Raw genomic sequence first — 55,398 nt, forward strand, 5'->3', positions numbered from 1 at the left:
GCAAGCCCCCTCCCACATTTTGATCGGCGTACACCCGTTCCGGCACAGCAAGAGGGCTTTGCCTGTTGGATCACTACCTGCAGACCAACCCCCTGGGCCTCTTCTAACCCCGACTTGAAATACAACCCAATGTGGGAGGGGGCTTGCCCCCGATAGCGGTGGCTCAGTCAGGCATGTATTGGCTGACACACTGCCATCGGGGGCAAGCCCCCTCCCACATTTTGATCGGCGTACACCCGTTCCGGCACAGCAAGAGGGCTTTGCCTGTTGGATCACTACCCGCAGACCAACCCCCTGGGCTTCTTCTAACCCGACTTGAAATACAACCCAATGTGGGAGGGGGCAACCCCCCTCCCACATTTTGATCGGCGTACACCCGTTCCGGCACAGTAAGCGGGCTTTGCCTGTTGGATCACTACCTGCAGACTAACCCCCTGGGCTTCTTCTAACCCCGACTTGAAATGCAACCAACTGTGGGAGGGGGCAATCCCCCTCCCACATTTTTGATCGGTGTACATCTGCTACCAAGGCATGCTTCAGGCTCGTTCGAAAGTAGCATTCGCACCCCCATCCCCCCATGCATTAATGCCATTACCGGAATCTTCCGGCACAACAAGAGGATCGCCCCATGTGGACTAAACCCGCGTTTACCGACCTGCGTATCGGCTTTGAAGTGACCATGTACTTCGCCAGCCGCTGATTCACCCCCGGCCAGCCTCGCGCTGGCCGGGGTCGTTTGGGGAATGACTCTTTGGTCTGATTGCATTCGCGCGCGGATGGGTTAGTGTGGAGCGCATCTCTCAAAAATAATAAAAACAGGCTTTCCAATGAGCCCAAATCTCAGCCTTCTGCGTAAGTTCGTTTCGCCTGAAATCATCTTTGGTGCCGGCTGCCGGCACAACGTCGGTAATTACGCCAAGACCTTCGGTGCGCGCAAAGTGCTGGTGGTCAGCGACCCCGGTGTGATCGCCGCCGGCTGGGTCGCCGACGTGGAAGCCAGCCTGCAGGCCATCGGCATCGATTACTGCCTGTACAGCGGCGTCTCACCCAACCCCCGCGTCGAAGAAGTCATGCTCGGTGCCGAGGTGTACCGCGACAACCATTGCGACGTGATCGTGGCCATCGGCGGCGGCAGCCCGATGGACTGCGGCAAGGCCATCGGCATCGTGGTCGCCCATGGGCGCAACATCCTCGAATTCGAAGGCGTGGACACCATTCGCGTGCCCAGCCCCCCGCTGATCCTGATCCCCACCACCGCCGGCACTTCGGCGGATGTCTCGCAGTTCGTGATCATTTCCAACCAGCAGGAGCGCATGAAGTTCTCCATCGTCAGCAAGGCGGTGGTGCCGGACGTGTCGCTGATCGACCCGGAAACCACGGCGAGCATGGACCCGTTCCTGTCCGCCTGCACCGGCATCGATGCGCTGGTGCATGCGATCGAGGCGTTCGTCTCCACCGGCCACGGCCCGCTGACCGACCCCCACGCGCTGGAAGCCATGCGCCTGATCAACGGCAACCTGGTGCAGATGATCGCCAACCCGGCGGACATCGCCCTGCGCGAGAAGATCATGCTCGGCAGCATGCAGGCGGGGCTGGCGTTCTCCAATGCGATCCTCGGCGCGGTGCATGCCATGTCCCACAGCCTCGGCGGCTTCCTCGACCTGCCTCACGGCCTGTGCAACGCGGTGCTGGTGGAGCATGTGGTGGCGTTCAACTACAACTCGGCGCCGGAGCGCTTCAAGGTGATTGCCGAGACGTTCGGCATCGACTGCCGCGGCCTGACTCATCCGCAGATCCGCGGGCGGCTGGTCGAGCATCTGATCGCGCTGAAGCGTGCCATCGGCTTCCACGAAACCCTCGGCCTGCACGGCGTGCGGGTGGCGGACATTCCGTTCCTGTCCCAGCATGCCATGCACGACCCGTGCATCCTCACCAACCCCCGCGAATCGAGCCAGCGTGACGTCGAGGTCGTCTATGGCGAAGCTCTCTGACGACCAGCAGCGCGCCCTGGCCGGGCTGCTGGGGTTGGGCGACCAGTCGGCGCGCAAGAGCCACTACCCGGAACTCACGGCCCGCCTCGATGAGCTGGAGGCCGAGCGCAACCGCTACATCCGCCTCAACGACGAACTGGAGCAGCGGGTGGCGGCGCGCACCGATGAACTGCTCGAAGCCAACCGCAACCTGCAACAGCAGGTCGCCCAGCGCGAACAGGTCGAACAGGAACTGCGCGACGCCCGCGACGCCGCCGAGGCCGCCAACCGCAGCAAGGACAAGTACCTCGCCGCCGCCAGCCATGACCTGTTGCAGCCGCTCAACGCCGCACGGCTGCTGATCGCCACCCTGCGCGAACGGTCGTTGCCGAGCGTCGAACAGGTGCTGGTTGAGCGCACGCACCAGGCCCTGGAAGGTGCCGAGGATTTGCTCACCGACTTGCTCGATATCTCGCGGCTCGACCAGGCAGCGGTCAAGCCGGACGTGGCGCTGTATCGCCTGGATGAGTTGTTTGCGCCGCTGGTCTCCGAATTCCAGTCCGTCGCCCTGGCCGCCGGACTGAATCTGCGCGCACACACCGGCCATTACGCGATCCGGACCGACCTGCGCCTGGTGACGCGGATTTTGCGTAATTTCCTCAGCAACGCCTGCCGCTACACCGACGACGGCTGCATCCTGCTCGGCGCCCGTCGTCGCGGCGATCACCTGCGCCTGGAAGTGTGGGACACCGGGCGCGGCATCCCGGCCGACCGGCTCGACGCGATCTTCCTCGAATTCAACCAACTGGACGTCGGCCGCGCCTCGGACCGCAAGGGCGTGGGCCTGGGGCTGGCGATTGTCGAGCGGATCGCTGAGATTCTCGGTTACCCGGTGGCGGTGCGCTCGTGGCCGGGACGCGGGTCGATGTTCAGCCTCGAAGTGCCGATCAGCGAAGAAATGCCGTTGGCCATCAGCCAACTGCCCACGCAACCGACCACCGGCAACCCGCTGCCGGGGCGGCGTTTGCTGGTGCTGGACAACGAAGTCAGCATCCTCGAAAGCATGAGCGCGCTGCTCGGGCAGTGGGGCTGCGAGGTGGTCACGGCCACCGACCAGGCCGGCGCGTTGCTGGCGTTGCAGGGCAGGGCGCCGGAACTGATCCTGGCGGACTATCACCTGGACCACGGCGTGGTGGGCTGTGAGGTGGTCAAGTACCTGCGCGAGCATTTTGCCCAGACGATTCCCGCCGTGATCATCAGCGCCGACCGCACCGACCAGTGCCGGCGCATCCTGCGGCGGCTGGACGCACCGTTGTTGAACAAACCGGTCAAGCCCGGGAAGTTGCGGGCGGTGTTGAGTCAGTTATTGGCCTAGAGGTTTGATACCTGTCAACACCGCGTGCGGCATTTTGCGCCATGCTCCCAGCCTGATTTGACGCCGACGGAGACTCCCCCATGAGCGCCCCCGCAACAACCGCTGCATCATTCAAGTTGCCCTTGGGCCTGGTCGTCGCTGTACTGGTGATGGTCGGGGTGCTGCTGTTACCGCTGCCCGCGGATTTGCCGGTGGCCGGGCATCGCATGCTGGCGATCCTCGCGTTTGCGGTGGTGGTGTGGATCAGCGAGGCGGTGTCCTATGAGGCCAGCGCGATCATGATCACCTCGCTCATGGCGTTCTTGCTCGGCACCGCGCCGTCGCTGCAAGACCCCGCGCACCTGATCGGCTCCAGCCCGGCCATCGGCATGGCGCTGACCGGCTTCTCCAACCCGGCGCTGGCGCTGGTGGCGGGGGCGTTGTTCATCGCCGCCGCCATGACCCACACCGGCCTGGACCGGCGCATTGCCCTGGTCACGCTGACCCGGGTCGGCACCAGCACCCGCGGCATTCTGCTGGGGGCGATCGCGGTGACTATCCTCCTGAGCCTCGTCGTACCCAGCGCCACCGCGCGCAGTGCCTGTGTGGTGCCGATCATGATGGGCGTGGTGGCGGCGTTTGGCGTCGATAAACGCTCCAACATCGCCGCCGGCCTGATGATCGTGGTGGCCCAGGGCACCAGCATCTGGAACGTCGGCATCCAGACCGCCGCCGCGCAGAACCTGCTGACCGTTGGGTTCATGGACAAGATGCTCGGCCAGCGCGTGTCGTGGATCGACTGGCTGATTGCCGGCGCACCATGGGCGCTGATCATGTCGGCGGTGTTGCTGTTCCTGGTGATCAAACTGCTGCCGCCGGAAAGCGACAGCATCCCCGGCGGCAAAGAGGCCGTGGCCCAGTCGCTGGTGGATATCGGCCCGATGACCGGCCCGCAAAAACGCCTGCTTGCCGTGTCGGTGCTGTTGCTGTTGGCGTGGGCTACCGAAGGGCGCCTGCACAATTTCGACACCACCTCGACCACCTACGCCGGGCTGGTGTTCCTGCTGTTGCCGGGGATCGGCGTGATGACCTGGAAGGATGTGCAGTCGCGGATTCCGTGGGGCACGGTGATTGTGTTCGGCGTCGGCATCAGCCTCGGCACGGCGTTGCTGACCACCCAGGCCGGGCAGTGGCTGGGTTCGCAAGTGGTGGCGCATACCGGCCTGGACCAGGTCGGGCCGCTGGGCGTGTTTGCCATCCTCGGGGCGTTTTTGATCGTGATCCACTTGGGGTTTGCCAGTGCGACGGCGTTGACCTCGGCGTTGTTGCCGATCCTGATTGCGGTGTTGCAGACCTTGCCGGGGGAGTTCAACCGGTTGGGGATGACCATGCTGTTGGGGTTTGTGGTGAGCTACGGGTTTATCCTGCCGATCAATGCGCCGCAGAACATGGTGTGCCTGGGGACCGGGACATTCACGGCGCGGCAGTTTGCCAAGGTGGGGGTGTTGGTGACGCTGATGGGTTACTTGTTGATGTTGGTGTTTGCGGCGACCTACTGGAGCTGGCTTGGCTGGATCTGATAGGGCGTGTGGTCTCCAATACACATGGGGTCGCCAATGCAAAGGAGCTCCAATGTGGGAGGGGGCTTGCCCCCGATGGCGGCCTCTGGGCTGACCAGCTTTTTGGGTTGAGTACATATCCATTGTTGCGGTCACGGCTGCTATGGGTTCCGCCCTTACGGCGGGTCACTTTGGAAAAGCCCCAAAGTAACCAAAGGGCTCTTGCCCCACCACTCGGTGCCTCGCCTAGGCTCGGCATGCCCTCACTCCGGCTTGAATCCGTGGGCCGCCGTCATGGGCCATCCCTGGCCCAGGACGGCTAACCCGGCGTCCTGCCGGGTTGCCCACGGATTCAAGCCTGCGTTCGGCCAGCGTGGTTTTACGGGGCGCCTAAGATCAAAAGCCAAAGCAAAAGCCAAAGCCAAAGCGAGGCTGCCTTATAGCCGACCTGATCCTGGAAGCCGAACCGGGTCAAAAATGTGGGAGGGGGCTTGCCCCCGATGGCGGTGGGTCAGTCATGCATGTAGTGGCTGACACACTGCTATCGGGGGCAAGCCCCCTCCCACAGTTGGAATGTATTTCAGGGTGAAATTGAGTTGGGTCGACTGGTTTTGCTCCAGCAGTTTCAGGCCCGGCCTGCCCGGCAGGTGATGGGCATTCACCGGATGGCTCACCGGCTCGATGCAGAAGAACCCCAGCCCCGGCGGGCAGTACAGCAAGAAGTAATCGGCGCCGGTAGCCTGGCATTCCAGGGTGTAACCCAGCTCCGGCTGTTCGATCCGGCAATGCCCGTCCCATTGGCAAAAACCGTTGTCGACCAACGCTTGGGGCAACCCCTTGAGCTGTTGGAAATCCCAATCGGCGTGTACGGGTGCCAGCGCCGTCGGCAGCTTGGACGCATCACTCATCCACACTTGCCCAGCCTTGGCCTGCAACCGCGTACCCGCCCGGCGCGGGAAGTAAGGATGCAAGCCCAAACCGTGCCACGCGGCGGCTTCGGCCAGATGCGTCACGCTCAGCCCGATACTCAACACGCCGCTGCTCAACCCAAACCGCTGCTCGGCGCGATAGGCGAACGGCGTGGCGCATTCCAGCGCAAGCAGCACTTCATCCGCCGACTGGCTGACCACGCGCCACGCCTGTTGCCAGGCCGAACCGTGAATCGGCAGCGGATCGGTCGCGCTGTTGGGCGTGAGTGCCAGCCAGCCGGCGGGCGTGTCGAAACCGCCGTTGGCAATGCGATTGGACCACGGCGCGAGGGGATAGCAGCCCAGTTTGCCGGGCAGGCCGCTGTCCAGCGCCGCTTGATCGCTAGGCCGCAGCAGGGGCTGGCCGCTGGCGCGCACGCGCCAGTTGACGATGCTGCCGCCGACTGCCGGGGCGAGGGTGAGGTGGGTCAGGTGATCTTCCAGTTCAATCAGCATCACAGCACCAGCCCTGGCAGCCACAGCGATAACGCCGGAATGTAAGTCACCGCGATCAGCACCAAAAACAGCACGCCATAGAACGGCAGCAGCGCCTTCACGGTGTTCTCGATACTCACCTTGCCCACCGCCGCCCCCACGAACAGCACCGCGCCGACCGGTGGCGTGATCAGGCCGATGCCGAGGTTGACCAGCATGATCATGCCGAAGTGAACCGGGTCGACGCCGATGCCGAGCACCACCGGCAGCAGGATCGGCGTGAGGATCAAAATCAGCGGCGCCATGTCCATCACCGTGCCGAGCAACAGCAGCATGGCGTTGATGCACATCAGGATCACGTAGCGGTTGTCCGACAGGGTCAGGAACAGCGTGGTGATCTTCGCCGGGATCTGCATCAGGGTCATGATGTAGCCGAAGCTGGCCGCGAAGGCGATCAGGATCATCACGATGGAAATGGTGCGTACCGTGCGGTGCATCAGCTTGGGCAGCTCGTTCCATTTGTAGTCGCGGTAGATGAACATGGTCACGAAGAATGCCCACAGCACCGCGATCGCAGCGGACTCGGTGGCGGTGAATATGCCCGACAGGATGCCGCCGAGGATGATCACCATGGCCATCAGGCCCCACAGTGCGTCGGCGCAGATTTTCAGCGCTTGCTTGAGCGGGATGACTTCGCCCTTGGGGTAGTCGCGCTTCTTCGCGAAGATCAGGCACAGCACCATCAGGCACGCGCTCATCAGCAGGCCCGGGACCACGCCGGCCATGAACAGCGAGGCGATCGACACCGTGCCGCCCGCCGCCAAGGAGTAGAGCACCGAGTTGTGGCTGGGCGGGGTCAACAGCGCCTGCACCGAGCCGCTGATGGTCACCGCCGTGGCGAACTCCCGGGGGTAGCCACGGCGCTCCATTTCCGGGATCAGCACCGAGCCGACCGAGGCGGTGTCGGCCACCGAGGAGCCGGAGATCGCACCGAAAAACGTCGAGGCCATGATGTTCACCAGGGACAAGCCGCCGCGCACAAAACCCACCAGCACCCCGGCGAACGCCACCAGCCGCCGCGACATGCCGCCCTCGGCCATGATCGCGCCGGCCAGCACGAAGAACGGAATCGCCATCAGCGAAAACTTGTTCACCCCGCCAGCGATCTGAATCATCAGGGCCTGGTACGGAATGTCGATCCACCACGCGCCGATCAACGCCGACAGGCCCAGGGCATAGGCCACTGGCATGCCGATCAGGATCAAGCCGACAAAGCTGCCCAACAGAATCAATGCGTCCATATCAGGCAGCCCCTTCGCTTTCTTCAACCAGATCGAAGCGCACGACCCGTCGGTTGCTCTGGTCACCGAGCACGAGTTTTTCCACCACGAAGACCAGGGTCAGCAACCCGCCGATCGGGATCGGCAGGTAGGTGATGCCCACGCGCAGGGTAGGGATGGCGCTCATGAACTGGTTCCAGGTGGACAGGCACAGCTTGCTGCCCCAAATGGTCATGAACAGGCAGATGGTGCCCATCAGCAGTTGCGAGAGGATGCCGACGACCTGGCGTTGGCGCGCAGGCAGGCGGTCAGTGACCATCGCCACCGACATATGCGCCCCGGCGCGGTAGCTGGCGGCGGCGCCGATAAAAGTGAACACCAGCATCAGCAGGATGGCGGTGGGCTCCGGCCAACTGGAGCCGGTGCCGAGGATGTAGCGGGCGAAGATGCCCCAGGGGATGATCAGCGCGACCCCGAGGACCGAGAGGCCGGCGACCCAGATGCAGGTCATGTAGAGGCGGTCGTTGATGCGCAGCACTAGATTCTTCATGGCGTTCACCGTGACCGGGCGCGTCGATGCCGACCGCGCCGGGCCTTATGCGAGAGGCAGGGCGGGTTATTGAACGGCGTCGATGCGCGCGATGATATCGGCGTAAGGCGCGCCGTACTTGGCGCGAACCGCGGCGGTGGCGTCGTAGAAGGGCTGTTTGTCGACGCGGATGAACTCCACGCCGGCCGCCTTGAGCTTTTCCTCGCTGCTGGCGGATTTTTTATCCCACAGCGCACGCTCATCGGCCTGGGCGGCCTTGGCGGCGTTTTTCACCATGAGCTGTTGCGCGGGGGTGAGCTTGTTCCAGGTGATTTTCGACATCACGATCGGCTCGGGCAGGATCAGGTGCTCGGTGAGGGTGTAGTACTTGGCGTTCTGAAAGTGGTTGTGTTCCAGCAGGGTGGGTGGGTTGTTCTCGGCACCGTCGATCACCCCGGTCTGCAAGGCACTGAAGATCTCGCCGGTGTCCATGGCGATACCGTTGGCACCCATGGCGTTGAAGGCATCGATGAACAGCGGGTTGCCCTGCACGCGAATCTTCATGCCCTTGAGGTCTTCGATCTTGCGCACCGGTTTTTTGCTGTAGAGGTTGCGCGTGCCGCCGTCCATCCAGGCCAGGGCGACCAGGCCGAATTCGGAGTCGGTGATCTTGGCGAGGATTTCATCGCCGATCTCGCCGTCGATGACTTTGCGCATATGCGCCTGGTCGCGGAACACGAATGGCAGGTTGAACACGTTCACGTCCGGCACCACCGGGCCGACGATGCCGAGACTGACCCGGGTCATCTGGATCGCGCCGACCTGGGCCTGTTCGACGACTTCTTTTTCCGAACCCAGGACGCCCCCGGGGAAGTACTTGAAGGTCAGTTCGCCGTTGCTTTCTTGGGTGAGGGCCTTGCCCATGTTCTCTTCGGCCACGACGGTGGGGTAGCCGGCGGGGTGGATGTCGGCGAATTTGATTTCCAGCGCGTGGGCGGCGCTGCTGAGGGTGAAGATTGCGGCGGCGAGCAAGGTGCGTTTGAAGTCCATGGGCGGTCACTCCTGTCTTGTTATTGTCGTATTCAAGGCACAGCGATGCAGCTAGAGGGCGAAGCGGGGTTCGGGCAGTCCTGTCGTGCCGGGGTTGAGGGCGAATACGCCGCCGGACAGCGACTGCTCGCTCTGGTCGTCACGGATCGAGGTGACGAACAGGGTGTCCAGGCGACTGCCGCCAAAGGCGCACATGCTGGGTTTTTTCACCGGCACGCGCAGGGAGCGGTCCAGGCGACCGTCGGGGGTGAAGCGGTGGATCAGGCCGGCGTCGTTGGCGCAGATCCAGTAGCCGCCGTCGACATCCACGGCTGCGCCGTCAGGGCGGCCTTGGTGTGGCTGCATGTCGACAAACACGCGGCGGTTGGACGGTGTGCCGGTGTCGGTGTCGTAGTCGAAAGCCCAGATCTGTTGCACCAGCGGGTGCGAGTCCGAGACATACATCGTGCGGCCATCGGGGCTGAAGGCCAGGCCATTGAGGGTGATAAAGCCGTCCAGTTGCGCATGCGGCGCCGCGCCCGACGCGTAACGGTAGAGGATGCCTGCGGGCGCATTTGCGCTCATGTCCCGCACCATGCTGCCGGCCCAGAACCGGCCCTGGCGATCGCAGCGCCCATCGTTCAGGCGCATGTCCGCGCGCGGGTGCGCGACCTCGGCCAGGGGCGTGGTGTCGAGGCTGCCGTCGTTGTGCGCGGTGAGCTGGAAAAAGCCGCTTTCCATCCCGGCGACCCAGTTGCCCGCATCGGTGCGGGCAATGCAGGCGAGCATCTGCGGGGCTTTCCACGCGTCGATATGGCCGGTGGCGGCGCTCCAGCGTTGCAGGCCGCCGTTGGGAATATCCACCCAGTACAGGGCGTTTTCTTCGGGCACCCACACCGGGCATTCGCCCACGGCGTTGCGGGCGTCGACAATCAATTCAGCAGTCATGGCAACTCACTCCCTTGGGTTAGTGTGACGTCAGTCACCGAACGGCCCGGCGGCGCAGAACGCACCGCCCTGGTAGACCTTGGCCGGGTCGTCGGCGGCCAGCGGCGGCTGGCGCTCGACCTGGGCGCGGAATACTTCGGAGCTGTCTTTGGGGGTGAAGCCCAGGTGCGCGGCGTAGCGGTTGTCCCACCAGGTGTCGAGGTTGGCCGACATGCCGTAGACCACGGTGTGGCCGACGTTCGGCGTGTACAGCGCGCGTTCGAGCAGTTGGGTCAGGTCATCGAAGCTCAGCCAGGTGTGCATCATCCGGCGGTTCTGCGGTTCGGGGAACGACGAGCCGATGCGGATGCTCACGGTCTCGATGCCGTAGCGGTCGAAGTAGAAGCTGGCCATGTCTTCGCCGTAGGACTTGGACAGCCCGTAGTAACTGTCCGGGCGACGCGGCGAGTGGGCGTCGAGGTGCTCGCCCTGTTGATAGAAGCCGATCACATGGTTGGAGCTGGCGAAAATCACGCGCTTGACGCCATGGCGGCGGGCGGCTTCGTAGATGTGAAAAATCCCGCAGATATTGGCGCCGAGGACTTCTTCGAACGAGCGCTCCACGGATACGCCACCGAAATGCAGGATGGCGTCGACGCCTTCGACCAGATGGTGTACCGCGTGTTTGTCGGACAGGTCGCAGGGCTGCACTTCTTCATTGGCGCCGGCGGGGGCCATGTCGGCGATATCCGACAGGCGCAGCACCTGGGCATACGGCTGCAGGCGTTCGCGCAGCACTTTGCCGAGGCCGCCGGCGGCACCAGTGAGGAGGAGGCGGTTGAAGGGCGCTGGGGTAGTGGTGGTCATCTGGATTCCAGTTTTTGTTGTAGGTTGTCGTATGACTATGCCGAAGTATTGTTAGAGAGTCCCCGCTTGTCAATGTGGGAGGGGGCTTGCCCCCGATGGCTATGGGTCAGTCACAGAGACATTGCCTGATACACCGTCATCGGGAGCAAGCCCCCTCCCACAATGGATGTGCCCGGGTTTTAGATCTTTAAAGCAACGAAATCGGGTAGCTGACGAAGACCCGGTTCTCATCGAACTCGTTATTGCTGAAGTCCCGGCGCATGGTCGAATTGCGCCAGCGCACGTTGAGGTTCTTCAAGACACCGCTCTGCACCGTGTAGGCCAGTTCCGATTCGCGGCCCCATTCCTTGCCATCGGTGATCGTGCCGGTGTGGACGTTACTGCCGCTGATGTAGCGGTTCATCAGGGTCAGGCCCGGAACGCCGAGCGCCGCGAAGTTGAAGTCGTGGCGCAGTTGCCAGGATTTCTCCTTGGCGTTGTCGTAGCTGGCGTTGTAGCTGTCGTTGGCCAGGGTGCCGCCGCTGGTGCCGTTGACCCGCATCCATGCGCTGTCGCCGCTGAGTTTCTGCAGGCCGACGTAGAAGGTGTTAGCGCCGTATTTGGCCGAGAACAGGGCGAACGCGGTTTTGTTGTCGAGGTCGCCGGCCAGGGCGCTGCCGTCTTCCTTGCCGTTGAAGAAGCCGAGGTTGGCGCCCAGGGTCCAGTCGCCCAGCGGCTGGCTGTGGGTCAGGTTGAGGTACTGCTGTTGGTAGATGTCGGTCAGTTCGGCGTACCACAGGCCGACCTGGGTGCGCTTGTCGTTGAAGGTGTATTCGGCGCCGCCGAAGTTGAAGCGGTCTGAGGTGAAGGCGGCTTTGCCGTTCATGAACATGTCTTCCATGCTCGCATCGTTGCGCGGGCTGTTGCCGCGAAACTGCCCGCCGTAGAGGGTCAGGCCGGCGATTTCATTGGAGGTGACCTGGCCGCCCTGGAAGGTTTGCGGCAGGGAACGGCCATCGTCGGAACGCAAAATCGGCAGCACGGGCATCCATTCGCCGACTTTCAGTTCGGTCTTCGACAGCTTGGTTTTCAGCGCCACGCCCAGGCGCCCGAAGTTGTCAGCGGGGCGACCGTCGTCGTGAACCGGCAGCAACTGGGTGCCAGCGGTACCTTTGCCGCCGTCGAGCTTTTGCGAGTACAGGCCCAGCACATCAATCCCGAAGCCCACGGTGCCCTGGGTGTAGCCGGATTTGGCGTCGAGGATGAAGTTCTGCGTCCACTCTTGGGCCTTGGCCTGGGGGTTGGACGGGTTGGTGAAATTGCGGTTGAAGTAGGCGTTGCGTAAGTTGAGCGTGGCCTTGGCGTCGTCGACAAACCCTTCGGCCTGGGCGATGAGGGGCAGGGTGAAAGCCAGGCTGCCGAGGCTGATAAGGCCGAGATGCGAGGAGGAATTGCGGGCGGATGGACGCACAGTGACGCTCCCTTGGGTTTGTTGTTTTTATTATTTGTCATACGTCGTCGTACAACATAAGGGTGATATTTGCGGGGTTTTTGTGGCTTGTCAATCAGAAGTTATACGATGACTAGGCTTCGCTGAGCAAAAGCGGCCGTGGTTCAGTGTGGGAGTTGGATCGTGTCGACTATGGATTCAGCCGGCCATCGCCATCGGGGGCAAGGTGCCGAGGAGGGAGACGGCGGCAACCGCTAAAATACCTAGTAACCATTCAGCCGTCACACTGGCCTTCAAGGTCTCCAGTCGTTGTTCGCAGCGCTCGATACGCAAGCGGTTCAGCAGCGCCAGGGCCAACATGCCCAGCACCAGCATCGCCTTGATCAGCAGAATCAGGGCGAAACCGTTGAACAGCGGGGTTGGCCACAGTTGCCCGGTCAATACACGCACGTTGATCAAGCCGGTGACCAGCAAGCCGGCGACCAGGCCATAACCCGCGCCGCTGAAACGCCGCAGAATCGGCTCCAGCCCATGGCGCTGCGGTTGGCGCAGGATCAATACCAACAGCAGCAGACCGCCAAGCCAGGCGCCCACGCATGCCAGGTGGACGACCTGATTGAGGATCAGCAACTGGCCGCTGAGCCCGTTGAGCATGGCGCCGTGACCGACTGGGGCCAGGGTCGCCAGCAGCAGGCCGATCAAGGGCAGGCGCAACGCCGACCAGGGTTTGATCAAGGCGATCAACAGCAGCACGTTGAGCAGCAGATGCCAGAGCCACACTTGGCCGAAAAAGGTCTTGCCCAGCACCAATTGCACAGTGGTCGGTTGCAGTGCGGCGTCCCAACTGCCGGCCATGCTGACCGTGATCAGCAGCAACCAGGCCACGCCGGAGCCGAGCCCGAGCCAGGCCAGTGCTCGGCTGATACGCAGCACTTGCCGGTCCAGCGCCGGCTGCGGTGCATTGCCCATCAGCCATGGCCTGAATACACAGGCCCCGAACATCAACAAGACGACGATGAAATGCAGGAAACGGCACAGCACCAGCAGCGTCGCCATAGGTTATTGGCCGACCTTGAAGCTGTATTCGCCGTTGCTCTTGTGGGTGTCGACCGAGACCGCGTTCCACACCACTTTGTAGGTGCCGGCTGCCAGAGGCGCGGCGGGCGTCACCACCAGGGTTTTCTTGTCGGCATCCGGCGTTGCCAGGCCCTTGATTGCGATTTCGGTGCCGTCCTTGCTCAGGGAAACCTTGGAAAAGGTCGCCTCCACGCCTTCGCTGAAGGTCAGGCGCACATCGTTCGGTGCGGCGACGCTGCTGTCTGCCGCAGGCGTCGCGCTCTTGAGGTGAGCATGGGCAAACGCCGCCGAGGCGCCCAGCAGCGAGGCCAGCAGAGCGACGGTGGTCAGGGTTTTCTTGATCAACATTGAGCAATACCAATCAAAGGATAGGACGGGCAGTGTACGAAGTTTCGGCTCCTCCTGTCGCCCCGATCTAGAGCGGGTGGTAGTCTTTCCGTTATGTCTTTGTCAGGGAGCCCTTATGGGCAAGCACAAGATCGGAATTCGTCGGGTCAACGTCGAAAAAATCCTGCTAGCGGCGGAAAAAATCTTCGCCGAGAAGGGCTATGGCAGCACCGCCATGGCCGATATTGCCGCCGAAGTGCAATTGCCGCGTTCCAATCTGCATTACTACTTCACCACCAAGAGCGAGCTGTACAGCGCGGTGCTGTTCGATCTGTTGGAAGTGTGGAAGCAGGATGCCCTGAGCTTCGAAACCTTCGATGACCCGCGAGTGGTGCTCAGCAGCTACATCCGCGCCAAGATGCAACGCTCGCGCACGCGGCCGTATGGGTCGAAAGTCTGGGCCAACGAAATCATCCACGGCGCGCCGACGCTCGGTGAGGCGCTGGATGAAAGCCTGTACGACTGGGCCAAGATGAAGGAAGCGAAAATTCGCCAATGGGTGGAAGACAAACGCATCCTGCCGGTCGAGCCGGCGAGCTTGCTGTATATGATCTGGGCCTCGACCCAGCACTACGCTGACTTTGATCATCAGGTGAAGATTCTGAACGATCACCAGCCGTTGTCGGATATGCAGTTCGAGAGGGCGATTCAGACGGTGACCAGTGTGATTTTGCGCGGGATTGGGTTGGAGCCTTGAGGCTTGTGGTGAGGCTGAGGGCCTCATCGGGGGCAAGCCCCCTCCCACAATGAACTGCATTTTGTCTGAAAGAATGCGGTCAACTGTGGGAGGGGGCTTGCCCCCGATAGCGCTCTACAGGACTACACTGCTTCCCGATAGGGATTACGCGGGTCCTGGGTCCAGTTCAAGAACGGCTTGCCGGTGTCCACCGGTACCATCTCGATGCAATCGGCCACCGGGCAGGTGATCTGGCACAGGTTGCAGCCCACGCATTCGTCATCGATCACTTCGTACTTATGCGTGCCGTCCGCCTGTTTCAAACTGGCGATGGCCTGGTGCGACGTATCTTCGCAGGCAATGTGGCAACGCCCGCAGCCGATGCAGGCGGCCTGATCGATCTTGGCGATCACCTGGTAGTTGATATCCAGGTACTTCCAGTCCGTAGTATTGCCCACGGCGCGCCCGGAAAAATCCTGCAGGCTGGTGTAACCCTGACTGTCCATCCAGCGCGACAGGCCGTCCTTCATTTCTTCGACGATGCGAAAGCCATGCAGCATCGCCGCCGTACACACCTGCACGGCACCGCAGCCGAGGGCGACGAATTCCGCCGCATCGCGCCAGTTGCCGATGCCGCCAATGCCGCAGATCGGCAGGCCGTGGGTCTGCGGGTCGCGGGCGATTTCGGCGACCATGTTCAGCGCGATCGGCTTGACCGCCGAACCGCAGTAACCGCCGTGGGTGCTATGGGTGCCGACCGTCGGCAGGGCGACCATGCGCTCCAGGTCCACGCTGGTGATGGAGTTGATGGTGTTGATCAGCGACACCGCATCCGCACCGCCGCGATACGCCGCACGCGCCGCCACCCGGATGTCGGTGATATTCGGCGTGAGCTTGACGATCACCGGCAGCGAACAGTACGTCTTGCACCAGCGCGTCACTTGCTCCACATACTCTGGCACCTGGCCGACCGCCGCGCCCATGCCGCGCTCGGGCATGCCATGGGGGCAGCCGAAGTTCAGCTCGATGCCGTCGCAGCCGGTGGCTTCCACCAGCGGCAGGATGTTTTTCCAGGACTCTTCGACGCACGGCACCATCAACGACACGATCAGCGCGCGGTCCGGCCAGTCCTTTTTGACCTGGGTGATTTCGCGCAGGTTGATCTCCAAAGAGCGGTCGGTGATCAGCTCGATGTTGTTGATGCCCAGCACTTCGCGGTTGGCGCCGTAATGCGCCGAGTAACGCGACGACACGTTGACCGCCGCCGGGTCTTCCCCGAGGGTTTTCCAGACCACGCCGCCCCAGCCCGCTTCAAAGGCGCGGACCACGTTGTAGGCTTTGTCGGTGGGCGGCGCGGAGGCCAGCCAGAACGGGTTGGGGGCTTTGATACCGGCGAAGACAATCGAGAGATCGGCCATTACGCAGCCTCCACGTTGAGCATGAGTTGGGCATGCATGGCTTCTGCCGCCAGCTTGCCGTGTTGCACCGCCTGCACGGTGAGGTCCTGGCCGAGGCTGACGCAGTCGCCGCCGGCATACACGCCGGGGATGCTGGTGCGCAGGTGTTCGTCGACGAAGATGCGTTCGCCGACTCGCTGCAGTTGCTGGGCCAGCGGGTCGTGCAGTGCGGCGTTGTCGAAACTTTGGCCGATGGCTTTGAAGATCGCATCGGCGGCCAGTTCGAAGGTTTCGCCGGTGGGTTGCAGGCGCCCGTTGTCCAGGTGCGTGCGGGCGAAACGCATGCCGCGCACATGGCCTTGCTCGTCCAGCAGCACTTCCTCCGGCTGGGCCCAGGTCAGCAGGCGAACCTGATTGGCCTTGGCGATGTCCTGCTCATGGCTGGTGGCGCCCATGTCCGCCAGGCCCCGGCGATACACCAGGTTGACGTCGCGGGCGCCGAGGCGGGCCATTTGCACGGCCATGTCGATGGCGGTGTTGCCGGCACCGAGCACGATGCAGCGGTCGGCCAGGGGCAATTGGGTGAGGTCGTCGGCCTGGCGTAGTTCGCGGATGTAGTCGGTGGCGGCGAGCAGGCCGGGGGCGTCCTCATGGGGCAGGCCGAGTTGCTTGCTGGCGGCCAGGCCGAGGCCGAGGAACACCGCATCGAAGTGCTGGTGCAGTTCGCTCAACGACAGGTTGTCGCCCAGGCGCTGGCCGTGACGGATCTCGATGCCGCCGATCTGCAGCAGGAACTCCAGCTCCTTCTGCGCGAAGTCATCCACCAGTTTGTACTTGGCGATCCCGTATTCATTCAGGCCGCCGGCTTTTTCCCGGGCTTCGAAGATCACCACATCGTGGCCGTGCAACGCGGCGCGATGGGCGCAGGCCAGGCCGGCCGGTCCGGCGCCGACCACGGCGATGCGCTTGCCGGTGGTGGCGGCGCGCTGGAACGGGTGTTCGCTGAAGTGCGCGTTGTCGATGGCGTAGCGTTGCAACAGGCCGATCAGCACCGGCGCGCATTCTTCGCCGTGGTTACGCACGCAGGCTTGCTGGCACAGGATCTCGGTGGGGCAGACCCGGGCGCAGCTGCCGCCGAGGATATTGGCCGAGAGAATCTTCTGCGCGGCGCCTTGCACGTTGTCGGTGTGGAGGTTGCGGATGAACGACGGGATGTCGATTTCGCTGGGGCACGCATTCACGCACGGCGCGTCGTAGCAATACAGGCAGCGCGAGGCTTCCAGTTGCGCCTGGCGGGCGTTGAGGGGCGGCGCCAGGTCGGTGAAATGACTGGCGAGGGTCGCCCCGTCTTCATGGGGATGGGGGAGGTGGGTCAGGGTCTGGATCACGGTGTGGGCCTCACGGTTTTTTTTCGGATTGCCTCTGGCGGGCATTTTTGTTGCCTGGGTTGGCCTCATCGGGGGCAAGCCCCCTCCCACAGTGATCGCATTGTGTCTGAAAGCATGCGGTCAATTGTGGGAGGGGGCTTGCCCCCGATAGCGGTCTCAGCGGTTCACAGCAACCGGCCTGGAACGCTCAGCCTGCTTGCTCAACTGCTCGAACACCGAGGGATACGCCGGCCGTTCCACATACCGCCCGGCACCGCGTTCGGCGCGCAGGTCGCCGTCGGTCCAGACCAGCTTGCCCTGGCTGATGGTGTGGCTCGGCACGCCGCGCACGGTCTTGCCTTCGAAGATGTTGAAGTCGACGTTCTGGTGGTGGGTCTTGGCGGAAATCGTGCGCGTGCCCTCGGGGTCCCACAGCACCAGGTCGGCATCGGCACCGACGCGGATTGCGCCTTTGCGCGGGTAGAGGTTGAAGATCTTCGCGGTGTTGGTGGAGGTCAGCGCGACGAACGCCTGCATCGACAAGCGCCCGGTGTTGACCCCTTCATCCCACAACAGCGCCATGCGGTCTTCGATACCGGCGGTGCCGTTGGGGATCTTGCTGAAATCGTCACGCCCGGCGGCTTTTTGCTCGGCGCAGAAGCAGCAGTGGTCGGTGGCGGTGGTGTGCAGGTTGCCGGATTGCAGGCCATGCCACAGCGCCTCTTGATGCCCGCGCGGGCGGAACGGCGGGCTCATCACGTAGCCGGCGGCGGTCTGCCAGTCGGGGTGGCGGTAGACGCTGTCGTCCAGCAGCAAATGCCCGGCGAGCACTTCGCCGTACACCGCCTGGCCCTTGCCGCGCGCATAGGTGATTTCATCCAGCGCCTCTTTGGTCGAGACGTGTACCAGGTACAACGGCGTGCCGATGGTCTCGGCGATACGGATCGCGCGGCTGGCCGCTTCGCCCTCGACCTGGGACGGACGCGACAGCGGGTGCGCTTCCGGCCCGGTGATGCCCTGGGCCATCAGCTTGCGTTGCAGGTGATATACCAACTCGCCGTTTTCCGCATGCACGGTGGGTACCGCGCCCAGCTCCAGGCAGCGTTCGAAGCTGGCCACCAGGGTATCGTCGGCCGCCATGATCGCGTTCTTGTAGGCCATGAAATGCTTGAAGCTGTTGACGCCGTGATGGCTGACCAGCTCGGCCATTTCCTCGCGCACCTGCTCGCTCCACCAGGTGATCGCCACGTGAAAGCCATAGTCGGCCGCCGACTTCTGCGCCCAGCCGCGCCATTGGTGAAAGGCTTCGAGCAAGGATTGCTGTGGGTTGGGAATCACAAAGTCGATGATCGAGGTGGTGCCCCCCGCCAGACCCGCCGCCGTGCCGCTGAAAAAATCCTCACTGGCCACGGTGCCCATGAAGGGCAGTTGCATATGGGTGTGCGGGTCGATGCCGCCGGGCATCAAGTATTGGCCGCTGCCATCGAGTACTTCGGTGCCAGCGGGAATATCCAGGCCCGTGCCAATCGCGCGAATCAGACCGTCTGCGCATAAAACATCGGCGCGGTAACTTTCGTCGTGGGTAATGATGGTGGCGCCACGGATCAACAGCGACATGTCGAGTTCCTCACAGGCTTGACCGGCTGGTGCCAGTTCTAAGTGTTGTAGTTGTTTTCAGCACAGGCTTGGTAAAAACCTGTCATCGGTGACAGGAATAGAAACTAGCCGGTGTTTTTAGAATGAGCAAGAAGATTTTTCCTACGCTTAGTTGTGTTTTAACTGATTGAAATGTAAGGATTAAAAATTAAAATCACCAAAATGTGGCGACTGATCACCATTTTGACGCACTTGACAGGTTCCAAATATGAACAACATTTCTTATTGCAAATCAGGCGCTTGAGACATGCCGCTTGACGGCGGCGGTAAATAAAAATAATTGTGTTGCACCAGATTGAGTCCTGAACCTTCGGACAACTTGCACGTTATCTAGCCTGCGTCACGCGGCAAGTACCGAAGGACTCATCGGCGTTTGAAATAAAGCTGATAAACATCAGCGAGTTATATATGCGGTGCAGGGTCAGGGCGGGTTGTCGGCACGTTTATTGAGTGCAGTGGCGGCTGGCCGGACCCTTGATGTCATGTTGTTTACGAGGTACTCCGGCCACCTGCACCGACCTTGCAGGTGAGCAACAATAATTCGAAAAAACCGTGGAGCGGCCATGCAACAGAACAGATCGCAAGTTATTGAACGCAACGGCCTGTACGAACTCGACGCCGGCCCCGACGTCCTCGACAGCCCTCGCTACAACCACGACATGGCACCGACCAAGGTGCATGAACGCACGTGGAACAAGTGGCACATCACCGCGCTGTGGGTCGGCATGTCGATCTGCGTGCCCACCTACACGCTGGGCGGGGTGCTTACCGCGTACTTCGGTTTGTCGGTGGGCGAGGCGCTGATGGCGATCCTCCTGGCCAATATCGTGGTGCTGATCCCGCTGACCCTCAACGCCTTCCCCGGTACCAAGTACGGCATTCCGTTCCCGGTGTTGCTGCGTTCGTCGTTCGGCATCCTCGGTTCCAACGTGCCGTGCCTGATCCGAGCGCTGGTGGCGTGCGGCTGGTTCGGCATCCAGACCATGTTCGGCGGGCTGGCGATTCACCTGTTCCTGGGCTCGATTTTCGAGGGGTGGAAGGCCTTGGGCGGCACCGGTGAGGTGATCGGCTTCATGATCTTCTGGACCCTCAACCTGTGGGTGGTGCTGCGCGGCGCCGAGTCGATCAAGCGCCTGGAAACCCTGTCGGCACCGCTGCTGGTGGCGGTGGGCATTGGCCTGCTGGTGTGGGCGATGCCGAACGTGTCCCTCAGCGAGTTGATGGCGATCCCGCCCAAACGCCCCGAAGGTGCAAGCCTGACCGGTTACTTCATGGCCGGCCTGACCGCGATGGTGGGGTTCTGGGCCACTTTGTCGCTGAACATTCCCGACTTCAGCCGCTACGCCAAGAGCCAGAAGGACCAGATCCTCGGGCAGATTTTCGGCCTGCCGCTGACCATGTTCCTGTTCGCCGCCCTCGGTGTGATCATGACCGCCGCGTCGGTGAAACTGGTGGGCGTCAGCGTGTCCGACCCGGTGACGCTGATCGGGCATATCCAGAGCCCGGTGTGGGTCGCCGTGGCCATGGCATTGATCATCGTCGCCACCTTGTCCACCAACACGGCGGCGAACATCGTGTCGCCCACCAACGACTTCCAGAACATCGCGCCCAAGCTGATCAACCGCACTTCGGCAGTGATTCTCACCGGCCTGGTGGGGTTGGTGTTGATGGGCCACGAGCTGCTGAAGAAGCTCGGGCTGATCGTTTCCGATGTGAGCCTGGAGACGGTGTATTCCAACTGGTTGCTCGGCTATTCCAGCCTGCTGGGGCCGATCGCCGGGATCATGGTGGTGGACTACTTCATCACGCGCAAACAGCGCCTGGACCTCGCCGGTTTGTACCGTGACGACGTGTACCCAGCGTGGAACTGGAGCGGGTTTGTCGCGTTTGGCGTGCCGGTGGTGCTGACCTTGCTGTCATTGGGCAGCGACGTGTTCAGCTGGTTCTACAGCTATGGCTGGTTTACCGGTTCGGCGTTGGGCGGCGTGTTGTATTACGGCCTGAATGCCAGGCGTGGCCTGACGCCGATGCCGGCCAAATCCCTGCTGTAACGCGATGGCATGCAGTCAAACAGGTGGTCATTCCACCACTGCATGGGTGACTGACCCACTGCAATCGGGAGCAAGCCCCCTCCCACCTTTGAACTGCATTCCATTCATAACATGTAGCCTGAGGAGATCCCCATGAACGCTGCCCTGGACGTTCTGCAATCGACCCATCAGCACATCAACCGCGACCGTTTGTGGCAGTCGTTGATGGAGCTGGCCAAGCTCGGCGCCACCGCCAAGGGCGGCGTGTGCCGCCTGGCCCTCACTGACCTCGACCGCCAGGCCCGCGACCTGTTCGTGCAATGGTGCGAAGAGGCCGGGTGCAGCGTGACCGTCGACGGTATCGGCAACATCTTCGCCCGTCGCCCCGGGCGTAACCCCGACCTGCCGCCAGTGATGACCGGCAGCCATATCGACACCCAGCCCACCGGTGGCAAGTTCGATGGCTGCTTCGGCGTGCTGGCCGGTGTGGAAGTGTTGCGCACCCTCAACGACCTCAAGGTGCAAACCGAGGCGCCGCTGGAAGTGGTGGTGTGGACCAACGAAGAGGGCTCACGCTTCCCGCCGTGCATGATGGGCTCGGGGGTGTTTGCCGAGAAATTCAGCCTGGCCGACACCCTCGCCAAGGTCGATGCGCAGGGTATCAGCGTCGGCGCGGCACTGAATGCGATCGGCTATGCGGGGACGCGGTCGGAGAGTGGGCACAAAGTCGGCGCCTATTTCGAGGCACATATCGAACAGGGGCCGATTCTTGAGGATGAAAAGAAAACCATCGGCGTGGTGCTCGGTGCCCTCGGGCAAAAGTGGTTCGACTTGACCCTGCGCGGCGTTGAAGCCCACGCGGGGCCGACGCCGATGCACCTGCGCAAGGACGCCCTGGTCGGCGCGGCCGCCGTGGTCGCAGCGGTGAATGCGGCGGCATTGGGGCATCAGCCGCATGCGTGTGGCACTGTCGGTTGTTTGCAGGCTTATCCGGGCTCACGCAACGTCATCCCGGGTGAGGTGCGTATGACCCTGGACTTCCGCCACCTGGAACCGGCGCGCTTGGATTCGATGATCGCCCAGGTACGCCAGGTGATCGACGAGACCTGCGCCAAGCATGGGTTGAGTTTTGAAATGACACCCACCGCCGACTTCCCGCCGCTGTATTTCGACAAGGGTTGCGTCGACGCAGTGCGCGATGCGGCGAATGGGTTGGGGTTGTCGAACATGGACATCGTCAGCGGGGCAGGGCACGACGCGATCTTCGTCGCCGAACTCGGCCCGGCGGGGATGATCTTCGTGCCATGCGAAGGCGGCATCAGCCACAACGAAATCGAAAACGCCGCGCCGGATGACCTGGCGGCGGGGTGTGCGGTGTTGTTGCGGGCCATGGTGGCCGCCTCGGCCGCCATTGCCAGCGGCAAACGCGCGGCCTGAAATGCGGTAAAACCTGTGGGAGGGGGCTTGCTCCGGTCAGTTACAGATGAGCTGGCTGAACCACTGCTATCGGGAGCAAGCTCCCTCCCACATGGGTTTTGCGGTGTTCATACATTGTGTGTCTGGCGCAGGATCAGTGTGGGAGGGAGCTTGCTCCCGATAGCAGTGGTTCAACCGACACATATGTGATTGACCCACCGCCATCGGGAGCAAGCCCCCCTTCCACAGTTGAACTGTGTCTATACCCAAATGGCATCCCACAACGGGTAGTCGCCAATCCGGCTAACCAATCCCGCCCGCAATGGATTGGCCACCACATACCTGGCCATTTTCACCAGGTCGTCTTCCTTGCGCAGCGCCCGGTCATGGAAACTTTCCTGCCAAAGCCGCCCCTTGCGTCCGCTCGCACCGTTGACGCTCCGTGTGCTTTTGGACTTCACCTGGCGCATCAGGTCAGCCAGCGAGCCTTTTTTCAGTTCGAGCAGCCAATGGAAATGGTCCGGCATGATCACCCATGCCAGGGAGTTCGCCAGCCCCTGATACTGGGCTGACCGAAACTGCCAGACCACCAAGCGACCGAGATGGAAATTCTTGAATATCGGGATGCGTTCGTGGGTGTTGGTGGTGATGAGGTAGATACGGTTGGGTTCGCTGAATCGGCCGATACGCAGGCGGTGTGAAGCGGGTAGGTCGGGCATTCCTTGGCCTCTCTCTGGGTGTGTTTTGAGAGGCTAGATGGGTGAACCGCAGGTTGAAGGGCAGGCTTTTGGCAGGATGTGTCTGTGCGAACGCTATCGGGGGCAAGCCCCCTCCCACATGGGTTCTGCGGTGTTCATACATTGTGTGTCTGGCGCCGGACCAGTGTGGGGTTGGCTTGAATCCTCCCACATGGGATCTGCGGTGTTCATACATTGTGTGTCTGGCGCCGGACCAGTGTGGGATGGGCTTGAATCCTCCCACATGGGATCTGCGGTGTTCATACATTGCGTGTCTGGCGCAGGATCAGTGTGGGGTTGGCTTGAATCCTCCCACATGGGATCTGCGGTGTTCATGCATTGTGTGTCTAGCGCCGGACCAGTGTGGGATGGGCTTGAATCCTCCCACATGGGCTCTGCGGTGTTCATGCATTGTGTGTCTAGCGCCGGACCAGTGTGGGAGGGGGCTTGCCCCCGATGAGGCCGGAACTGACGCCGCCGCTATCACAGCAATACCGCGTACCGACACGCCAATGACAGTGATTACACAGCAGTGACCGTGTTTCTCAACAGTCGGCCGGAAGACTGAATGTGCGCTGGATCAGTCGATGATGTTTGGCTGATCCAGCCTCATCAAAGGCAAACCAGCTCCCACCTTTGAGCTGGTTTGCACAAAAAAAGCGTCAGGCGCCAGGTTGCCAGCCGCCGCCCAGCGCGGTGACCAGTCCCACACTCGCCTGCAACTGCCGTGTCTGCACCGCCTGCAAGGTCCGCTGTGCCTGTAACGCCGCTGTCTGCGCGGTCACTACATCCAGATAGCTCACCGCGCCGGCCTGGTAGCTGTTCATCGCCAACGCTTGCGTATGCTGCGCCGCATCTGCCGCGGCTTGTTCATCCTGCGCCTCCTGCTGCAAATCCCTTAGCTGTGCCAGGTTGTCTTCGACCTCGCGCACGGCTTTCAGTACCTGGCTGCGGTACTGTGCCGAGGCTTGTTCGAACTCGGCCTTGGCCTGGCGTTCGTTGGCGCTCAAGCGACCGCCATCGAAGATCGGCAAGTTCATCAGCGGCCCCAGCGCCCAATACCGATTGCCCGCCGACAGTAAATTCCCCACGCCTTGGGTCTGCCCGCCAATCAACCCGGTCAGACTGAAGTCCGGGTACCACGCGGCCTTGGCCACGCCGATATTTGCGTTGGCCGCAAACACTCGGCGCTCTGCCGCCGCAATGTCCGGGCGACGTTGCAGCAGGTGGCTCGGCAGTTGCGACGGAATCCCCGGCAGGGCGATCAGTTGTTGGCTCGCCGGCAGTGTGAAGTCGCTGGCCGCCACGCCAACCAGTTCACCGATGGCATGCTCGGTGAGGTTGCGTTGCCCGCGCACTTCATCCAGTTGCGCCTTGGCTTGGGCGAGCTGGTTTTGCGCGCGGGTCAGGTCCAGTTCCGAAGCAATCTGGCCCTCGTAGCGGCTGCGGGTCAGTTGCAGGGCCTGGCTGAAATCCTCCAGCGAGCTGTTGAGAATCCGACTTTGCGCATCCAACCCATTGAGCTGCACGTACAAGGTCGCCAACTGATGCTGCAAGCTCAAACGCGCCACCGCCAGATCGTCGCCCGACGCTTGCGCCTGCGCATCCCCCGCCGCCACCTGGTTGCGGATTTTGCCCCACAGGTCCAAGTCGTAGCTCAACGAAAACCCCGCCGTGTTGCTGTTGTAAACCGACGGCTGCGTGGTGCCGCGCAGCGGACGCAAGTCGGATTGGCGCTGACGCAGCGGTTGTGCGCTGGCGGTGATTTGCGGGAACAGCCCGGCATGCAATTGGCTGGCATACGCCTGGGATGCATCGAAGTGCGCCAGCGCTGCCGCCAGGTCCGGGTTGGCCTTGAGCAATTGCTGTTGCAACTGATCCAGGCGCGGTTCGCGGTAGAGCGTCCACCACTGCGGCGCCAGTTGGTCGGACGGCTGCGCGCTGTGCCAGGGGCCATCGCTGGTCTGTTCGCGATAGTTGGCCGGCAGGTCGATCGCCGGCACGTTGTAGGTCGGCGCCAGCGAGCAACCTTGCAACGCCAGCAGCATCACCGCAGCAAGTGGTTTAAGCCTTGGGCGCATGGGCACCTCCGGAGGCGTCGGCCAGTTGCACGGGGTCGCCTTCGCGCAGGGCGTCGGGCGGGTTGTCGACCACGCGGTCGGCGGGTTTCAGGCCCTGGTCGATCACCAGGCGTTCGCCCAGGTCCAGGCCGATATGGATGGCCTGCAGGTGTATGTGGTTTTGCGCATCCAGCACCGCGACCTGAGTGCCTTGGGCACGGAAGATCAGCGCGCTGGCCGGGATGCTCACGCCATGGGTGTCTGCCGGAATCGGCAGGGTCGCTTCGGCGTAATCGCCCGGCAGCAACTCGCCGTTGGGGTTGTCGGCGACAAACTGCGCGAGCAGGGTGCCGGAGCGGCGGTCGATGGCGGTGGAGTCGCCGATCAGGTGTGCCTTGAAGTGTTCGCCGGGGTGCTCGGGAACACTCAGCTCGGCTTCAAGCCCGGGGTGGATGACGGCCGCGTAGTTCTGCGGCACCGGTACGTAGAGGCGCAACTGGTGGGTGTCGGCGATGTTGAACAGCTCCGGGTCGCTGTCGGTATCGGCCTTGATCAACTGGCCGATGTCGGTGTTGCGCGCGGTGATGGTGCCAGCGAACGGCGCGCGGATGGTCTTGTAGCTTTCCAGCGCCGATAAGCGTGCGTAATCGGCAGCGGCGGCTTCGGCGTTGGCTTTGGCCGCTGCGGCGTTGGAGGTTTTTTCATCGGCCTCCTGGCGCGACACCGAATGGCTGGCCAGCAGGTTTTGCCAACGTGTCGCGGTGGTGGCGGCCAGCCGCGCATTGGCCTGTTGCTGCACCAGGCGCGCATGGGTCTGCGCCAGTTGTTGATCGAGATCGGGGCTGTCGATTTCGGCGAGGATTTGCCCGGCTTTGACCTGGCTGCCGATGTCGACTTTCCAGTCCTTCAAGTAGCCGCTGACCCGCGCATGGATCGGCGCCTTGCTCCAGGCTTCAAGGTGAGCGGGCAGGCGCAGGGTGTCACCGGCCACGTTCTGCAGCGGCTGGAACACCATCACCTGCGGCACGGCGGCGGTTTCGGTCCAGGCGGTGACGGCGCGTTCGTGCATTGTGCGGGCGTACAGGCCGTTGGCGACCAGCAGGGCGGCCAGGGTCAGGCCGCCGACACCCATGAGCATCAGACGCTTGCGCGAGGGTTTGTGATCAGACGACATGGGGCGTTTCTCCAACAGTTGCGCGAGTAGGCTGACGACCGTGGACCAGGCTGAAGACCACGGGAACAAATAACAGGGTGGCGGTGGTGGCGAGGATCAGACCACCGATCACGGCGCGGCCGAGCGGCGCGTTCTGCTCCTCGGACAAGGCCAGCGGCAGCATGCCGATGATCATCGCCAGGGCGGTCATGCACACCGGACGAAAGCGCGTGTAGCCGGCTTCCAGTGCGGCCTTGACCGCATCGCCATGTTCGGCCAGGCGTTCCCGGCAGAAGCTCACCACCAGGATCGAGTTGGCGGTGGCCACGCCCATGCACAGGATGGCCCCGGTCAACGCCGGCACCGACAACGACGTGCCGCTGAGGAACAGCATCCACACGATCCCCGCCAATGCCGCCGGCAACGCGGTGATGATCACGAACGGGTCGACCCACGACTGGAAGTTGACCACGATCAGCAGGTAGATCAGCACCACCGCGCCGAGCAGGCCGACGCTCAAACCGCTGAAGGCTTCATGCAGCGCATCGATCTGCCCGTGCAGGCTGATCGTCGCGCCTTTGGGGCGCATGGACGCGGTGTCGTCCAGCACTTTTTGCACGTCGCGGGCCACGCCACCGAGGTCGCGGCCTTGCACGTTGGCGTAGAGGTCCAGGGTCGGCTCGATGTTGTAGTGGGTCACCACCGCCGGGCTTTGCACGCGGGAGATGCTGGCCACGCCGCCGAGGATTTGCGATTGGCCATCGGCACCGGTCACCGGCAGCGCTTCCAGCGCCGGCAGGCTGTCGAGGCGGTATTGCGGGGTGGCGGCGACGATGGAATAGGACACGCCGTTGGCCGGGTTGAGCCAGAACGTCGGTGCGGTTTGCGAGCTGCCGGCCAGCGACGCGACCATGCTGTTGGTCACATCGCGCTCGGTGATGCCCAGGCCGTTGGCGCGCAGGCGGTCGACATTCACTTGCAGCGACGGGTAGCCGGTGGACTGCTGGATGCGCAGGTCGGCGATGCCCGGTACGTGTTGCAGACGGCGTTCCAGTTCCACGGCGTAGGCGCGGTTTTCGGCATCGCTGCGCCCGGAGATTTTCACGTCCAGCGGCGCCGGCGCGCCGAAGTTGAGGATCTGGCTGCTGATGTCCGCCGGCAGGAACGCAAAGTGGCTGCCAGGGAAACTTTGCGGCAACGCCTCACGCAGTTTTTTCACGTAGTCGGCGGTGGGCGCGTGGTGTTGTTTCAGGCTGACCTGGATATCGCCGTCCTGCGGGCCGATGGTGCCGCTGCTGCTGTAGGCCATGTCGATACCGCTCAGCGGAATGCCGATATTGTCGACGATGGTGTCGAGTTCGTCGGCCGGGATCACTTCGCGTATCCGCGCCTCGATCCGGTCGAACGCCGCAGCGCTTTCCTCGATCCGCGTACCCAGCGGCAAACGCACATGCAGCGCCAGCGCCCCGGCGTCGGTGGCCGGGAAGAAATCCTGGCCCAGGCTGGGCAGCAGCAAAAACGAGGCGAGCACACAGGCTAAAAAGCCGACGATGAAGCGCTTGCGATTGCCCAGGGCCAACGTCAGCAGGCCATGGTAGGTGTCGCGGATGTTCGAGAAGTGCCGCTCGAAACCCTGCTGGAAATTCAGCACCGACTGCAGCACGGCATTGCGTGGTTTGGTGTGCTGCTCGCCTTCGTGGTGGTTGATGAACGCATCTTCTGGGTGGTGGCCGGTGCCCGGTTCCGGCGCGTGCGGCTTGAGCAGGTACATCGCCAATGTCGGCACCAGGGTGCGCGAGAGGATGAACGAGCTGGCCATGGCGAAGATCACCGCCAGGGCCATCGGCCGGAACAGGTACCCGGCGATGCCTTGCAGCAAGAACATCGGCACGAACACGATGCAGATGCACAGCAGCGAGACGAACGCCGGGCCGACGATCTGCGCGGCGCCGTCGAGGATCGCAGCCTTCACCGCCTTGCCCTGTTCCAGGTGCCAGTTGATGTTTTCGATGGTCACCGTGGCGTCGTCCACCAGAATCCCTACGGCCAACGCCAGCCCGCCGAGGGTCATCACGTTGAGGGTTTGCCCGCTGACCGCCAGCAGCGCGATGGCCGACAGCACCGCCAGGGGGATCGAGGCGGCGATGATCAGCGTCGAGCGCCAGCTGCCGAGGAACAGCAGGATCATCGCGCTGGTCAGCAGCGCGGCGATGATGCCTTCCTGGGCCACGCTGCCCACCGATTGTTTGACGAACACCGACGCATCGCCGAGCAATGAGGTCTTCAGCGACGGCGGCAGGGTTTCGTTGATGCGCGGCAGCATCTGGCGGATGCCGTCGATGATCGACAGGGTGGAGATGCTGCCGTTTTTCAGCGCTGGCATCAGCACCGCGCGATGGCCGTCGACACGCACGATGTTGGTCTGCGGCGGCGAACCGTCACGCACGTGGGCCACCTGGCCGATGGTGATCAGCGCGCCGTCGACGGTCTTGATCGGCAGGTCGTTGAGTTCATCGATGGCCTTGGGGCTGTTGTTGAGCAGGATCGTGTATTCGTTGGGGCCGAGCTTGGCGGTGCCCACCGGGATGATCTGGTTCTGCAACGCCAGGGCATTGCCCACGTCCTGCGCCGACAAGCCTTTGGCGGCCAGCGCCTGCGGGTCGAGGTCGAGGGTGATCTGCCGCTGCTTGCCACCCATGGGCGTGGGCATGGCCAGGCCGGGCAGGGCGCTGAGGGGCAGGCGGATATTGTTCTGCACCAGGTCGCGGATCTTGGCTTCCGACAGTGTCGGGCTGGAGAACGCCATTTGCAGGATCGGCACCGTCGATGCGCTGTAATTGAGGATCAGCGGCGGCGTGATGCCGGGGGGCATTTGCTTGAGCACGGTTTGTGACACCGCTGTCACCTGGGCGTTGGCGGTGCGGATGTCGACGCCGGGCTGGAAGAAGATCTTGACGATGCCCATGCCCGGCAGGGATTGCGATTCGATGTGTTCGATGTCGTTGACGGTGGTACTCAGGGAGCGTTCGTAGGTGTAGATCACCCGCCCGGCCATGGCGTCCGGCGACAGGCCGTTGTACTGCCAGACCACTGCAACGACGGGGATGCCGATATCGGGGAATACATCGGTGGGGGTTCGCAGGGCCGCCATCGGCCCGATGATGCAGATGAATATGGCCAACACGATAAACGTGTACGGCTTTTGCAGTGCGGTCTTTACCAGCCCGAGCATGCGTGAACCTCCGAGGGAGCAGGATTGCAAACCCCGGCAGTCTTGCCCGACCCACCTAACACGCACCTTTCAGCCAGGTGAAGGAAGATTTAGGTATGGGCTGAAGATCGTTTCATGTGTATTCATTTGTTCTACAAAGGGCGGCTCTCCAAGCTTGTGACCCATCGGATGCGATGCGTCTTTTAACTGAAATTCTTTGGAGTTCTGCCATGTCACTCAAACCTTTATTGCTGATTCCCGCCTTGAGCGCTGTGTTGTTACTGTCGGCCTGCGCCGGCCCGATGCCCAAAGCCGACCCCAGCGAAGCCTGGATCGGATTGAAAGAAGAAGCGCCGAATGACCTGATGGCCGAGCGCGTCGACGGCAAACGCGTGGATGACGGGCGCTTTTTCGAAGTGCCGCCGGGAGCCCATCGTTTGGATGTGACGTTGTTCGAGGAAGAGCCGGGCGACGAAAACCAGCAGGACTGCCAGGGCCGCGTGGAGTACAAAGACTTCAAGGCGGGTGAGCACTACACCCTGATCGAATCCAGCCTGGGCACCACCGTGCGCGCATCGCTCCTGGATGGTCACGGTAAGGAAGTCGCGGCAACGCAGGACTTCAATTGCATGCCTGGCTAGGCGTGATGCACCGCCGTCTTGTGCGGCTTGGCGGATGCAGCCGGTTTGACGTGGGGGTGATGGTGCCGACGGGTAATGCGCAACACCCCCCACAACATGGCGGCAGCCACCGCGAGCCAACCGCAGATCAACAGGACAATCGTCGTTGCAAGGCTCATTCTGGCCTCCTTTCGCCCAGCAGGGCGCACACACAGTCTTCTCAATGGACAGTCTAGTCAGATGACGGTTGCCTGCTATTGACCAATGGTCGTGTCGATCCAACTTCTTTGCTCTATCCCGGGCGTTTTACTGCGGTTCAAGGCTATACCCGAGCGGAAGAGCGTCCTATGATCAGGGCCCTTACCGGCAGTTGATCAAGAGGGTAGAAAATTGCGGTTACGGTCCAACGTTACAACCTCCTTGCTGCTGGCCTGCACCCTGGGGCTCGCGGCCTGTTCCGGGCAGCCGTCGAAACTGCCGGGCCTGCCGGAGCGTGTCGAGCTCAATGGCGTGCCGACGTTTCGCAGCGACGCTTATCAAAGCGGTCCCACGGCGTTAGCCAGCATGCTGTCGCAACAAGGCATTGTCATGACACCGGGGTTGCTGGATAAGCCGCTGCACTTGCCGGGCGACGAAGCGAACCTGGAGCGCAACATGCAGGTGCTGGCCCGTGAATACGGGTTGATGGTGTATCCGCTCGACGCCAAGCTCACCTCGGTGCTGGCGCAGGTGAGCGCGGGTTACCCGGTGATGGCGAGGATCGGCGGCGGCCTGTTGTCCAGCACGCACTACGTGGTCGTGGTGGGTTTCAACCAGCAGAAAAGCACGGTGCTGCTGCGCTCAGGCATGGATCGGCGGCTGTTGATGAGCTTCAGTGACTTTGAGTCGAAGTGGAGCAGCGCCGGTCACTGGGCAATCCTCACCCAGCGCCCGAGCCAGTTGCCGGCCAATGTGGACACGCAGCGCTGGCGCGAAGCGGCCAATGCCACCGCGCAGGCCGGGCAAGAGCAGGCTGCGGCGCAGGCACTCAAGGTATTGGCCGAAAGAAAGTAAGACACACCGCGCCCGCCACGTTGGAGCGCGGTGTGTTTTCGCGCTACACCACAGCGCCGAACAATGCCCCGACGCTGGCCGTAATGCCCATGGCCAGCACGCCCCACAGGGTTACGCGCCAGGCGCCGACGAAGACTTTCGCCCCGCCGGCCCTGGCCGCCACGGCGCCAAGGCTGGCAAGAAACAGCAGGGACATGCCGCAGATCCACGGCACCACGCTGTGCTCTGGCGCGATGAGCGTCACCGCCAGCGGCAACGCGGCACCGACCACGAAACTCGCCGCCGAGGCCAGCGCCGCTTGCAGCGGTTTGGCGGCGAGGGCTTCGCTGATGCCCAGCTCGTCCCGGGCGTGAGCCCCCAAGGCGTCGTGCGCCATCAATTGGTCGGCGACCTGATGAGCCAATTCGGGTGATACGCCACGCTGCATGTAGATGTTGGCAAGCTCGCTATGCTCCGCTTTCGGGTTACTCGCCAGTTCCGCTCGTTCCCGTGCCAGATCGGCGTGCTCGGTATCGGCCTGGGAATGCACCGAAACGTATTCGCCGGCCGCCATCGACATCGCCCCCGCCACCAGCCCGGCCATGCCGGTGACGATCAGCGAGGCGTGGCTGGCGTTGGCGGCGGCGACACCGATCAACAGGCTGGCGGTGGAGACGATGCCGTCATTGGCGCCCAGGACCGCGGCGCGCAGCCAGCCGATACGGTCACTGCGGTGGGATTCGGTGTGCCGGTGCATGAATTTCATCGGTGTGCGGGACTCACGTTCGTGGACGGGGTTGGGGCGGACGGCTTTCAATCTGCGCCTGCAGAATACCGCCGACAATCGATATTTCTTTGAGTTGTTCACCCTCGCGCAGCACGAACAGCGCGTCCATCCCGCGTGCCTGCGCCAGGCGTGGGCCTTCGATTTCGCCCAGCACCATCAACGCCGTGGCCCAGGCATCGGCGAGCATGCACGAGGCGGCCACCACCGTGACGGCGGCGACGGTATTGCACAGCGGGGCGCCGGTGGCCGGGTTCATGGTGTGAGCATAGTGTCGGTCTTTCACGTCAATCCAGTGTCGGTAGTCGCCGGAGGTGGCGATGGCGGCGTCGCTGAGTTCCATGACCCCCATCACTTCACGCTGGCCACGGCTTGGTTTTTCAATGGCCACGACCCACGGTTGAGCATCCGGCTTGACGCCGCGGGCACGCATTTCGCCATCGATGCCGACCAGGTAGCGGGTCAGCCCGAAGCCGTCCAGGCAGCGCGCCAGTTCGTCGACGCCAAAGCCTTTGGCGATCCCGTTGAGGTTGAGGTGCAGCGGCGCGCGTTTGCGCACTTGGTGGCGTTGCGTGTCCACCGTCAACGCCGCAGTGGCCGACAGACCGCTGCGTGACGGCAGGGCGTCGATGGTCTGTTCGGTGACTGAGGGTGCGCCGGGACCGAAGCCCCAGGCGTCCACCAGATCACCGACGGCGATGTCGAAAGCCCCGCCGGATTGCTGGCTGACCCGCAACGCGGCGGCCAACACCGTCGCCAGTTCCTGGGGCACCGGCAACCATGTTTGCTCGGGGCCGGCGTTGAGGCGGTTGAGGTCGGAATCGGCCTTCCAGGTGGACATCTGCTGGTCCACCCGGCCCACGGCCTGCGCCAGGCCGCGGTTGATCGCGTCGGTGTCGACGCCGGCCTCGGCATAGAACACGGCGGTATAGCGCGTGCCCATGGTCTCTCCGTTCAGGCTGTAGCGTTGGGGCTCAGTAGACATCTTCACGGTAGCGTCCTTGTGCTTTCAGGGCCAGCACACTCAGGTGGAGCGGGGCTAACACGTTATCCAGCGCTTGCATCACGCCTTTGGCCATCTCGCGGCTGCCGCACACCAGCACTTGGGCGCCGTTTTCGATCAGGGCGCGCAACGCCAGGGCATCGCCGAGCAACCGGTCTTGCACATAGCTGCGCTCCTGAACCTGGGAGAACGCCGCGCACAATGCGGTCAGGCGGCGGTCGGCCAGGTAACGCTTGAGCTCCGGTTCATAGAGAAAATCCGAAGCCGGGTTGCGTCCGCCCCAATACAGGTGCATCGGGTGTTTGGCGGTGTTATGACGAATAAAACCGGCCAGGGGCCCGATACCGGTGCCGGCACCGATCAGAATCACCGGGTGCGCGCCCGACGCCGGACGAAATTGCGGATTGGGCTGGATGAACGCTTCGACCGACCCGCCGATCTTCAGCTCATGCAGGAACCCCGAGCATAGGCCACCTTCGTGTTTGCGCACGCAGATTTCCAGCGTGCCGTCTTCAGAGGAACTGGCCAGCGAGTAAAAGCGCGGCACCGGGTTGTCCGGCGGCAAAATGCCGACCAGATCGCCGGCCTGGAAGCTCGGTAGCGCGCCTGGGGCCTTGAAGCGCAGGACGTGGGTCGGTGCGTTCACGGCTTCGCCATAGACGATGCGCTCGGTCAATTCCAGACGACGGCTGCGCGGGCGCTGCGCCGTGTGGATCAGCGGCAGCTCGTGGCCCAGTGGCGCCGCCAACGCATCGCCCCAGCGCGCAAATTCCTGCGAGGATTGACGGTTCACGGTTTCCAGCCCCAGCAATGGCGTGCCGCCGGCTTGTACCATCGCGTCCTGCACCTGATGGGCGTACTGACAGAATCGCGGAAACTGCCGGTCGCCAAACCCGAGTACCGCAAAGGGCAGGCCGGGTTTGAGGCCCACTTGCTGCAGCCGTGCCAGGAACTGCGCGGCCGAGGCCGGCGCATCGCCGTCGCCGTGGGTGGCGGTGAGGATGAACAGGCGCTGGGCAGCGCGGTACTCGCCCTTCCAATCGTTCATCGCGGCGCTGTGAACCCGGTGCCCGGCCCGGTGCAACGCCGCGTGCAAGGTATTGGCAAAACCCCAGGTGCTGTTGGTTTCACTGCCTACCAGAATCACGCTGTCGGCAGTGTGGGCCGGGCTGTTATGGCGAATCTTCGGCGCGGCCTTGCGGCGCCGCCACCACAGCAGGATGCCGGTCACGCTCATCAACGGCACGCTGAGGGCGCTAACCCCGAGGATCAAGCCCAGCCACCAGAGGCCTTCGCCGGTGTGCAATTGATAGATCAGTTGATACAGGTTGTGCATTGAATCGTGGGCCTGATACGACAACAGCGTGCCGCTGACCGGGTCCACGTAGCCATCACCCTGGGCGGTGCGCAGGGAAAACACGTCCTCGGGGTTACCGGGGCTCGGGTAAACCAGTTCGCGCAGGTCGTTCAGATCGATGGCCTGCAAGGCTTGCAGGTTGGCCACCGGCTGCGCCGCGCCGACGCTGATATGCGCGGGGAAGGCCGGCTCAGCCTGACTGCCGTCGGCGATCAAACCGAAGGTCGTGGCGCACATGTACAGCCCAGTCAAGGCCGACAGCAGCAGCCCGAGCACGGCCAGGCGCCCGACTTCGGCGTGCCAGCGCTGGCTGAACGAGCCGCGCAGCGGCCGCAACAGGTTGCGCAGGCCACCCAGGCGGCGCGCCAGCAACAGCGCGCCGGACACGCAAAGCATCAACATGAAGAGTGCGCCGACGCCCGCGATCCCATGCCCGGTGGTACCCATGAACAGCGAGCGGTGCAGGTCTTTTACCCAGCGCGAAACGGCGGATGGCTCATAGGGCCCGAGGCCCTGGCCGGTCAGTGGATCGACGGTTTGCGCACCCGCCTGGCCGTCCTGGTTGTAGTAGATGATCACTGTTCCGGAGGCGCTGCGCTGGATCTGCTCCACCCCCGGAAAGTGGTTGGCGATGCGTCCCGCCAACTGGCCGACATTGAGCTGCCCGGCCGCGGTTGACGTGCCGTGCAGGCGTTCCAGAGCCGGATTGACGGACAGCACTGCGCCGCTGATGGCCAATATCATGACCAACAGGGCGGCGATCAGACCGGGCAGTGAATGGAACTGGCGAAGCATGTTCAGCCTCCAGAAGTCGCAGGTGTTACAGGTCGTAGGTAAAGGACTCGACATAAGTGCTGCCGCTGACCGGCTTGCCCGACCCGGCCGATGTCAGCGGGACACTGACGTCGGCGCGGCTGTCGCGCTTGTCTTCCACGGCGCTGTCGATACGGATCTGATACCCGGCGTCGATCAAGGTGTCGGCCAGTTCCACGCTGACGGTGAGGCTGCGGCCGCTGCCGACACTGGCGCCGCTGAGGCCGTCAAACTCGCTCGGCTTCATGGCGCTGCCACGCGCCCAGTCGCTCAGGTGCCGGTAGTACTTGGCCTTTTTGCCGGCGACCCAGAGGGTTTTCTGGTACTGGCCGTTGGCGTCGGTGACATAGATCGCCAGGTACGCGCCGTTGCCGCTGTAGTCCTTGAGTTGGGTGGTCAGGGTCACTTCGCGGGCCTGGGCCAGACCCGGCAGGGCAATGGCGCCGGAGAGGCAGGTTGCAGCAATGATCTTTTTCATGATGATGTCCTGGTTGAACGTTATGGCGAGAGCCTGGACCTGCTGGCTGACAGCAACCTGAAAGCCTTGGAAAAACCGCTGATCATTCCGATCCAGGGCGGTTGAGGTAATCCCGGGCGTCGCCGTTGGCGCCAAAATGGATTTCCAGTTTGCGCAGACGAAGCGAGGCGGGTGCGTAGCTGGCTTCGATCGCATTGCCTTTGCGGTCGGTGCCCCTGAGTTCATAGCAGCCGTCGTCGACCTTGATGCGTTGCACGCTCCAGCCGTATCGCTGTTCCACTTGCTGGCGCAGGGTTTCGCGTGGTTGCCAGTCGCTGACCGGCTCGCTGCAGTCGTCGTCGGCCAAGGCGTTTGCGCCGAGCAGGACGCCCAGCAGTGCGGTGCTGACAATAAAAGCTGATTTCATGATCTGTCTCCGGCCGGATTGGCATTTGCGGCTTACCCTAAAGGGCATTCCTGACAACCAGCTGAATCTTCAGATTCACGTCAGGTAAGCGCGGTAAGGTGCGGCACGACAACCACCACAGGAGGTGCCAGATGCGGGTTTTATTGGTCGAGGATGCACCTGGGCTGGGCGAGGCGGTGCGCGAACAGATTGCCGACGACGGCCATGCGGTCGATTGGGTGCAGCGCCTGGAGCATGCGAACAACAGCGTGCGCAGCACGCCGTATGATCTGATCCTGCTGGACCTGATGCTGCCCGACGGTCGCGGGCTGGACTTTCTGCGCCAGCAGCGTTCGGCCGGCAATGTGACCCCGGTGATCATCCTCACCGCCCAGGACCAGATATCCGATCGTATCGCCGGCCTCAACGCCGGGGCCGACGATTACCTGGTCAAACCGTTCGACCTGTTCGAGCTGTCGGCCCGGGTGGCCGCCGTGGCCCGCCGTTACAGCGGCAACCCCAACCCGCAGATCAAACTCGGCGAGTTGCAGATCGATATGAACGCGCGCACCGTGCAGCGTGCCGGCATCACCGTCGACCTGACGGCGCGCGAATGGGCGCTGTTCGAGGCGTTCGTGCAGCGCCCCACGGCGTTGCTGTCGAAGTCGCAGCTCGAAGAGCGCCTGTACGCCTTCGGTGCGGAAATCGAGAGCAACACCATCGAGGTCTATATCAGCCGCCTGCGCAAAAAACTCGGGCGCGACCTGCTGGAAACCGTGCGTGGCATGGGTTATCGGTTGATGGCCGGATGAAGTCGCCGATCAGCCTGCAAAAGCGCCTCGGCCTCGGGTTGACCCTGGGCATGACCTTGCTCTGGCTGGGGGCGACCGTCGGCGCCTGGCTGATGGTGCAACACGAATTGAACGAGGCGTTCGACAGCGCCCTGGAAGAGACTGCGCAACGCATCCTGCCCCTGGCCGTGTTGGAAATCAGCAACCGCGAAGAGCCGCGCACTGCCCAGCACGTCGCCACCCTGAAGATGCACAAGGAATACCTGACGTACCTGGTGCGCGATGCCCAGGGCCAGATTCTGATGCAGTCCCATGACGCCAACCCGAAGATCTTCAGCGAACACCCGAGCGAAGGGTTTTCCACCACCCGAAAATACCGGCTGTATGGTGCGAGTGCGCTGCGCGATACGCTGTTCATTGAGATCGCCGAGCCGCTGGGGCATCGCCGTGAGGCGGCGCGGGAAGCCTTGTTGGCCCTGTTGATGCCGTTATTGGCGCTGATCCCCATCAGCCTGTTGGGCACGTGGTTGTTTGTGCGCTTCAGCCTGCGCAGCGTATTGGCTTATCGCCGTGCCGTGGAAGCGCGTGGTGTGGGGGATTTGTCGCCGATCAGCGTGGCACGGCTGCCGGCTGAAATCGACCCGTTGGCCGACGCGGTCAACCACCTGCTGGAGCGCTTGCGCAAGGCCTTGGAGGCCGAGCGCAGCTTCACCGCCAACAGCGCCCACGAGTTGCGCACACCATTGGCGGCGACGCTGGCGCAGATCCAGCGTTTGCGCCAGGAAGCGCCGGAAGGCCCGTTGCGCGTGCGTGCGGCGAAGATCGAACACGCCTTGCGCGAACTGGCGCGGCTGTCGGAAAAACTCATGCAACTGGCCAAGGCCGAGGGCGGCGGGCTGTTGTCCGAGGCGCCCCAGGACCTGATTCCCTTACTGGCCCATGGGGTCGATGAGTGGAACCGCAGCAGTGGGCAGCGCATCCGCTTGCAACTGCCGAGCGAGGGCAGCGTGTATTGCGCGATCGACCCGGACGCGTTCGGCATCCTGCTGCGCAACTTGATCGAGAATGCGTTGAAGTACGGCGCGGCGGATCAACCGGTCGACGTCAGCCTCACGGACGATGCGTTGCTGCGGGTGGTCAACGGCGGACCGGCCGTGCCGGCGCCGGTGTTGCAGCGCCTGACCGAACGCTTCGTGCGCGGCAGCAGCGAAGCCAGCGGCAGCGGGTTGGGCCTGGCGATTGCCAAGACCATCGTCCATGGGGTCAAGGCGCACATGACCCTGGCGTCGCCGGCGACAGGCCGGGACGACGGGTTTGAAGTGAACGTTCAGTTTTTGCGCTTGCCGGCCTGAACGTTCATCGCGCCCCGGCGGCGCTGCCGATCAGAAGTCGACGGTGACGCCGCTGTACAGCGCGCGCCCGTCGCCGGGTGAGTGCAGCGAGGCCTGGGCGCCGTCCGGGTCATACCAGACGTATTCGTAGTAGCGGTTGGTGAGGTTTTTCAACTGCAGGTCGACACTGACCGATTCGGTCACCTGGTAAGTCGCGCCGAGGTTCATCAAGACGTAGCCGCCGTAAGTGCCCTTGGTGTTCTCGCGTTCCAGGTAGTAATTCGTCTGGCCGTTCATCCACGCCGTCAACTGCAGGGCCCGCGTGGCCTTGTAGCTGACGCCGGCGTTGTACAGGTGATGCGGGATGTGGTCGATTTCCTGGCCTTTGCTGTTGGGCAAAGTCGCGCTGGGCTGGAGGATTTTCGAGTACTGCCAGGAGTAGGCCATCCAGATTTCGGTGCGTTCGTCCGGGTGCAGATTGACTTGCGCGTCGTAACCCCAGCGCCGGGTTTCGCCGACGTTGTCCGACTCGCCGCTCGGGTCGTTGAGCCGGCGACTGACTTCGCCGCTGGCTTCTTGCTGCCAATAGGCGATGCGGCCGTCGATCCAGTCCGCCGGGGTGAACTTGACCCCGGTTTCCCAGCCGTCGTTGATCGACGGCGCCAGGTTGGTATCCCGCGGTGGAATCTTATAGGCCGCCGCGCCGGTGCCGACCTGGAAGGTCCGCCCCCAGTTGGCATAGACGCTGGCGACGTCCCACGGTGAATACACCACGCTGAGCTTGGGTTGTTTGATCAGCCCATAGTCGTTGATGTCGTAGTCCATGCCGGTCATTTCGTTGGTGAAGTCGCCCTGGATCTTATCGACGCGATACGCCGGGACGATTTTCAGCGACTCGAACGGCTTGATCTCGGCCTGGACATAGGCGCCGTAGGTGTCGAAGTCGAATCGCTGGTCGCGGGTTTGGGCCAGGCGCAGGCGGTCCTTGGTGCGGTAGCGCTCGCTCTTGTTCTGCTGCTGCTGCATGTCCGCGCCGCCTTCCAGGGCGAAGTCGTACAGCCAGCTGACTTGCGGGCGCCAGGTCAGGGAGGTGAGGGCGCCGTACTGGGTTTCGTAGGCGTCGCGCTCCTGCTGGGCGCTGGTGCGCCAGTATTGCGTCCAGCGCCGGTCGTCGAAGGTGTTGACGTAGGTTTTTGCCGACCAGGCCAGCGTCTCGGCCAGGTCGGTGTCGAAGTGCAGGCTGACCTGGTTCATCCGCCGCGTGCCTTTGTCGGTGGCGTTGTAGCTGTTGGTCATGGTCGGGTGCTGGTGGGCGTCCTCTTCACTCAAGTAGCCGGGTTCCTGCGCCTCGGTTTCGTAGTGACGGGCGATCAGGCCGATGCGGTAGCTGTTGTCGTCCGGGGTGTAGAACCATTTGCCGGACATGGAAAACTTGTCCGCCTCGGCGTGATCGCGGTAACCGTCGGATTTCTGGTAGGCGAAGAAGTAGTTCTGCGTCCAGTTGCTGCCTTCGATGCCTTTGGCCAGCTGGGTTTCCTGGGTGTTGTAACTGCCATAGCGCACCCGCGCCTTGGTGTAGTCGCCGCCGGTGTGGGTCAGCATATTGACGTTGCCGGCGATGTTGTTCAGGCCGTAGCGCGCATCGCTGGTGCCGCGCACCACTTCGATGCTGTCCAGCTCCATGGGGAAAATCATGTCCATGAACGGCATGTTGCCGTCGTTGCTGTTGCTCGGGATGCCGTCGATCAGCAACTTCACTGCGTTGACTTCGCCTTCGCCGTTGAAGCCGCGAAAGGAAATCTTGCCGGAGGTGGTGCCTTGGTTGAACTCGGTGAGGATAACCCCCGGCGCGCGACTGAACAGTTCCCAGCTGTAGTTGACCGGCATTTTTTCGAGGATGTCGGCGCCGAGAATGTCCACCGAGCTGAGCACGCTGCTGGTGCTCAGCGGGCCGCTGCTGGCGCTGGCGCCCTGGACCGTGACGGTGCCGAGGGTGAGGGTGGAGTCTTCGGTTTTACCGGTTTCGGCCAGCGCCGAGGACAGCGGATTGAGGGCGAACAGGCCGATGGACAGCAAGGGCCATAGCGGGCGGGACACAGAGACACGCTTTGCGCGAGGCAAAGTCATTCGAGCAGGCATAACGCACCATTCCTGATGATCAAGACACTTCGAGGACGCCCAGGCGGGCGGCTGACAAGCAGATCGCGCCGCCTATGGGGCGGCGCGGGTGTCGATCAAACAGTAGGGGAGGCGCGCGGGCTCAGGCTCGGCCAGCGGATTCTGGGGTGCAGCGTCGGCAACTCGGGGTTGTCGAGGGTGGTGTCGGGGGCGTATCGCGGTAGGAAATGCCTGTAGTAGTCGGACGGCAGCGCCGCCAGTCCGGCATGACCGCAGCAGCAATCGCTGTGTTTCATGGCGGATTTCGACGGCGCCGACTGGAGCGGGTCGATCAGCTTGCTCAAGTTGGGAGGCAGCGCTTGCGAGGCGCCCCCCGAGCAGAATCCGCCCCACATCAACAGTCCCATGTCCGGCGTCTGCATGGCGCGGCTGAGCGGCATGGCCAGCATGTTCAGCACGATGGCCAGGCAGGCTAGCCAGGGACTGATGCGTTTGAAACGAGCCATGAACGAAGTCGACTGAAAGGGGTGAACATTTAGCGGCAGTTCAGGCGCAAAGTAAAAGCCTGTCTGTGCGCTATTTTGCCGCAGTTCGTGGGCGTGATCCGCAACGCCGGGTAGCGATGCAACGGTCTGTTTTTGCGTGGCTTATGCCGAAAAAAATGCCCCGAGCATGTCGGGGCATTGGTCAGGCGGGCTGTTTTGGGGTTGCGCCGATCAGCGACGAACCTCTGTCGCGTTCGGGCGGTTCTTCAGGTTCTTGTCGGCCTTGTAGCGCAACGCAACGTCCGGCACCGAACCGCTCTTGCCGGTCTCGACCCAGTTGCGGATACGGCTGGCGTCGGCGAAGTGGGTGAACTTGCCGAAGGCGTCGAGGATCACCAGCGACACCGGGCGGTTGCCCATGCTGGTCACCAGCACCAGGCAGTGACCGGCCTGGTTGGTGAAGCCGGTCTTGGTCAGCTTGATGTCCCAGTTGGCGCGGTTGATCAGGTGGTCGGTGTTGGAGAAACCCAAGGTGTAGTTGGGCTTGCGGAACGCCACGGTCTTTTCCTTGGTGGTGCTCAATTGGCTCAGCATCGGGAATTTGCGCGCGTAGGCCAGCAGCTTGCTCAGGTCCCTGGCGGTCGACACGTTATGGATGGACAGGCCGGTAGGTTCGACGTAATGGGTGCTGGTCATGCCCAGCGCCTTGGCCTTGGCGTTCATCGCCGCAATGAAGGCTGCGTAGCCGCCCGGGTAGTGGTGAGCCAGGCTCGCGGCGGCGCGGTTTTCCGAGGACATCAGGGCGATCAGCAACATCTCCTTGCGCGGCATTTGGCTGCCGATTTTCACGCGGGAGAACACGCCTTTCATTTCCGGCGTGTCGGTGATGTTGATGTCGATGTACTCGTCCATGTTCTGCTTGGCTTCCAGCACGATCAGCCCGGTCATGAGCTTGCTCACGGAAGCGATCGGCACCATCACGTCCGGGTTGCTGGAATAGATGACTTTGTTGGTTTGCAGATCGACCAGCATGGCGCTGCCGGAAGCGATTTGCAGTTTTGAGGTGTCACGCGGGGCCAGGGTGGTTTCGGCGGCGTGCGCAAAGGTGCCGGTGAAAGCAAATAAAAGGCTGACGAGAGAGAGACGAATTTTCACGCGGATGAACTCGCTAAAAAAAGTAAGAAATACCGTTCTGCAACGGGCTTTATGAAAAATGACGTTACATTTTAGGAGTATGGATCAGAAAACGATAGAGAGCCTTTAAATAAAGGCTGTAAGACGATGATTGGTTAGGCTTGTACCAATTCTGTACCAATCAACGACTGTTCTAGCTTCCCGACTTCCGACCAATCACTTGTTGATGACAGCCATTTTGCGTAAGTCGTCAGCAGAACCTGGATGCTGTGCCCGAGCTGGCCAGCGATGAATGCGGTGTTCATCCCCGCCATCAGGCACATAGTGGCATAGGTGTGACGGCAGTTGTACTGCGGGCGCGGGCGCAACTTCAATGCGGTCAGCGCCTTTGCAAACTGATGGCTCGTTTGCGACGGCCGGCAGATAAACTCGTTTCCGCCAGATGGCGGGAACACATATTGAGATTCGTTCTTAATCCTCCTTCGCTGCACGCTGCGTTCCTTAGCAATTACCTTCGCCCGCTCTAGGGCATTGATCGCTCGGCTATTCAGCATCACAGTTCTTGCGTACTTGGTCTTGGTGCGCTCTTCCACAACCCCGTCCACGACGATGCGGCAGACGTGCGCCACGCGCTTCTCCATGTCGATCTCATCCCAGCGCAATGCCGCTATCTCGCCTGTCCTCATCCCACTGTAAAAAGCGAATTCAAAGTAGGCGGCAAATATTTGCGCGCCCGGCTTTTTGAAATTCGCATACATCCACTCGATGATCGATGCTGCCTCGCTCGCAGAAAACGGGTCGACTTGTTTTTTCGCTTTCTTCGGGAGTTTGATTGGTGCAGCAGGGTTACGGTCAATGAGCTCATCCTGCACTGCCGCCTTGAGAAGAGAGCTCACTCGGGCAATCGACTCGCGCTTTATCGACTGGGTCTGCCAGGCGGTTTCGCTGATGACTCTGCGCAGCACCATCGTTGTCACAGCAGTTATTGGAAGCTGCCCGAGGCGCGGCATCCAGTAGGTGTTTATGGTTGCCCGGTAATTTCTGCGCGTCCCCGGCACAATCTCCAAACTGTCGATCCAGGCTTGGGCGTATTCACCGAAGGTCATGACCAGGGAAATCGGCATATAGCCGGAGTTCGGGAAAAGCTCAGCGTACCGCTGATCATCCAGAACCCCATGTTTGGCTAGGCTTATTACTTGATCGCGTAGATCGGCTGCCGCTTTGATTCCTTTTGGCGTTTGGGGATACGCGAGAGTCTCGCAGCGGCGCTCACCTCGACACGTGAATCGAATGCGGACTGACTGGCCAACGAATTCAACTCCGGTGGGCAGGCCCATTGGCTTTCTAGCCATGCTTCATATCTCCTGATGCTATAAAAAATCCGGTTATCTATCTTGTTCCACACACCTTCGGGGATGACCCCGCGGTCTCGCTTGCCTTCCAGCGCCCGCTTGGTGGTCCCGATGATCTCCGCCATGCGGACCTCCGGAACCTTGTCGAGCTGGAATGTTTCGGGTCTTTCTTGGGCGTCTGCCATAACTACCTCCCGCCGCCCGCAGTGGGCCGCGCTGTCTTGATGATGTGGATGGCCAGGCCGAAGGTGATCAGCATCCAGGCGCAGGTTCCGCCGAATGCGCTGAGCAATGCCTCGGTGGTGCCGGTGTTGAGCAGGTCAGGCCCGAGCCAGGCGAACCAGTAACCGGTGCCGGCCAGGTACAGCAAAGCGCCCAGCAGGATCAGGGTGAGTTTCATAGCGAACATGGGGTGTCCTTGCCGCGTTGGGCGGCAGAAGCTGGGTTAGCGGGTGGCTTTGGCGATTACCGCTTCGGCGTGGGTAAGGGCTGCGTGGTACTTGTCGAGCCTGGCTGCGCCGAGTTTTGCCAGGCCGACCAAGTTGGATAGGCTTTCGAGCAGCTCTTCCTGCGTTGCACGTTCCTCCCTGCCGATATCCCAGAAGCGCTGGCCCCAGTGATCCACCGGAGGCGGGTTGGTGTTCTGGGCGCCCATGGCCAGGGCCCCGACAATTGAGTCGCACAGATCGCGCTTGTAGGCGTTGTCGCCGTCGATGCTCAGGCCTCGCCGGCGAAGGGCGCTGACCACCTCGTTTTTATCCAGGCCCTGATCCTCGAGGACAATGTCCCGCTCTGGCTCGCCCGGGGTGCAAATGATCAGGGCCAGCTTGGCGCCCGGCAGGCAGTACCCGCTGAGTTTGACCAGGGCATCGTTGGCGGCCTGGTGGAATCGCTGAAGTGCAGACATAGGAATACCTCGCCCGCCGCTCACCGGCAGGCACATAGGGAAGTGGAGTAATGGCCTTTGGCCTAGATGTCTGATTCGTTTAGATAGGTGTACAACAGGTATTCAATCCAATAAGTCGCCAGGAGGGCATGTGTCACATCAACTAGATATTCCGATTACTTACGCGTATCGGGGTCACACGATGTTTCTCAAGTTCGACTGGCGGCGCCCGAATGATGATGCGCCGCTGTCTGCGAAGATTATCGAGCCAGCGCCAATTGATGGCCTGGGCGAAGTCGCTGCCGAACTGACGGGGCCGTGGCCTGACTACCCAGCTGCGCTCAACGACGCGATGGCGGCAGCTGATCGGTGGGTTGACAGCCAGTTGCCTTGATCCCGCTCAACGGCAGGCATGTAGGGGGATTGGGGTTAGGCTTGTTTGGTGCGAAGGAAGCGTCGGCACTGGCATTGCGCATGTTCGCAGTGCAGCTCGCCAACCCATTCAGGGAATTGGTCGCCCTCGAATCGCTCAATGCGGAAGTGGCTTAGGCCGGTGCGCTTCACGTCTTTTACAAAGCGCTGTAGGTCTTTGGCGTTTCCATCGCGATCAGGTTCATCCCACCGACTCATCACTAGGAGGCCGCAATTCGTCTTGCCATGGTCCATGAAGCCCATGCTCTTCGGTGCATCGCTCATGGCCTTGGCCCTCGGTAGATGAAGACGTAGGCGAACCAGAGGGTGGCGATCATGGCGTCACCGCCTGCCAGTAGGTCGTTTGCGTCTCTGAAGTTTTCACGAGGCCTTTGCGCTTTAGGCGCTGGCACGCTTTGCTGACCTCCTCGCGGGTTGCACCTACTGAGCCGTGCATAGCCCAGGCTGTAGAGCCTTGATGAGCGCGCAGGTAGTTCAGTACCCGCGTATCAAGCGCGATTCGACCGTTCATTACTCCGCTTGGGCCCTTCATGGTGTCACCTCGCGGCGTGCCCACCAGCAGACCGGGCCATCGTCAGTGTCACCAATCGAAAGGCAGAACCAGCCGTCACCATCAGGCTTTGCCGGTTCCCAGTAACTGCAATCAGGGTCGCCCGATTCAAAATAACGATCAGCGATCGCCTCTTCGGCGTACTCGATGCGCTTTGAAGTGACCTTGTTCGAGCAGGATGTCCCTTTAGAGTTGCTTGAGTACGCGATCCCAACAGCTCGCGAAAGCCTGGGTGAATTTGCGCCGTAGAGCCTCTCCTTGCCGCTATAGCGGCTGACTTTGAAGGAGGAGGGGGATTGAAAACTATTAAGGGCAGCGGCGCGCCAATCCAAATGGTTCAGTAAATTGAATTAACGCTGTCAGCACCGGTCATCTGCAGGACGGGAATAAAACACGGAGTTTCCGGAGAGACCCGTCGCAAGGCTATTGCATGAGCCATATTGATGATTTCCGGTTTGATTCTCAAAAGCTGCTTGTTGAGCTTGACGCTACGACAACTAAGATGATGGTCTTGGTCGCTTCAAAAAAGGTGACCGGTCCAGAATGGGAAGATGCGGTGAAAGACCAAAAATCCGCTTTTGATGACTGGATCTCCTTCCTCAACTCCCCCGAACTCTCCATTGACAGATCAGACCTGATCTAACTTCTTGTCCCTCGTTACTAGATCATGGGCATTCACAACCGTCATGCCGGCCTGCTGTTCCTGGCGCAGCGCCTGCTGCACTGCCTCCACAACCCGACGCAGGTACGTGAACTTGTGGTTTTCTTCGACAGCCTTGCCGTCGAGCGGGTAGTGCCATTCCTCACCGAACAGCTCGGTCAACAATCTGCTCTGGTACCAGCATTCGTTCGGGCTCTCGATACTGCGCAATGAGTCGATGTCGTGCCAAAGCTCGCGCGCCTCATCCTTGCTCAGTTCGCCCAGCGTTCCGTCGAGGATCGCATCCTTAATGGCGTTGAACTCCCAGGCGTAATACTGGGATTCGACGTACACGCGCATGCCTTTGCGGTAGTCGTGCCTCTTGCGACGGATGAATGCCTCGGCGGCGTCCTTGGTGAAGTGCGCGTTGATGTACTCCCAGTTCCGATATCACGTCGCTGATTAACGATCGGCTTTTGCTGTTGCGTACCACGGACAAGCCCGGCATGGAGTCGGACGAGTTTGAGTTGCGCATTGATGACCGCGACGGCCTGGTAACGTTGCCCAAGCGTGGCGCCGGGATCGAGGTCTACCTGGGCTATGCCGAAACGTCCCTGGTGCGCTTGGGGCGCTATGTGGTCGACGAGATCGAGGTATCCGGTCCGCCAGACACCATCGTTATTCGGGGCAAGGCCAGCGATATGCGCGGCACCGGTAAATCGATCCGCAGCGGTAGCTGGGAAGACGTGCCGCTGTCGAAAATCGTTTCCGATATCGCGGCGCGCAATGGCTGGACGCCAGCCTGCACCATCGCCACTAAAGTCGCCCGGGCTGACCAGCTCCACGAATCTGACTTCAGCTTTGTCACGCGCCTGGCCAAGCAATATGACTGCACCGCCAAGGTGGGCGACGGCAAGTTGATGGTTATGCAGCGCCAAGCGGGCCTGAGTGCCAGCGGCAAGGTGATTGGCGCGATCAACCTTACGCGCAGAGACGTAAGCCGCTGGCAATTCCGCCTTGGCGACCGTAACGCGCACAAGACTGTGGCGACCAAGCATCAGGACAAGAAGACGGGCACGTTGTCGGTGGTCTCCCTGGAGAATGACGACGTGCCGGACGGCCTGCCGGCAGTACACACCGACCGCCATATTCACCCGAACAAGACCGCTGCCGAATCCGCGGCCAAGGCGCGCTTGGCTGCGTTCAACCGATCCACGGCGGGCGTGCGTCTTGAAATGCCCGGGCGCACGGACCTATTCGCGGAGCGCTCTATCAATGCCCAGGGCTTCAAGGTGGGGCTCGATGGCGAGTACTTGGTTGATTCGGTGGAGCAGACATTCACCCAAGCCGGCTGGTCCACCACCGTCGAGTGCAACGGCGGCAAAAAAGGCAAGGCCAAAGCCAAAGGCAAGAAAACGAAGAAAGCCGCCAAGTCAGTCAAAGTCGTCAGCTTGGCTTAGCGGTCGCGCACCACAACCCCCGCCAAGTGCGGGCTACTCACGTTAGGAGCTTGTATGCCCATCACCCAGCAGCAGTTGCTGCAGATCCTCCCGAACGCCGGCCGCCAAGCCGGCGTTTTTGTTCCTGTCCTGAACACGGCCATGAACCGTTATGGCATCGTCGGCACACCGCGCGCCGCCGCATTCATCGCCCAGGTCGGGCACGAGTCGGGGCAGTTGCGTTTTGTGCGCGAGGTTTGGGGGCCCACGGCGCAACAGGCCGGCTATGAAGGGCGCGCCGACCTGGGTAACACCGTGAAGGGTGACGGCTCCAAGTACCGTGGCCGGGGCCTGATCCAGATCACCGGCCGGGCCAACTACGCCGCGTGCGGGGAAGCCCTCGACCTGGACCTGCTCAGTAATCCAGAGCTGCTCGAGCTGCCGCAGCACGCCGCGATGTCGGCGGCTTGGTTCTGGTCGACGAAAGGCCTGAACACGCTGGCGGACCTGGGCGACTTTGTGAAGATCACCCGCCGCATCAACGGTGGGATCAACGGCCTGGAAGATCGCCTGCAGTTGTGGGACAAGGCGAAAAAGGTGCTGGCATGACGCCCGGGCAGATTCTGGGCGCGATCCTGCTGGCGATGGTCGTCAGCGCCGCGGGCACCTGGCAGGTGCAAGACTGGCGCTACGGCGGAAGGTTGGCGGATCAGGCCGGCCAATTCCAGACGGATCTCGGCTTGGTCAGTGCTGCAGCAGCCAAACAGGCGCGCGACGAGACCGACAGGCGCCTGGCCCTGGAGCAGCAGCTCGCTGGGCAGGACCAACAACACACCAGGGAATTATCCGATGCCCAACGCAATCAGGCTGTTCTGCGCGATCGTCTTGCCACTTCTGATGTCCGGCTGTCAGTCCTTCTCGACGCCGCGGATTCAGCCAGTGGCTGCAACGTGCCTGCCGCCCCCTGCGCCGTCGGCGTGGTTCATGGAGCCGCGCGAGCCCAACTTGACCCAACGCATGCTCAACGAATTCTCGCCATCACCGGTGACGGGGACCAAGGACTGATCGCGCTGCGTGCGTGCCAGGCTTATGTCAGGAGTGTTTCAAAATAGGGATTTGTGTTCGGTCGGCAGGACGCCGGAGAATGGCCCGGGCTGCACGGCAGCTTGCTTTTTTTAGGTCGTCATTGGTTGAATGCACGATTTCCAGGTACGGGTACCGCGAGCATGAGCTTGAAGAAATTTGAAAGTCCGGTGAAAAGATTTGGGTTCGTCGTTTTTTGTTTGTCTTCGATGCTCTGTCTGATCGCCTTCTTTGTAACTTACAGAACTTATTATGATATCGGCTTTTATAGACTCGCCTATTTGATTTTCGACAGCGCAGATATTTGGCAACAGACTGCTTTCAAGATTGGTCTTGCTGGCGTCGCTGTGGGTTCTGCAATGGCCTGGGATTTTCTATCTATCGCAAAGCGCTTGTACAAATGGGTCAGCAATGGCTGATGAAATACATGCAGACGCACTGCTGTCGGCGGAGCGCTTTTTCTGTCTGAAACTTCCCAATCCTACCGTGCATTTATTGGCCAAAATGCGAGCTAAATGACGGTAGAGTTTTAGACAGTGAATCGTTGCAGGCCACGATCTAAAAGGCGTGCAAGCCTCTCCAGCCCATACTGCTGCATTAGCAGGGACGAATCTAACGTAATGGTTCGATCAGGTCAGATCCTTTATTTCGCACGTTGCCGACCGCCGTGTCGATCTTGAACCATTCGAAGGCCTCGGCCGGCTCCCCCTAGTGCAACACCATCTGCTCGGCGCGCTCCTTGGGCGTAGCCGGGTCTAACCATTCCCGGGCGAGGTCAGACGGAAGCACCACGGGGCGCCGGTCGTGAATGTCCACCATTCCGCCGGCGCTGTCGGCGGTGATGATCACGAAGCCGTCATGCTCATCAGGGCCTTTATCGGCGTCAGGCAACTGACCGATGGCCGCGCAGAATATCGGCGCGCCATCCCGCCGACGGATCAGGTAAGGCTGTTTTTTCGGCCCGCCTTCATCCACCCACTCGAACCAATTGTCGATAGGTGTGATTGCTCGGTGCGGCCAGATCGCACGGAAGAAGGGGCCGTGGGCCACCTTCTCGACGCGGGCATTGATCGGTGCAGCGCGATCCTTGGCCCAGTGCGGCCGCCATCCCCAGCGCACCAGGTCTGCGTGCAGCAGATCGCCCTGCATGTGTAGCGGGGCGACCTGGGTTGTCGGGGCGACGTTGTAGCGCTCGAGCGGCAATTCACCGACGGAGTTCGCCTGGGCATTGGGCATGCTCAGCGCCGCAACAAAGTCGTGGATGCCCCTGTACTGCGACAGTCTTCCGCACATGGCCAGGCCCCCTTTCCGTTTCACTTTAGACAATCGTGGTTGGTCGAGGTCTCATTTCATTGACGATTCGCTTCAGGGCTTCGGTTTCACGCTGACTTGAACTGAGTGCAGTAGTCAGGATGTCGATCTGCTTGCGCATTTCCGCCGCTTCGCCTCCTCGTTGACGGAGGTACCCGGCAAACTCTGTGTTCTTCGCCTGGGTCTCCAGCAGCATTTGGCTGATGCCGAAAACGTCAGCCCGCGCTTTACGCAGTTGGAGGTTCAGCTCCTGGATCTCGTTTTCCAAAAGTCTGCAGTGCTGGCGGTACATTTCCAGGGGCGAGGGGAGGCCAAGCCACCCGCAGGTTTCTTCATCGATGGGCATGGTTGGATTTCCGATTACTGTATGTGTATACAGTAATCGAGGTTTTAGCGTGACGCGATTTGAGGCGACGAGCAGCACTATTTTCGACTGTTAGTCCGGCGCCATGAGGACCGCAAGAGTCAATTTGATAAATTTTTCATTGGTACTGATGGTTTCCAGCGCACCGCGGACATTTTCGGCTACGTCCGTAGAACCGCGCTGCTTTACCCAATTTGAGAGTTCCATAATGGAAGCCTCTAGGGCCAACTGGTTTTCGTAGAGTTTTTCGAGCAGGGATGGGAGCAGGTCTGAGTTCGGCATTGATGTTCCTCCGTGGAGTGAACAGGGTAGCAGGCAAATTATTTGGTTTGGGAAACTGGTCGGCAGGACGCCGGGGGAGGGGATGGATCTCGTACCAATTTTTGTACCACTGACCGTGTTTCGCTATCGAATAGCGGGTATCCCAAAGTAGGCAAAGGCCCGTATTTGCTGGGTTTGGCTACTTTGGAAAACCGAGTAATACCCAAAATTAATATTAGGAGTATGGATCAGAAAACGATAGAGAGCCTTTAAATAAAGGCTGTAAGGCGATGATTGGTTAGGCTTGTAGCCCATCGCGGGCAAAAAAAGGCCCGCTATGAGGGCGGGTCTAATGGGGATTTTCAAAGGAGTAGAGGTAAGTTGCGCCCGATCCTGTCGATGGCGGGTGAAAAGGATGTCGAAGAAACGCGAAACCGGGTGCTGCGCCTGGGTGAACGAGCCGGATGTTCGGGTGCGTGTTCTATTGGGCAAACCCGTCAGCGTCGGCAGTTCAAGGCGGCTACCTGCATTTTGCCAGCGTCCCCCACATTGACGATGCTCAGGCTGTCAGCGCCAGCCTCGGCGGCTTTATTGAATGCGGTGTTCAGAGCGTCGCCGTTGGATGAGCCCTGCACCGTGAAGGCTTTGACGACGTGGCAAGCGTGGGCGGATGAGGCCGTGACGAGGTTGACCTGTTTGCCCGCTTCAGTCAGTTGGGTGGTGCAAGCGGGGATCAATACCGCGATGAGGATCAGCAGAGGGGCGGCATGTAGGTTGCGCATGGCGAAAGCACTCCTGGGGTTCCTGCGGCATCTGGCGGGTGCCGAACATGTCAGCCGCGGATGCACGATAGCAGAGCGTGAGGTTCATCAGAAACCAAAAGCCCTGCGACAAGGCAGGGCTCTTTTCAGTGCGGCAGTTGATCAGCCGTGCAGGGTTTCCGCTGCATACAGCGTGTTTTCCAGCAGGCAGGCACGGGTCATCGGGCCAACGCCACCCGGTACCGGGGTGATCCAGCCGGCACGGGGCAGGGCGGTTTCGTACACCACGTCGCCGACCAGTTTGCCGTCTGCCTGACGGTTGATGCCGACGTCGATGACGATCGCGCCTTCCTTGATCCACTCACCTTTGACCAGGCCCGGCTTGCCGGCAGCCACTACCACCAGGTCGGCGCGGCCGACGTGACCGGCGAGGTCCTTGGTGAAGCGGTGGGTCACGGTCACGGTGCAGCCGGCGAGCAGCAGTTCCATGGCCATCGGGCGCCCAACGATGTTGGAGGCGCCGACGATCACGGCGTCGAGGCCGTAAAGGTTGACGCCGGTGCTTTCCAGCAGGGTCATGATGCCTTTGGGCGTGCATGGGCGCAGCAGCGGGATGCGCTGGGCCAGGCGGCCGACGTTATACGGGTGGAAACCGTCGACGTCTTTGTCCGGGCGGATGCGTTCGAGCAACTGGGAGGCGTCCAGGTGCGCGGGCAATGGCAGTTGCACCAGAATGCCGTCGATGTTCGGGTCATCGTTGAGGCCGTCGATCAGGTCGGTAAGGGCCTGCTGGGTGGTCTCGGAAGGCAGGTCGTAGGCCTTGGAAATAAAGCCGACCTCTTCACAGTCTTTACGCTTGTGCGAGACATAAACCTGAGACGCAGGATCGCTGCCGACCAGGATCACCGCGAGGCCAGGCGTGCGCAAGCCTTGCTGGCTACGCTCGGTGACGCGTTTGGCGATCTGCTGGCGCAGGCTGGCGGCGATTGATTTGCCGTCGATAAGTTGTGCAGTCATTACGCGTGATTAACCATCGAGAGGGGGAAGAAAAGTGCGCGCATTCTCGCATGCCAAGACGTGGGGGCAAAGGCGCTTGGTCTGCAAATTGGCCTAACCCCTTAAATAAAATGAATTTTTTTCAAAAAAGATTTGACGGCTTTCCGGCGCGTCTATACTATTCGTCGCACTTGTCGGGCACAGCCTAGCACTGGTTAAGAAGGTCTAGCAGGATTGTTGTTCTGCAAGGCTGGAAGCACTTAGTTTGTAATCCTCCAAGAGTACAGATTAATCAGGCGCCCGTAGCTCAGCTGGATAGAGCATCCGCCTTCTAAGCGGATGGTCGCAGGTTCGAGTCCTGCCGGGTGCGCCATTAGGCAGCTTTGGCACAAGTAGCGTTAGATGGTGGGCGTAGCTCAGTTGGTAGAGCACGGGATTGTGACTCCCGTTGTCGAGGGTTCGATCCCCTTCGTCCACCCCATATTTTGAAAAGGCGCCAGATTAATCATCTGGCGCCTTTGCTTTAAGAGCTTCAAGCGCGGATGTGGTGGAATTGGTAGACACACTGGATTTAGGTTCCAGCGCCGCGAGGCGTAAGAGTTCGAGTCTCTTCATCCGCACCAATTAAAGCTTTGCCCGGCCGGAAGGCGGGGTCAGGCTCGACAAAGAAGTGGTTTGGTTTCTTTGTTAACGCAATATGGTGGGCGTAGCTCAGTTGGTAGAGCACGGGATTGTGACTCCCGTTGTCGAGGGTTCGATCCCCTTCGTCCACCCCATATTCGAAAGGCGCCAGATTTAACAGTCTGGCGCCTTTTTTGTTTTAGTGGTTCGAGTATTCCGCGGCTGCAGGTTCTGGGTCGCAAGGCAGGGCGTTTCGTCGTATTTATGTGTCTCGATGATGCCGCGCTGCCTGCCGGCCCTGTTCGCAGGGGCGGCCGTCAGGGAGATGATTGGCGACTTCTTCTATATATAGAAGGGTCGGCGCAGAGCCCTGGCGCGATTGGCTGTATTTGTCACCGGGGCGAGGCGCAACAGTGTCTTCGTACCGATAAATTGCCTGCTGTTTTTTTACCCGTTTCCAGTAGGGTGACTTCTTGAGTTTGACCCACTAGAATGCATGCCCTTGATTCTGGGGTCGGAAACGGCCGGCTAACGTCTGTGCAACGAGGAATATCCATGCAAGTTTCTGTTGAAAATACTACTGCTCTCGAGCGCCGCCTGAGCATCACCGTGCCGGCAGAGCGCATCGAGACTGCGGTCAACAAGCGTCTGCAGCAGACTGCCCAAAAGGCCAAGATCGCTGGCTTCCGTCCAGGCAAAGTGCCAATGAGCGAAATCAAGCGCCGTTTTGGTGCTGATGCACGTCAGGAAGCGGTAGGTGACGTGATCCAGGCGTCGTTCTACGAAGCGGTTGTCGAGCAAAAGCTGAACCCGGCTGGTTCGCCTTCGATCGAGCCTAAGTCCCTGGAAGCGGGCAAGGACCTGGAATACGTTGCTGTATTCGAAGTGTTCCCGGAGTTCGAAGTTGCCGGCTTCGACGGTATCGCGATCGAGCGCCTGAGCGCCGAAGTGGCTGATGCCGACCTGGACAACATGCTGGAAATCCTGCGCAAGCAGAACACCCGTTTCGAAGTGGCCGAACGTGCTGCCCAGAACGAAGACCAGCTGAACATCGATTTCGTGGGCAAGGTTGACGGCGAAGCATTCGCTGGCGGCTCCGCCAAGGGTACTCAGCTGGTGCTGGGTTCCAACCGCATGATCCCGGGCTTCGAAGACGGCCTGGTTGGCGCAAAAGCCGGCGAAGAACGCGTTCTGAACCTGACTTTCCCGGCTGACTACCAGAACCTGGACCTGGCCGGCAAAGCCGCCGAGTTCACCGTGACGGTCAACAGCGTGTCCGAGCCTAAGCTGCCAGAGCTGAACGAAGAGTTCTTCGCTCAATTCGGCATCAAGGAAACCGGCATCGACGGCTTCCGCACCGAAGTTCGCAAGAACATGCAGCGCGAGCTGCGTCAGGCCATCAAGTCCAAGGTCAAGAACCAGGTCATGGACGGTCTGCTGACCGCCAACCCGATCGAAGTGCCTAAGGCTTTGCTGTCCAACGAAGTGGATCGCCTGCGCGTACAAGCCGTTCAGCAGTTTGGTGGCAACATCAAGCCTGACCAACTGCCGGCCGAGTTGTTCGAAGAGCAAGCCAAGCGCCGTGTCGTGCTGGGCCTGATCGTGGCTGAAGTGGTCAAGCAGTTCGACCTCAAGCCTGACGAAGACCGCGTTCGTGAAATGATCCAGGAAATGGCTTCGGCCTACCAGGAGCCTGAGCAGGTTGTGGCTTGGTACTACAAGAACGACCAGCAGCTGAACGAAGTACGTTCGGTTGTGCTGGAAGAACAAGTTGTGGATACTGTTCTGCAGAAGGCTAAGGTGACCGATAAAGCGGTCTCTTACGAAGAAGCAGTCAAACCGGCGGAAGCAGCACAAGCCGACTGATTGTCCAACTCGTTTGAAATACAACCATAAGCCAGCCTCGCGCTGGCTTATGCGTTTTCAAGACATGACTATTTGGGAGTAACTGCAGAGCATGTTCCGTAATTCCTATATTCAGCAGAACTCTGATATCCAGGCCGCAGGCGGCCTGGTCCCGATGGTTGTCGAGCAGTCCGCTCGTGGCGAACGCGCCTACGACATCTACTCGCGCCTGCTCAAGGAGCGAGTGATCTTTTTGGTGGGGCCGGTAGAGGACTACATGGCCAACCTGATTTGTGCGCAACTGCTGTTCCTTGAAGCGGAAAACCCGGACAAGGACATCCATCTTTACATTAACTCGCCGGGCGGTTCGGTGACCGCGGGCATGTCGATCTACGACACCATGCAGTTCATCAAGCCAAACGTGTCGACCACCTGCATCGGCCAAGCCTGCAGCATGGGCGCTTTCCTGCTGACCGCAGGTGCCGAAGGCAAGCGTTACTGCCTGCCGAACTCGCGCGTGATGATTCACCAGCCACTGGGCGGTTTCCAGGGCCAGGCATCGGACATCGAAATCCATGCCAAGGAAATCCTCTTTATTCGTGAGCGTCTTAACACGCTGATGGCCAAGCACAGCGGGCACACCTTGGAAGAAATCGAGCGTGATACCAACCGTGACAATTTCATGAGCGCTGAAGCCGCGCGTGATTACGGGTTGATCGACGCAGTGATTGACAAGCGCCCCGCTTAATATAAGCAGCTCAAAATAGGCCAGGTCGGCAAGTCCGATCACCTGCGGGCTTGAAAAAGCCCGCATAAGCCTTCATCTTGTGTTGCAAGCCTATCGGATTTGGATCGAACGAATGACTGACACCCGCAACGGCGAGGACAACGGCAAGCTGCTCTATTGCTCCTTCTGTGGCAAAAGCCAGCATGAAGTACGCAAATTGATTGCCGGCCCCTCGGTCTTTATCTGCGACGAGTGCGTCGACCTGTGCAATGACATCATCCGTGA

55 protein-coding genes, 4 tRNA genes and 2 pseudogenes (1 of these 61 running past the window's edge) are annotated in these 55,398 nt (G+C 61.5%); 25 read left to right on the forward strand and 36 right to left on the reverse strand.

What is annotated here, in order from left to right:
* Window positions 1-628 precede the first annotated feature (628 nt).
* The 4 genes from pqqA (at window position 629) to AC07W0_RS06740 (ending at window position 4,904) form a co-directional block, all read left to right on the forward strand.
* Window positions 629-700: a pyrroloquinoline quinone precursor peptide PqqA gene (gene pqqA / locus AC07W0_RS06725; RefSeq protein ID WP_010209364.1), complete on the forward strand. Its 72-nt coding sequence runs from the start codon at window positions 629-631 to the stop codon at window positions 698-700.
* A gap of 127 nt (window positions 701-827) precedes the next feature.
* Entirely contained in the window at window positions 828-1,991 is a 1,164-nt protein-coding gene (gene ercA / locus AC07W0_RS06730) for an alcohol dehydrogenase-like regulatory protein ErcA (protein ID WP_017847475.1), read from the forward strand.
* Entirely contained in the window at window positions 1,975-3,345 is a 1,371-nt protein-coding gene (locus AC07W0_RS06735) for an ATP-binding response regulator (RefSeq protein ID WP_017847474.1), read from the forward strand. Before ercA ends, AC07W0_RS06735 begins: the two co-directional genes overlap by 17 nt.
* 80 nt (window positions 3,346-3,425) lie before the next feature.
* On the forward strand, window positions 3,426-4,904 hold the full coding sequence (locus tag AC07W0_RS06740; RefSeq protein ID WP_017847473.1) for a DASS family sodium-coupled anion symporter: 1,479 nt from the start codon (window positions 3,426-3,428) through the stop codon (window positions 4,902-4,904).
* 494 nt (window positions 4,905-5,398) lie between these two features.
* On the opposite strand, the gene AC07W0_RS06745 is transcribed toward AC07W0_RS06740, so the two are convergent.
* From AC07W0_RS06745 to copC, 9 genes are all read right to left on the reverse strand, one after another.
* Window positions 5,399-6,307, reverse strand: coding sequence for an aldose 1-epimerase (locus AC07W0_RS06745; protein ID WP_102617285.1), 909 nt, complete (start codon window positions 6,305-6,307; stop codon window positions 5,399-5,401).
* Entirely contained in the window at window positions 6,307-7,587 is a 1,281-nt protein-coding gene (locus AC07W0_RS06750) for a TRAP transporter large permease (protein WP_017847471.1), read from the reverse strand. Before AC07W0_RS06750 ends, AC07W0_RS06745 begins: the two co-directional genes overlap by 1 nt.
* A gap of 1 nt (window position 7,588) precedes the next feature.
* Complete coding sequence (locus tag AC07W0_RS06755; RefSeq protein WP_102617284.1) at window positions 7,589-8,116, reverse strand: TRAP transporter small permease; 528 nt, start codon at window positions 8,114-8,116, stop codon at window positions 7,589-7,591.
* Window positions 8,117-8,182: 66 nt separating this feature from the next.
* On the reverse strand, window positions 8,183-9,145 hold the full coding sequence (locus tag AC07W0_RS06760) for a TRAP transporter substrate-binding protein (RefSeq protein ID WP_102617283.1): 963 nt from the start codon (window positions 9,143-9,145) through the stop codon (window positions 8,183-8,185).
* A gap of 51 nt (window positions 9,146-9,196) precedes the next feature.
* Window positions 9,197-10,072, reverse strand: coding sequence for an SMP-30/gluconolactonase/LRE family protein (locus tag AC07W0_RS06765; protein WP_102617282.1), 876 nt, complete (start codon window positions 10,070-10,072; stop codon window positions 9,197-9,199).
* 30 nt (window positions 10,073-10,102) lie between these two features.
* Entirely contained in the window at window positions 10,103-10,918 is an 816-nt protein-coding gene (locus tag AC07W0_RS06770; protein WP_102617281.1) for an NAD-dependent epimerase/dehydratase family protein, read from the reverse strand.
* A 187-nt stretch (window positions 10,919-11,105) separates the two neighbouring features.
* Window positions 11,106-12,368: an OprD family porin gene (locus AC07W0_RS06775; RefSeq protein WP_102617280.1), complete on the reverse strand. Its 1,263-nt coding sequence runs from the start codon at window positions 12,366-12,368 to the stop codon at window positions 11,106-11,108.
* A 177-nt stretch (window positions 12,369-12,545) separates the two neighbouring features.
* Window positions 12,546-13,403, reverse strand: coding sequence for a copper homeostasis membrane protein CopD (copD, locus tag AC07W0_RS06780; protein WP_102617279.1), 858 nt, complete (start codon window positions 13,401-13,403; stop codon window positions 12,546-12,548).
* Between the two features lie 3 nt (window positions 13,404-13,406).
* Window positions 13,407-13,772, reverse strand: coding sequence for a copper homeostasis periplasmic binding protein CopC (copC, locus tag AC07W0_RS06785; protein WP_017847464.1), 366 nt, complete (start codon window positions 13,770-13,772; stop codon window positions 13,407-13,409).
* A gap of 115 nt (window positions 13,773-13,887) precedes the next feature.
* Here copC and AC07W0_RS06790 point away from each other — a divergent pair, with 115 nt between their 5' ends.
* The gene (locus tag AC07W0_RS06790; RefSeq protein WP_017847463.1) at window positions 13,888-14,508 is read left to right on the forward strand and encodes a TetR/AcrR family transcriptional regulator; all 621 of its coding nucleotides are present in this window, start codon (window positions 13,888-13,890) and stop codon (window positions 14,506-14,508) included.
* 122 nt (window positions 14,509-14,630) lie between these two features.
* On the opposite strand, the gene preA is transcribed toward AC07W0_RS06790, so the two are convergent.
* The 3 genes from preA to hydA all read right to left on the reverse strand — a co-directional run bounded on the left by preA (window position 14,631) and on the right by hydA (window position 18,868).
* On the reverse strand, window positions 14,631-15,905 hold the full coding sequence (gene preA / locus AC07W0_RS06795) for an NAD-dependent dihydropyrimidine dehydrogenase subunit PreA (RefSeq protein WP_102617278.1): 1,275 nt from the start codon (window positions 15,903-15,905) through the stop codon (window positions 14,631-14,633).
* Window positions 15,905-17,272: an NAD(P)-dependent oxidoreductase gene (locus tag AC07W0_RS06800; RefSeq protein ID WP_102617292.1), complete on the reverse strand. Its 1,368-nt coding sequence runs from the start codon at window positions 17,270-17,272 to the stop codon at window positions 15,905-15,907. Before AC07W0_RS06800 ends, preA begins: the two co-directional genes overlap by 1 nt.
* A 156-nt stretch (window positions 17,273-17,428) precedes the next feature.
* The gene (gene hydA / locus AC07W0_RS06805; protein WP_046485633.1) at window positions 17,429-18,868 is read right to left on the reverse strand and encodes a dihydropyrimidinase; all 1,440 of its coding nucleotides are present in this window, start codon (window positions 18,866-18,868) and stop codon (window positions 17,429-17,431) included.
* 602 nt (window positions 18,869-19,470) lie between these two features.
* Here hydA and AC07W0_RS06810 point away from each other — a divergent pair.
* The gene (locus tag AC07W0_RS06810) at window positions 19,471-20,958 is read left to right on the forward strand and encodes an NCS1 family nucleobase:cation symporter-1 (protein WP_046485631.1); all 1,488 of its coding nucleotides are present in this window, start codon (window positions 19,471-19,473) and stop codon (window positions 20,956-20,958) included.
* Between the two features lie 132 nt (window positions 20,959-21,090).
* Window positions 21,091-22,374, forward strand: a complete 1,284-nt coding sequence (locus AC07W0_RS06815) for a Zn-dependent hydrolase (RefSeq protein ID WP_046485629.1) — start codon at window positions 21,091-21,093, stop codon at window positions 22,372-22,374.
* A 239-nt stretch (window positions 22,375-22,613) separates the two neighbouring features.
* Here AC07W0_RS06815 and AC07W0_RS06820 read toward each other — a convergent pair whose 3' ends face one another.
* The 4 genes from AC07W0_RS06820 to AC07W0_RS06835 all read right to left on the reverse strand — a co-directional run bounded on the left by AC07W0_RS06820 (window position 22,614) and on the right by AC07W0_RS06835 (window position 29,535).
* Window positions 22,614-23,072, reverse strand: coding sequence for an REP-associated tyrosine transposase (locus tag AC07W0_RS06820; protein ID WP_046485627.1), 459 nt, complete (start codon window positions 23,070-23,072; stop codon window positions 22,614-22,616).
* Window positions 23,073-23,752: 680 nt separating this feature from the next.
* Window positions 23,753-25,171, reverse strand: coding sequence for an efflux transporter outer membrane subunit (locus AC07W0_RS06825; protein ID WP_102617277.1), 1,419 nt, complete (start codon window positions 25,169-25,171; stop codon window positions 23,753-23,755).
* Window positions 25,155-26,324 carry an efflux RND transporter periplasmic adaptor subunit gene (locus tag AC07W0_RS06830; RefSeq protein WP_017848229.1) on the reverse strand — a complete coding sequence of 390 codons (1,170 nt, stop codon included), beginning with the start codon at window positions 26,322-26,324 and terminating at the stop codon, window positions 25,155-25,157. Before AC07W0_RS06830 ends, AC07W0_RS06825 begins: the two co-directional genes overlap by 17 nt.
* Complete coding sequence (locus tag AC07W0_RS06835; protein ID WP_102617276.1) at window positions 26,314-29,535, reverse strand: efflux RND transporter permease subunit; 3,222 nt, start codon at window positions 29,533-29,535, stop codon at window positions 26,314-26,316. Before AC07W0_RS06835 ends, AC07W0_RS06830 begins: the two co-directional genes overlap by 11 nt.
* A 209-nt stretch (window positions 29,536-29,744) precedes the next feature.
* Here AC07W0_RS06835 and AC07W0_RS06840 point away from each other — a divergent pair, with 209 nt between their 5' ends.
* The gene (locus tag AC07W0_RS06840; protein WP_017848227.1) at window positions 29,745-30,155 is read left to right on the forward strand and encodes a PA0061/PA0062 family lipoprotein; all 411 of its coding nucleotides are present in this window, start codon (window positions 29,745-29,747) and stop codon (window positions 30,153-30,155) included.
* Here AC07W0_RS06840 and AC07W0_RS06845 read toward each other — a convergent pair.
* Entirely contained in the window at window positions 30,152-30,313 is a 162-nt protein-coding gene (locus AC07W0_RS06845) for a hypothetical protein (protein ID WP_167331319.1), read from the reverse strand. The genes AC07W0_RS06840 and AC07W0_RS06845 overlap by 4 nt on opposite strands.
* Window positions 30,314-30,524: 211 nt before the next feature.
* Here AC07W0_RS06845 and AC07W0_RS06850 point away from each other — a divergent pair, with 211 nt between their 5' ends.
* Window positions 30,525-31,187 carry a C39 family peptidase gene (locus AC07W0_RS06850; protein ID WP_046382837.1) on the forward strand — a complete coding sequence of 221 codons (663 nt, stop codon included), beginning with the start codon at window positions 30,525-30,527 and terminating at the stop codon, window positions 31,185-31,187.
* 43 nt (window positions 31,188-31,230) lie between these two features.
* On the opposite strand, the gene AC07W0_RS06855 is transcribed toward AC07W0_RS06850, so the two are convergent.
* The 5 genes from AC07W0_RS06855 to AC07W0_RS06875 all read right to left on the reverse strand — a co-directional run bounded on the left by AC07W0_RS06855 (window position 31,231) and on the right by AC07W0_RS06875 (window position 36,007).
* The gene (locus tag AC07W0_RS06855; protein WP_046485620.1) at window positions 31,231-31,932 is read right to left on the reverse strand and encodes a VIT1/CCC1 transporter family protein; all 702 of its coding nucleotides are present in this window, start codon (window positions 31,930-31,932) and stop codon (window positions 31,231-31,233) included.
* Between the two features lie 13 nt (window positions 31,933-31,945).
* Window positions 31,946-32,935, reverse strand: a complete 990-nt coding sequence (locus tag AC07W0_RS06860; protein ID WP_017848223.1) for an FAD:protein FMN transferase — start codon at window positions 32,933-32,935, stop codon at window positions 31,946-31,948.
* Complete coding sequence (locus AC07W0_RS06865; protein WP_102617275.1) at window positions 32,925-35,105, reverse strand: PepSY domain-containing protein; 2,181 nt, start codon at window positions 35,103-35,105, stop codon at window positions 32,925-32,927. Before AC07W0_RS06865 ends, AC07W0_RS06860 begins: the two co-directional genes overlap by 11 nt.
* Window positions 35,106-35,130: 25 nt before the next feature.
* Complete coding sequence (locus tag AC07W0_RS06870; protein ID WP_102617274.1) at window positions 35,131-35,601, reverse strand: DUF2271 domain-containing protein; 471 nt, start codon at window positions 35,599-35,601, stop codon at window positions 35,131-35,133.
* Window positions 35,602-35,683: 82 nt separating this feature from the next.
* The gene (locus AC07W0_RS06875) at window positions 35,684-36,007 is read right to left on the reverse strand and encodes a PepSY domain-containing protein (RefSeq protein ID WP_102617273.1); all 324 of its coding nucleotides are present in this window, start codon (window positions 36,005-36,007) and stop codon (window positions 35,684-35,686) included.
* A gap of 131 nt (window positions 36,008-36,138) precedes the next feature.
* On the opposite strand from AC07W0_RS06875, the gene AC07W0_RS06880 reads away from it, so the two are divergent.
* Window positions 36,139-36,798: a response regulator transcription factor gene (locus AC07W0_RS06880; RefSeq protein ID WP_017848219.1), complete on the forward strand. Its 660-nt coding sequence runs from the start codon at window positions 36,139-36,141 to the stop codon at window positions 36,796-36,798.
* Window positions 36,795-38,129, forward strand: coding sequence for a sensor histidine kinase (locus AC07W0_RS06885; protein WP_102617272.1), 1,335 nt, complete (start codon window positions 36,795-36,797; stop codon window positions 38,127-38,129). Before AC07W0_RS06880 ends, AC07W0_RS06885 begins: the two co-directional genes overlap by 4 nt.
* Before the next feature lie 30 nt (window positions 38,130-38,159).
* Here the strand turns inward: AC07W0_RS06885 and AC07W0_RS06890 are convergent, their stop codons facing one another.
* The 7 genes from AC07W0_RS06890 to AC07W0_RS06920 all read right to left on the reverse strand — a co-directional run bounded on the left by AC07W0_RS06890 (window position 38,160) and on the right by AC07W0_RS06920 (window position 44,104).
* Window positions 38,160-40,247 (reverse strand): TonB-dependent receptor, encoded by a 2,088-nt coding sequence (locus tag AC07W0_RS06890; protein ID WP_102617271.1) that lies wholly within the window; start codon window positions 40,245-40,247, stop codon window positions 38,160-38,162.
* A gap of 95 nt (window positions 40,248-40,342) precedes the next feature.
* A complete protein-coding gene (locus AC07W0_RS06895; RefSeq protein WP_102617270.1) occupies window positions 40,343-40,732 on the reverse strand; it encodes a DUF2946 domain-containing protein in 390 nt (129 codons plus the stop codon).
* Between the two features lie 210 nt (window positions 40,733-40,942).
* The gene (gene pbpG / locus AC07W0_RS06900) at window positions 40,943-41,866 is read right to left on the reverse strand and encodes a D-alanyl-D-alanine endopeptidase (protein ID WP_102617269.1); all 924 of its coding nucleotides are present in this window, start codon (window positions 41,864-41,866) and stop codon (window positions 40,943-40,945) included.
* A gap of 134 nt (window positions 41,867-42,000) precedes the next feature.
* Window positions 42,001-43,137 (reverse strand): tyrosine-type recombinase/integrase, encoded by a 1,137-nt coding sequence (locus AC07W0_RS06905; protein ID WP_238560695.1) that lies wholly within the window; start codon window positions 43,135-43,137, stop codon window positions 42,001-42,003.
* Window positions 43,038-43,382 (reverse strand): hypothetical protein, encoded by a 345-nt coding sequence (locus AC07W0_RS06910; protein WP_017848213.1) that lies wholly within the window; start codon window positions 43,380-43,382, stop codon window positions 43,038-43,040. The genes AC07W0_RS06905 and AC07W0_RS06910 overlap by 100 nt, the downstream gene beginning before the upstream one ends.
* A gap of 2 nt (window positions 43,383-43,384) precedes the next feature.
* Entirely contained in the window at window positions 43,385-43,606 is a 222-nt protein-coding gene (locus AC07W0_RS06915; RefSeq protein ID WP_017848212.1) for a hypothetical protein, read from the reverse strand.
* A gap of 36 nt (window positions 43,607-43,642) precedes the next feature.
* The gene (locus AC07W0_RS06920; protein WP_017848211.1) at window positions 43,643-44,104 is read right to left on the reverse strand and encodes a hypothetical protein; all 462 of its coding nucleotides are present in this window, start codon (window positions 44,102-44,104) and stop codon (window positions 43,643-43,645) included.
* Window positions 44,105-44,285: 181 nt separating this feature from the next.
* Between AC07W0_RS06920 and AC07W0_RS06925 the strand changes: the two genes are divergently transcribed.
* Window positions 44,286-44,477, forward strand: coding sequence for a hypothetical protein (locus AC07W0_RS06925; protein ID WP_186354502.1), 192 nt, complete (start codon window positions 44,286-44,288; stop codon window positions 44,475-44,477).
* A gap of 35 nt (window positions 44,478-44,512) precedes the next feature.
* On the opposite strand, the gene AC07W0_RS06930 is transcribed toward AC07W0_RS06925, so the two are convergent.
* Window positions 44,513-44,779: a hypothetical protein gene (locus AC07W0_RS06930; protein ID WP_017848209.1), complete on the reverse strand. Its 267-nt coding sequence runs from the start codon at window positions 44,777-44,779 to the stop codon at window positions 44,513-44,515.
* Between the two features lie 430 nt (window positions 44,780-45,209).
* Here AC07W0_RS06930 and AC07W0_RS06935 point away from each other — a divergent pair.
* Both AC07W0_RS06935 and AC07W0_RS06940 read left to right on the forward strand, forming a co-directional pair.
* Window positions 45,210-45,314: pseudogene (locus AC07W0_RS06935) on the forward strand (hypothetical protein); the annotation flags it as partial.
* A gap of 181 nt (window positions 45,315-45,495) precedes the next feature.
* A complete protein-coding gene (locus tag AC07W0_RS06940; protein ID WP_017848206.1) occupies window positions 45,496-45,708 on the forward strand; it encodes a hypothetical protein in 213 nt (70 codons plus the stop codon).
* Here the strand turns inward: AC07W0_RS06940 and AC07W0_RS06945 are convergent.
* Window positions 45,694-46,137 (reverse strand): phiTE_072 family protein, encoded by a 444-nt coding sequence (locus tag AC07W0_RS06945; RefSeq protein WP_495029329.1) that lies wholly within the window; start codon window positions 46,135-46,137, stop codon window positions 45,694-45,696. The genes AC07W0_RS06940 and AC07W0_RS06945 overlap by 15 nt on opposite strands.
* Window positions 46,138-46,181: 44 nt before the next feature.
* Here AC07W0_RS06945 and AC07W0_RS06950 point away from each other — a divergent pair, with 44 nt between their 5' ends.
* The 4 genes from AC07W0_RS06950 to AC07W0_RS06965 all read left to right on the forward strand — a co-directional run bounded on the left by AC07W0_RS06950 (window position 46,182) and on the right by AC07W0_RS06965 (window position 48,646).
* Window positions 46,182-47,165 carry a phage late control D family protein gene (locus AC07W0_RS06950; protein ID WP_256580740.1) on the forward strand — a complete coding sequence of 328 codons (984 nt, stop codon included), beginning with the start codon at window positions 46,182-46,184 and terminating at the stop codon, window positions 47,163-47,165.
* A gap of 54 nt (window positions 47,166-47,219) precedes the next feature.
* Entirely contained in the window at window positions 47,220-47,753 is a 534-nt protein-coding gene (locus tag AC07W0_RS06955) for a glycoside hydrolase family 19 protein (RefSeq protein ID WP_102617267.1), read from the forward strand.
* Window positions 47,750-48,256, forward strand: a complete 507-nt coding sequence (locus AC07W0_RS06960; protein WP_017848155.1) for a lysis system i-spanin subunit Rz — start codon at window positions 47,750-47,752, stop codon at window positions 48,254-48,256. Before AC07W0_RS06955 ends, AC07W0_RS06960 begins: the two co-directional genes overlap by 4 nt.
* Before the next feature lie 114 nt (window positions 48,257-48,370).
* Window positions 48,371-48,646, forward strand: coding sequence for a hypothetical protein (locus AC07W0_RS06965; protein ID WP_017848154.1), 276 nt, complete (start codon window positions 48,371-48,373; stop codon window positions 48,644-48,646).
* 193 nt (window positions 48,647-48,839) lie between these two features.
* Here the strand turns inward: AC07W0_RS06965 and AC07W0_RS06970 are convergent.
* The 5 genes and pseudogenes from AC07W0_RS06970 to folD all read right to left on the reverse strand — a co-directional run bounded on the left by AC07W0_RS06970 (window position 48,840) and on the right by folD (window position 51,941).
* A pseudogene (locus AC07W0_RS06970) lies at window positions 48,840-49,520 on the reverse strand (SOS response-associated peptidase family protein).
* Between the two features lie 25 nt (window positions 49,521-49,545).
* The gene (locus tag AC07W0_RS06975; protein WP_017848152.1) at window positions 49,546-49,884 is read right to left on the reverse strand and encodes a hypothetical protein; all 339 of its coding nucleotides are present in this window, start codon (window positions 49,882-49,884) and stop codon (window positions 49,546-49,548) included.
* 90 nt (window positions 49,885-49,974) lie between these two features.
* Window positions 49,975-50,184 carry a hypothetical protein gene (locus AC07W0_RS06980; RefSeq protein WP_102617266.1) on the reverse strand — a complete coding sequence of 70 codons (210 nt, stop codon included), beginning with the start codon at window positions 50,182-50,184 and terminating at the stop codon, window positions 49,975-49,977.
* A 476-nt stretch (window positions 50,185-50,660) separates the two neighbouring features.
* A complete protein-coding gene (locus AC07W0_RS06985) occupies window positions 50,661-50,945 on the reverse strand; it encodes a hypothetical protein (protein ID WP_046382845.1) in 285 nt (94 codons plus the stop codon).
* 141 nt (window positions 50,946-51,086) lie between these two features.
* Window positions 51,087-51,941, reverse strand: a complete 855-nt coding sequence (gene folD / locus AC07W0_RS06990) for a bifunctional methylenetetrahydrofolate dehydrogenase/methenyltetrahydrofolate cyclohydrolase FolD (RefSeq protein WP_017848149.1) — start codon at window positions 51,939-51,941, stop codon at window positions 51,087-51,089.
* 275 nt (window positions 51,942-52,216) lie between these two features.
* On the opposite strand from folD, the gene AC07W0_RS06995 reads away from it, so the two are divergent.
* The 7 genes from AC07W0_RS06995 to clpX form a co-directional block, all read left to right on the forward strand.
* Window positions 52,217-52,293, forward strand: a tRNA-Arg gene (locus tag AC07W0_RS06995).
* A 32-nt stretch (window positions 52,294-52,325) separates the two neighbouring features.
* Window positions 52,326-52,401 (forward strand) — tRNA-His (locus AC07W0_RS07000).
* 57 nt (window positions 52,402-52,458) lie between these two features.
* Window positions 52,459-52,543: transfer RNA gene (locus AC07W0_RS07005), tRNA-Leu, on the forward strand.
* 77 nt (window positions 52,544-52,620) lie between these two features.
* Window positions 52,621-52,696: transfer RNA gene (locus tag AC07W0_RS07010), tRNA-His, on the forward strand.
* 400 nt (window positions 52,697-53,096) lie between these two features.
* Complete coding sequence (tig, locus tag AC07W0_RS07015; RefSeq protein ID WP_046382846.1) at window positions 53,097-54,407, forward strand: trigger factor; 1,311 nt, start codon at window positions 53,097-53,099, stop codon at window positions 54,405-54,407.
* Window positions 54,408-54,498: 91 nt separating this feature from the next.
* Window positions 54,499-55,134: an ATP-dependent Clp endopeptidase proteolytic subunit ClpP gene (clpP, locus tag AC07W0_RS07020; protein ID WP_017848147.1), complete on the forward strand. Its 636-nt coding sequence runs from the start codon at window positions 54,499-54,501 to the stop codon at window positions 55,132-55,134.
* Window positions 55,135-55,246: 112 nt separating this feature from the next.
* Window positions 55,247-55,398, forward strand: partial view of an ATP-dependent Clp protease ATP-binding subunit ClpX gene (gene clpX / locus AC07W0_RS07025; protein ID WP_017848146.1) — the 5' end (the start) only. It continues 1,132 nt past the right edge of the window; the window shows 152 of its 1,284 coding nt (coding positions 1-152); it begins with the start codon at window positions 55,247-55,249; its stop codon lies off the right edge, out of view.

The sequence above is a fragment of the Pseudomonas sp. GW704-F2 genome (assembly GCF_059423025.1).

Coding starts and splice junctions, on each gene's coding strand:
- AC07W0_RS06750 (WP_017847471.1), bottom strand. CDS start 7,587: ATGGACGCATTGATTCTGTTGGGCAGCTTTGTCGGCTTGATCCTGATC.
- AC07W0_RS06930 (WP_017848209.1), bottom strand. CDS start 44,779: ATGAGCGATGCACCGAAGAGCATGGGCTTCATGGACCATGGCAAGACG.
- AC07W0_RS06865 (WP_102617275.1), bottom strand. CDS start 35,105: ATGCTTCGCCAGTTCCATTCACTGCCCGGTCTGATCGCCGCCCTGTTG.
- AC07W0_RS06770 (WP_102617281.1), bottom strand. CDS start 10,918: ATGACCACCACTACCCCAGCGCCCTTCAACCGCCTCCTCCTCACTGGT.
- AC07W0_RS06895 (WP_102617270.1), bottom strand. CDS start 40,732: ATGGCTCGTTTCAAACGCATCAGTCCCTGGCTAGCCTGCCTGGCCATC.
- AC07W0_RS06880 (WP_017848219.1), top strand. CDS start 36,139: ATGCGGGTTTTATTGGTCGAGGATGCACCTGGGCTGGGCGAGGCGGTG.
- AC07W0_RS06885 (WP_102617272.1), top strand. CDS start 36,795: ATGAAGTCGCCGATCAGCCTGCAAAAGCGCCTCGGCCTCGGGTTGACC.
- AC07W0_RS06840 (WP_017848227.1), top strand. CDS start 29,745: ATGTCACTCAAACCTTTATTGCTGATTCCCGCCTTGAGCGCTGTGTTG.
- AC07W0_RS06740 (WP_017847473.1), top strand. CDS start 3,426: ATGAGCGCCCCCGCAACAACCGCTGCATCATTCAAGTTGCCCTTGGGC.
- AC07W0_RS06760 (WP_102617283.1), bottom strand. CDS start 9,145: ATGGACTTCAAACGCACCTTGCTCGCCGCCGCAATCTTCACCCTCAGC.
- AC07W0_RS06915 (WP_017848212.1), bottom strand. CDS start 43,606: ATGTTCGCTATGAAACTCACCCTGATCCTGCTGGGCGCTTTGCTGTAC.
- AC07W0_RS06855 (WP_046485620.1), bottom strand. CDS start 31,932: ATGAAATTCATGCACCGGCACACCGAATCCCACCGCAGTGACCGTATC.
- AC07W0_RS06845 (WP_167331319.1), bottom strand. CDS start 30,313: ATGAGCCTTGCAACGACGATTGTCCTGTTGATCTGCGGTTGGCTCGCG.
- AC07W0_RS06745 (WP_102617285.1), bottom strand. CDS start 6,307: ATGCTGATTGAACTGGAAGATCACCTGACCCACCTCACCCTCGCCCCG.
- ercA (WP_017847475.1), top strand. CDS start 828: ATGAGCCCAAATCTCAGCCTTCTGCGTAAGTTCGTTTCGCCTGAAATC.
- AC07W0_RS06955 (WP_102617267.1), top strand. CDS start 47,220: ATGCCCATCACCCAGCAGCAGTTGCTGCAGATCCTCCCGAACGCCGGC.
- AC07W0_RS06980 (WP_102617266.1), bottom strand. CDS start 50,184: ATGCCGAACTCAGACCTGCTCCCATCCCTGCTCGAAAAACTCTACGAA.
- hydA (WP_046485633.1), bottom strand. CDS start 18,868: ATGTCGCTGTTGATCCGTGGCGCCACCATCATTACCCACGACGAAAGT.
- AC07W0_RS06860 (WP_017848223.1), bottom strand. CDS start 32,935: ATGTCTACTGAGCCCCAACGCTACAGCCTGAACGGAGAGACCATGGGC.
- AC07W0_RS06910 (WP_017848213.1), bottom strand. CDS start 43,382: ATGGCAGACGCCCAAGAAAGACCCGAAACATTCCAGCTCGACAAGGTT.
- AC07W0_RS06920 (WP_017848211.1), bottom strand. CDS start 44,104: ATGTCTGCACTTCAGCGATTCCACCAGGCCGCCAACGATGCCCTGGTC.
- AC07W0_RS06830 (WP_017848229.1), bottom strand. CDS start 26,324: ATGTCGTCTGATCACAAACCCTCGCGCAAGCGTCTGATGCTCATGGGT.
- AC07W0_RS06815 (WP_046485629.1), top strand. CDS start 21,091: ATGAACGCTGCCCTGGACGTTCTGCAATCGACCCATCAGCACATCAAC.
- copC (WP_017847464.1), bottom strand. CDS start 13,772: ATGTTGATCAAGAAAACCCTGACCACCGTCGCTCTGCTGGCCTCGCTG.
- AC07W0_RS06870 (WP_102617274.1), bottom strand. CDS start 35,601: ATGAAAAAGATCATTGCTGCAACCTGCCTCTCCGGCGCCATTGCCCTG.
- clpP (WP_017848147.1), top strand. CDS start 54,499: ATGTTCCGTAATTCCTATATTCAGCAGAACTCTGATATCCAGGCCGCA.
- AC07W0_RS06735 (WP_017847474.1), top strand. CDS start 1,975: ATGGCGAAGCTCTCTGACGACCAGCAGCGCGCCCTGGCCGGGCTGCTG.
- AC07W0_RS06875 (WP_102617273.1), bottom strand. CDS start 36,007: ATGAAATCAGCTTTTATTGTCAGCACCGCACTGCTGGGCGTCCTGCTC.
- AC07W0_RS06790 (WP_017847463.1), top strand. CDS start 13,888: ATGGGCAAGCACAAGATCGGAATTCGTCGGGTCAACGTCGAAAAAATC.
- AC07W0_RS06835 (WP_102617276.1), bottom strand. CDS start 29,535: ATGCTCGGGCTGGTAAAGACCGCACTGCAAAAGCCGTACACGTTTATC.
- AC07W0_RS06765 (WP_102617282.1), bottom strand. CDS start 10,072: ATGACTGCTGAATTGATTGTCGACGCCCGCAACGCCGTGGGCGAATGC.
- AC07W0_RS06890 (WP_102617271.1), bottom strand. CDS start 40,247: ATGCCTGCTCGAATGACTTTGCCTCGCGCAAAGCGTGTCTCTGTGTCC.
- AC07W0_RS06810 (WP_046485631.1), top strand. CDS start 19,471: ATGCAACAGAACAGATCGCAAGTTATTGAACGCAACGGCCTGTACGAA.
- AC07W0_RS06820 (WP_046485627.1), bottom strand. CDS start 23,072: ATGCCCGACCTACCCGCTTCACACCGCCTGCGTATCGGCCGATTCAGC.
- AC07W0_RS06985 (WP_046382845.1), bottom strand. CDS start 50,945: ATGCGCAACCTACATGCCGCCCCTCTGCTGATCCTCATCGCGGTATTG.
- preA (WP_102617278.1), bottom strand. CDS start 15,905: ATGGCCGATCTCTCGATTGTCTTCGCCGGTATCAAAGCCCCCAACCCG.
- AC07W0_RS06965 (WP_017848154.1), top strand. CDS start 48,371: ATGAGCTTGAAGAAATTTGAAAGTCCGGTGAAAAGATTTGGGTTCGTC.
- AC07W0_RS06975 (WP_017848152.1), bottom strand. CDS start 49,884: ATGCCCATCGATGAAGAAACCTGCGGGTGGCTTGGCCTCCCCTCGCCC.
- AC07W0_RS06755 (WP_102617284.1), bottom strand. CDS start 8,116: ATGAAGAATCTAGTGCTGCGCATCAACGACCGCCTCTACATGACCTGC.
- tig (WP_046382846.1), top strand. CDS start 53,097: ATGCAAGTTTCTGTTGAAAATACTACTGCTCTCGAGCGCCGCCTGAGC.
- copD (WP_102617279.1), bottom strand. CDS start 13,403: ATGGCGACGCTGCTGGTGCTGTGCCGTTTCCTGCATTTCATCGTCGTC.
- AC07W0_RS06925 (WP_186354502.1), top strand. CDS start 44,286: ATGTTTCTCAAGTTCGACTGGCGGCGCCCGAATGATGATGCGCCGCTG.
- AC07W0_RS06940 (WP_017848206.1), top strand. CDS start 45,496: ATGAGCCATATTGATGATTTCCGGTTTGATTCTCAAAAGCTGCTTGTT.
- AC07W0_RS06825 (WP_102617277.1), bottom strand. CDS start 25,171: ATGCGCCCAAGGCTTAAACCACTTGCTGCGGTGATGCTGCTGGCGTTG.
- AC07W0_RS06960 (WP_017848155.1), top strand. CDS start 47,750: ATGACGCCCGGGCAGATTCTGGGCGCGATCCTGCTGGCGATGGTCGTC.
- folD (WP_017848149.1), bottom strand. CDS start 51,941: ATGACTGCACAACTTATCGACGGCAAATCAATCGCCGCCAGCCTGCGC.